The organism is Methylomonas sp. MS20, from assembly GCF_050275925.1.
Taxonomy (GTDB): Bacteria; Pseudomonadota; Gammaproteobacteria; order Methylococcales; family Methylomonadaceae; genus Methylomonas; species Methylomonas koyamae_A.
In genome coordinates, this window is sequence record NZ_CP189962.1 from 4,079,355 (window position 1) to 4,133,448 (window position 54,094).

Genomic DNA, 54,094 nt, shown 5'->3' on the forward strand with positions numbered 1-54,094 from the left:
TCGCAAAACAACCAATTGCGGCGGCCCACCACGAAGGGGCGTATGGCGTTTTCGCAGAGGTTGTTGTCGATGGGCCAAGCGCCGTTGTCGACGAAGCGGATCAGTTTGGACCACTGCGATGACAAGTAATGCAAAGCCTTGCCCAGCAAACTACCGGGGATTACCGCATGCAGATGTTGTAGCAGCAGGGCTTCGATTTTGACCAAAACCGGTCGGCTTTGCTCCTGGCGCCGCTGCCCACGCTGTTCGACGCTCAGGTCTTCCGTCTGAGTTTCAATCGCGTACAGTTCACCCATCGCCGCGATAAACTGCGTCGCCAGTTGCTCCGGGCCGCGCGCGGCTTTAGGAATGGCGGCTTCGGCCTCGACAAAATAACGCCGCGCATGCGCCCAACAGCCGAGGTGAATCGCACCCCGGCTGGCTGCAATGGCGTTATACACCTCATAGCCGTCGCTCATCAGTACCGCGCCGGGTTTGATGCCTTCATACAACGGCTGCGCATGCGTTCCGCCGCGCCCCGGCGTGTAGCTGAACAGCCGAATCGGCGGTCCGGAGCCGGTCATTTGTGCCCACAGATAGCTTTTGCTTTGCGCGGCTCGGCCGGATTCTTTGAGCACTTGAACCACGGTTTCGTCGCCCAGGATCAGATCGGCATCGAGCAGATGGTCGCGCAGCAAGTTGATGATGGGTTGCACTGCGTCGCCAACCCGCACCATGCTAGCCGCCAGCGTGTTGCGCGACAGATCGCCGCCGAAACGGCTCAACAGCGCGGCTTGCCGATACAGCGGCAGGCTATCCTGGTATTTGGCGGTGACGACCCAGGCTAATGCCGTTTCGGTGAGTAAGCCTTTGGGGATGATGCGAACCGGTGCCGGCGTCACGCGAATGCTTTCATCGCAGCACGGGCAGGCATATTTGACGCGGTGATGTTGAATGACTCGCACCTGTTGCGGCACGATGTCGAGCTGCTCGCTGATTTCAGCGCCGATTTCCACCAGACGAGTACCGTCATGCGCACAGATGCGTTCGGCTTCCGCTAATTCATGGCGCACGATCTCACGCGGCAGATGCGGATCGAGCGGTTTGCGACCGCGTTTCTTACGGCGGTGACCGGCCACCTCGACCGCTTCGGGCGTGGCTTCCTCGGCGATTGGAGCACCGTTCGGCGCCAACACTTCGGCTTCGTTCAGGAACAGGTCGCGCTGGGCCGGATTGGCCCGCGCCTCGGATTTTGCGGCATACAGCCTATGCAGAAAGGCATCCACACGTTCTTTCAATAAATCCCGCTCGACCGTCACCAACCGCAGTTGACTCGCCAGCCGTTGCTGCTCGGCCAGCAAGGCTTGGTAGTCTTCGGTGGACAGCGTGATGGTGGGCGTCATGCCGTTATTTTACCGGCTTTACATCCGCGTTTCAGCCCACTTGGGTATAGGTTCGTGCCGGATGCGGCCGCATCGCGGCCAAGTCAATACCGGCTAACAACCAGTGGAGTTGCTCGACCGTCAACATCACAACTGCTGCCTCTTTCGGCCAGTGAAAACGGTCGGCTTCCAGCCGCTTGAGCATCAACCAAAAACCGGTGCGGTCCCACAACAGCAGTTTGATCCGATCCCGCCGGCGGTTGCTGAACACGTAGATGGCCGGCTCGAACGGATTCAAGCCTAATGCCTGCTCAACCAGCAGCGCTAAACCATTGATGGCCTTGCGGCCGTCGACCGGCTCGCGGTGCAGGTAGACCTTCAATCCTGCGTCGAAACGAAACATGGCAGCTCGGCCAACGCCTTCAAAATCACCGGCAGGTCGCTCAGTGCGACAGGCTGTAACGCGAGTTTAACGCCGTTGGGCAACTCCGCACTGAGCGCTGACTCAGCCGGTTTCTCTGCGCTCAGCGACTGAACGGGCACAAAAGCCGGCAACGTTAATGGACTGTTCGGATTCGGATGTCCTGTTTCTCGGTAATGCCCCATCCACTTGCGCAGCAGATTGGCATTGATACCGTATTGCAGAGCGATCTTGGCAACCGATGTGCCCGAATGCAAGCAAACTTTCACTAGCTCCCGCTTGGCTTCCGGATCATAAAGGCAACGGCCGTCTCGCCCGTGCCCCACGATTAATGGCCGCGATAATCGCGTGTTATGCTCCTTCATAGGTGTCCACCTGATTATAAGTGGACACTATCTTCGTTCCTTTCGAGCTGTTTATACAGATGCTGTTAAAGGACCGCTTACGAAATGCACTGGGGAAACACGCAAACTCACCGCATGGTTTACACCGATTGGAAGATCATGGAGAGGGTTGACAGTCGCCACCCAGGTTGCCTCAACACACCGGTTTCCCGATAAGGCCGAGGATAGCGTCCATGTCCGATTGCTGCTGCCCCAGTACCGCCAACAAAACCAAACAGACTTGCCCTGAATGCGGCTCCACGTGCAAAAGTGTCGGTAGGCCTACGCTTTACCATCAAGTCCGATTTCCAGAAAATCAGGCGCTCATCACTGACAGCTATTATTTTTGCCCGGCAAAAACATGTCCAATTGCCTACTTTTCCAACGCGGGCAACACCATTTCCAAGCAACATTTACAAAGCTATCAAGCGATTCAAAACGACACACTTTGTTATTGCTTTGATATTACCGCTGAGCAGTATGTAGCGGCATTAAAAGATCACCGGGCAGAACCAATCAAAGCATTTGTCATGCAACGTACTCAAGCCGGGGATTGCGCTTGTGAAGTTAGAAACCCATCAGGTCAATGCTGTTTAGGGCATTTCAAGCGTTTGGAAATCGAGCACAATACAGGCATCAAATAATCGCTTTGGTTTGATAAGCCTGCGTTTTACCCAAGTTATATATTCTGCCGACAGCGTAGTAATCGCTGCCATTGCATTACACTGGGCTAGAACCTGCTTACATTGAGTGCAAACCAATCATATTGCCTTCGGTATCCATAACCAACGAGATGAAGCCATATTCGCCAATCGACATCTTTTCTCGGTGTACCCTACCGCCATGTTTTTTTGCACGAGCCTCTTCAACACCGCAGTCTTCACAGTGAAAGTAGATGATGGTGGAGTTGCCGCCCGAAGAACAGCCTTCCAGTTTTACGAGTGCTCCCGTTGCCCCATAACTCTGTTGTTCACATGGAAATCCCCAGAGTTCAATACCGGAAAAGGGCGGTGATAATTCCCGCAGTTCAAGTTGAAAAACGCTTTCGTAAAACTGCTTGGCTCGCTCCATGTCTTGGACGTAGATTTCAAACCAGGCAACGGGATTGATAGCCATAGCATTACTCCTTAAAACTGAAGAGTTGAAACTGAAAGCTTATTGGCAATATTGAGATACTGAGCAGAGCCCAAGTCAAGCAGGCGCAGATTTTTGTAGCTGAGGTCTACTATTATCTGCGAATGTAGCTTCTTCCTTGGTAACAAATCCCACTTCATGGCCTTGTAAATCCACTCTGGCAGCGCCCGCCACCATGCATTCGCTGTAGCGTTTACCCTGACACCATTTTTTCAACGCAGCGCGAATGTCGTTCGCAGAAAGTCCAAGCTGTTCGATATGTTCCAGCAGGTCGTTATGGATGCCGATTTTTAACGGAATCTTAGCCAAAGGTTTTTTCGGAAATGCCAGTGGGAACTGTTTTTGCAGCAAGCCGATATTTCGCACGACAGGATCAACCGGTGGCCTGTTGTTTTTTTCAGCTTGTCGCTTACGCGCTTCTTTTTCAGCCGCCGCTTGTTTGGTTAATTGCTCTTTTAAAGCAGCAAGTTGTTCGAATGCCATAGTCAATGATTAAAACTTTGCAAGTTGATTGTCTTAGCTTACCGAAGCAACGGGGAATAGGCAAAGCCAGACCAGACCAGCAGACAGAGGTTCAGACAAAAGGTATATCGATCAGTTTTAATCAAGAATGACTATCTCAGATTCTTGGAAATAGAAAGCCTCCCATCAAACCAGTGGTAATGCTGAAAATGATGGCCAAGATGATGATAGCGGGTATCGATGCTAACGCCCATTTGACCATCAGCACCACGATGGAGAAAAACGGCATCTGTAAATCGACAACAATTACTTTCTTGGCTTCTTCTTCGCCCATAATCTTTACCCAAGAATTTGTTTGGAGGTCAGCGTAGCAGCAATTGACAATTCAAACTCGCGGTCGTGCGAGCAATGCATTTGAGATTGGTGAGCCTAGCGTTTAGGAGGATTTGTGATTTAGCGAGATTATTGTCGGAAGCGGGAAGAAAAGGGATTTGGCGGGAGTTGTAGGGATGGCGCGGGGTTGGGAGGATTTGATCGCATTTGCGCGGAAAAGAGATTTTGCAAAAAGTGGCGCGAAAATTTGGTGAACTTTAATGGTTGCGACAAATATCGCGCGAAAGCATCAGAAGCGTTTACCGGCCCATACGACGCGGCCGACGATTTGGATGTCGGCGGTGTTTAATGGGTACGGGCGATAAACGGGGTTGTCAGAGATGACTTCGAGTTGTTGGGCGTTGATGCGTTGCAGGCGCTTGATCAGCAAGCCGCCGTCGATGCGCAGGCAGTAAACGCCGTCTTCTATATATAAAGTGCGTGAGCGGTCCAGCATCACCACGTCTTTCTTGTGCAATGTCGGTTCCATCGAGTCGCCGGTCACGTGTATCAAGCAGCAATGATCCGGGTTTAGGCCCATTTCGCCGCGCATCCAATCACATTTGAACGCCAGCGTATCCACAATGGGTTCCTGGTCGATCTGGGCGCCGTGGCCGGCGCTGGCGTAAACGTCGTACAGCGGAATGTAGCAGTAGGCATCGGGATCGGGCGCTGTTGGTGCGTCTCCGCCGACTTTATAGCCGTTGGGTGACTCGGTAATGCAATCGGTTTTGCGCATCGCGCCTTCGCCAGTCGCCAACCATAAAAAATTTACATCTACAGCATTTGCCAAGGCTATCAATACCGGTCTAGTCGGCTCTCCTCCGTCGAAATACCGCCTAATCCCTGATTGGGATAATCCCGCCAGTTTCGCTAAAGCGCTAACGCTTCCCGCAATTTCTTGGCATTGTTCGAGCCTAGAAATAAAGCCATGATCAACAGATAGCTCTTTAGAGTTACTTGAAAGTTCCAGTTCTAAACTTTCAAGTTGTGTCCCGAAAGAGTCCAAGCCCTTTAAAGTTTTGTTAGTCATTGATTTTACAATTAAATAAGCCTAATAAAGCTAAAACAGAAAAAACCCAAACTTTAAAGCGCTAAATATTTCTTTATAGCGCTTGACTGCATAGCGTTATAGCGCTATTGTTTAACTCATGACGACGTTAAACACCGCAAAAAAAGCCAGTCATCAAGACTGGCACCCTGCCGATATCGTGGCCGCGCTGCGTAAAGCCGGATGGTCTCTGCGGAGCCTATCCAAGCATTACAAGCTGGCGGCCGGCACGCTCGGTCAGGCCATAAAAGTGCCGTATCCGAACGGCGAGCGATTGATCGCCGCCGCGATCGGCGTCAAGCCGAACGAGATTTGGCCGAGCCGCTACGACGCCGACGGGCAGCCGAATCGCGGCCGAAAATTACGCGGTTTTAAACAACAGTTTAACGCTCAAAACGAAAGCCGCAACGTAAAAGTTAACAGGGTCGATTGACATGCGAGACGCCCGCGACACTCAAACGCTAGACCTGTTTTCGATCCCTGAGCCCTGCAATTACGAGCCGGGCGAATGCGGCTACAACCGCGAGGTGGCGGAAATCGTGGGACGCATGTTGACCGAATCCGGTTTGGCCGACCGTTACGCGATCAGCGCGGACGTGTCGCGTTTGAGCGGCAAGGACGTGAGCAAGCACATGCTGGACGCCTACGCTAGCCCGGCCCGCGTGGAACACGCCCTGCCGTTTTGGCTGGGACCGGTGATCGAAGAGGTGTGCGGCTCGCACGCGTTGACCGACTGGCTGGTCGGCAAGCGCGGCGGCCGGGTGGCCTACGGCAAGGACGCCTTGAAACAAGAATTGGGCAAGTTGCACACCCTGAAAACCCAGGCAATGCGCGACCTGAACGCCAGGATTAAACATTTAGAAGCCCTATTGGGAGGTGAGTGATGAGTGAAAAAAATCCATTATTGTGCCAAGAGCAACGCAAGGTGCGCCGCGGTGAAATTACCGTTATGACAAACCGTTACTGGGCATCTGAATTGATTGCCTTCGACGGCATTAATGTAAGCGTTGTTTTCGATATTACAGATGCCAGCAAGGTCGTTATTTTGGACTTAGACGGAAAGTTTTTATGCCTCGCTTATCCGTCATGCGGTTTTTTTCCTGTTAGCTTTTTGACGCTTGCGCAAGAAAAGCGTCGTGCCGCGCAAGAAGCTCGCGTAAATAATCATACGCCGCAACCATTTGCGAATGCTCGCCCATTGCCTCCAGTTCATTCGCTTGAAGGGATAGATGTTTCATGCCCGCATTGCCAGGGGCTTGTTCGAGTAAATATCCAAGCATCAAAAGCATTGCCTCTTGCGTCTGATGCAGTTGATTTAGCTGTGATTCAAGATCAGTCACACGTTGAGTGAGTTCTGTCATGGAGAGTCCCCTGTGTTTTGGTTGGTTGTTAGCACTATCAAGCCTAGCACGGGCCAGACTCTCCGCCCATTTGAGCCATTTTGGAGGTAAGTGATGTTTGCCATCCGTCAAACCTATATCCATCACGTGACCGGCGAAAACTGGATTCGTGTGACGAAACGACGTTGGAAAACAGAGCGCGGCGCCAGGAAAGCGGCCGGCAGTATTGCCTATTCATGGGTCCACATGCCGGATGGAAAAACCAGAGTGGCCGAATCCAGCGCGGAAGTGATTGAGGCATAAGATGTCTGTCGCCCGCTACTACACCGCCAAACAGCTCGCCGGCCTGCCTGGAATGCCGAGCACTGTTGCGGGTGTCATATACAAAGCAGGTAAAGAAAACTGGCATCATCGCCAGCGCGAAGGGCGTGGCGGCGGTAAAGAATATTTGTTAGACAGCCTGCCGACCGAAACGCGCCAGCACCTGCGGAAAGCGATCGTCATGACCGAAACCCGCAAGACCGTGGCGGACGTGGTGGAAGCGATGGGCTTGGTGTTGCCGGAGACCGAAGCGCGGGATTGGCAGCGTGATCGGCGCGATGCGCGGTCCGGCGTGATGAAAGTGTTGAAAGACGATATGGAGCGGTTGAGTTGCAGCCTTGACGTAGCCTATGCCGGCTTGATCCGGGCGGCGTTCGATGGCGGCCCGCAATGCCCGGAATATCGGATGCTGACGCTGGCCAAGGACGCGAGAGGCCTAAAGGGTCTGGCGGAATTCCCCAACTTGCGCAGCGTACAGCGCTGGTTTGTCGCGGGCGATTTAACGCCCAAGGCGCGAACAAAAGACTTGATTTACCCGGCTTGGGCCGACGACTTTTTGGACGCCTATCGGCAACCGCAAAAGCCGAGCGTTGAGCAGTCCTATAGCGAGTTTTGCCGGCATTACGTGAGCCAGGATCGGCCGAGCATTCACCAAGTGCGGCGGTTCTTGGACAAGCTGCCCGCCGTGGTCCGCGAGAAAGGCCGGATGGGGTCTCGGGAATTGAAAAACATCAAGCCTTTCGTTAGGCGGACGTTTGAAGAATTGTGGCCGAACGACGTATGGAGTGCCGACGGCCATACCTTCGACGCCGAAGTGTGCCATCCGGATCATGGTCGGCCGTTTCGTCCGGAGATCACCACGATTATCGATATCGGCACGCGCAAAGTCGTCGGGTTTTCGGTGGGATTGGCCGAATCCACCTTCGCCACCATCGACGCCTTGCGGCATGCGATCAGCACGCACGGCGTGCAGGCGATCTGGTACGTGGACAACGGTTCCGGCTACGCCAACGAAACTCTGGAAAACGCCGGCATCGGCCTGTTGGGGCGGTTTGGGGTGACGGTTAAGCATTCCCTGCCCTACAACTCGCAAGCGCGGGGCGTGATCGAACGGGTGCACAAGAGCTTATGGATACGCATGGCCAAGCAGCTGCCGAGCTACATCGGCGCGGACATGGATCGGGAAGCCAAGCAGCTGAATTTTAAGCTGACGCGGACCGGCGATAAAAACGGCGTGCTGTATCTGCCCTTGAGCTGGGCCGATTTCATGCGCCGCTGCGAGGATGCGATCGCCGAATACAACAGCCGGCCGCATTGTTCGTTGCCGAAGTTTGTGGACAGCGAAGGCCGCCGCCGCCGGTATTCGCCCGCCGAATACTGGGCGATGAAAACCCAATCTATCGAAGGCTTTTCGCTGGTCTCGGTTGATCCAGCCGAGGCGGAGATGCTGTACAAGCCGCGCGTGCAACGCACGGTCTTGCGCGGCGAAATCAGCTTCCGCACCAATCGCTATTTTGCCCGGACCTTGGATGTGATGCACGGCGAGACAGTGAACGTGGCCTACGACATCCACGATCCGCAGTTTGTATGGGTGTACGACCTGGAAGGCCGATTCGTTGTTAAAGCCGAGTTTAACGGCAATGCCGAAGGCTATTTCCCGAAATCGGTCATCGAAATGGCCCGCGACAAACGCGCGGATGGCCGCTTGAAACGCGCCGAAGCGGCGATCGAAGAGATTGTGGCGGAACGCGACGGCGGCAACCTGCTGGAAGCCATCCCCGTTAACGAATTACCCGGCATGGAGATCATCGCCAAGAAGATTGAAATCCGGAACGAAATATCTCCCGGAATGGCGGCCACCATTCCGGAAGACGACCGCTCTCGCCATTTGTTTTGGCGGGAGTGGCAAAGCAAGGCCGCAACCGGGACGGCCATCCCGGACAGCTTGCGGCCGTTTATGAGCAGCTACCCGAATACCGCGAAATTTCGGTCTTGGGAAGCCTTTTTCAACGCCGGCAACACGACTCCGCACAGTGCGAGCGGTGGCGCCGGTTAAACACGAGGTCAAGATGATAGCAGAAATCCAAACGCCCGGTATTGCCCACATCGGCAATATGCGGCAATGCCAGGTAGCCCTGGAACGGGCCATTGAGCGCCACGCCGGCCTCCCCGGTCTGGTGTGTTTTTACGGCCCCTCAGGCTGGGGAAAATCGTTGAGCAGCAATTACTTATGCAACAGCGTGCGCGGCTATTACGTGCAGATCAAGAGCTTGTGGAGCAAGAAGGTGATCTTGCAAAAAATCCTGGGTGAAATGGGCATTAAACCGGCGCCAACCTGCGGCGAAATGCTGGACCAAGTCTGCGACCAACTGGCCGCCAGCGGCCGGCCGCTGATCATCGACGAGATGGATCATATCGTCGACAAAAAGGCGGTCGAGCTGGTGCGCGACATTTACGAGGGCAGCCAAGCGCCGATTTTGATTATCGGCGAAGAAAACCTGCCGCAAAAACTGAAAAAGTGGGAGCGCTTCCACGGCCGCATCCTGGCCTTCGTACCCGCGTTGCCGGTGGACTTGGAAGACGCCAAGCGCTTAGCCAGCGTGTACGCCCAAGGCATCGAGTGTGCCGACGATCTGTTGCGCAAGCTGGTGGCGGACAGCCACGGCTCAGTGCGGCGGGTGTGCGTGAACCTGGACCAAGTGCGAGAAGCGGCGGCTGAACAAGGCGTCCGGCAGGTCGATTTGGGATGGTGCCAAGGGCACGGCGTGGCGTTTTATACCGGCGAAGCGCCGAAACGGAGGGTGGCGTGATGAAAAAACAACAAATCGATGTTAACGCGACCACCGATGACGCGCCGGAAGGGGTGTGGGTCAGAAAGGGCGAATGGAATCATTTATACGGCTCTGTTAGTTTCGCAACTAACCTGAAATGCCATGTCACGTTTCTCAAACTGAGCTGCGACTGCGGCGTCGAGGCTGTTGACCTCGGCATGAATCTGGCGACGTTGAAAATCGTGTCAGCCGGATTAGCGAGAGCGGTGGAAGAAATCGAGCGCGCGGCGGCCGCGCCGGGGAGCGCCAATGTCCACTAACCGCCAACCCGCCCATCTCGAATACGTTGGCGGCAAAAGCCCGCGCCAGCGCATCTGGGAAAAAATCCGCGAACTGAAGGAATTCGGGTTGCCGCGCCTGGTACGCGCCTTGCCCGGCACCATCCACAAAGACACGACTCGGACCTACGTCACATCGCTGGCGAAAGCCGGGTTTATCACGCTCGATGCCGAAACCAAGCTGTATACGCTGACCCGCGACAACGGCGTTGAGGCGCCGAAAGTGCGCAAGGACGGCACGATGGTGAATGCCGGCAGCGGCCAGGAAAACATGTGGCGGACGCTGCGGTCCGCGCCCAACCCGCTGGGTTATGTCGATCTGGCCTATTTGGCCAGCACGGAACAGACCGTGGTGGCACCGGCGGCCGCGCGCGATTACCTGGCGAATCTGGAAAAGGCCGGATATTTAGCCTGCCACGCCGGCAAGTATCGGCTACTGCCCGAGCATAACACCGGGCCGCGCCCGCCGATGGTGCAGCGCATCAAGCAGGTGTACGACCCCAACCTGGGCGCGGTGGTCTGGACCGATGCGAAGGACGGCGACGATGAATAAGTATTTCGTCGGTCAGAACGCCAGCCTGAAGGTGCTGGCCAGCGGTGACGGTGGCTTGGATTTGGTGGTGACCAAGCAAGACGGCGATCTGCGCTTGGCGTTGACGCTGGATGTCGCGCTGGCGCTATCCGAGGCGATCAACTTTAAAGTCGAAGAATTGAGCCGGAGAAATTGCCATGACTGACGCCAGCCAACGATTAGCGCAACTCAAGCAAGCTGTCGCCGAATCCAGCATCAACTACGTCGCCAAGCGGATTGGCGTATCGCGCACCGCGATATCGCTGATCGTCGCCGACAAATATCCCGCAAAAATCGACAAGGTTTTGCAGGCGTTCGAACAGGCGTACGGACAGATCGACTGTCCTCATTTGCAGACCGAGCTGAGCCGGCAGCAATGCCGCGAGTTCGCCAGCAAGGCCCGCCCCAGCAATCAGCTTGGGCTGGCTCACTGGAGAGCCTGTCAACAATGCCCCCATAGGAGCTAACCATGCACGTACTGATTTCCATTGACGATCAACCCGGCGGCGTGCCGTCGGTTAAAACCCTTACCCATCCGGTCATCGTGGCGCCCGCAGGGCAAATGCCCAAGACGCCGGCCACCGATTTGATGGCGTTCTTGTTGCAAGCCGTAGCGATTTGGCAAGAGGTGCAAGACAAGACTCTGGAAGAAGCCATCGCCGTGGTGCAAGCCGCCACCCACACCCCCAACGATCAATTAGGAGGCGGCAATGGCAGCCAATATCCATGATATGCAAGTGAATCGGCGCATGGGCAGCGCGGACTATATCGACCACGTCAACCGCCGCGTCAACGCCTTGCAACAAGAGCTGGCGGCGCAAAAGCGCCAAATCGAAACCCTGAAAGACGATCTGCATTGCGGCTGGGCCGTGGCCGGCGTGTTGCTGGCGATCGTGCTGTTCTTATTAATGATCGGAGTCAAATTATGAAGAAACCCACCAAACTCAAGGCCGTGGCCAATCCCACCGCCGATGTGCCGCGCGACCGCGATGCCTGTGCTGAATCGATCAACGAGATCGGCCGGCTGACTCGGCAAATTACCGTGTTGCAAGCGGCGATGAACGATGAGATCGCGGCGATTACCGACGACTATACCGGCAAGATTACCGCGATCAACGATTCGCTCAAACGCCTGCAAGACGGGGTGCAGCTGTACTGCGAGGCCAACCGAGAAGAACTGACCGATGGCGGAAAAACCAAAACCATCGGCTTTGTCACCGGCACCGTGCAATTCCGCTTGCGGCCGCCGTCGGTGTCGATCCGCGGCGCCGAGGCGGTCATCGACGCGCTGAAAGCGCGCGGCTTGATTCGCTTCGTGCGCGTGAAAGAGGAGGTTAACAAAGACGCAATTCTCAATGAGACCGCTGTCGTGGCCGGCGTGCCGGGCATCACCATCAAAACCGGCGTGGAGGATTGCACGATTACGCCATTCGAGCAGGAATTGTCATGAGCGCGGCACTGACAGACGACGCCACCCGGCAACGCATTGCCGACTTACGCCAGCAAGCCGCCTATTTACGCCAATGCGCGGCCCATGCCGAACGCTACGCCGATGGTTTTTCCGATCGGCAAGCCGCGCAACGCCTGGACCGCGAGGCCGATCAACTGGCACAGCATCTGGCGCATGCCGAGCGGGGTCGCGATGGCGCTGAATAACGACCTAGCCGGTCGCTTTCTACGCGGCGAATTCGCCGGCTCCACTCAACGTCAGGCCAGCGCTTTCAAAAAGCTGGTGGCCCGGCAATGCCATAAACCCGCCAACCGGCTGCGCGTGAGAGTGCGGTCGGAATGGGCGATTGATTGAGGATATGCCATGAAACTGATTAAACACGCTACCACCTATAAATGCCAGTTGCCGCCGGCCGCCGCGCTGGAGCAACATCTTGCGGAACATGCCTTTTCCGAAGTCCGGCCCGACGAAATACGCGCGTTGGGGTTTATTCCAGTCATGGACGATCGCTACGTATTGCCTTACCCGGGCGGTTACGCGTTCAAACTGCGGTTCGACGAGAAAATTCTGCCGTGGTCGATTGTTAACGAAGAAGCGCGCAAACGTTTGGAGGTGTTGTTAGCGGAAACCGGCGGCAATCCCACGAAACAGCTGCGAAACAAATTTGTTGAAGAGGTCTATAGCGAATTTGTCAAAACGGCGCTGTTGAAGTCGGCGCGGATCACCGCGTACTATCAAATCGAAGAGCAAATGTTAATCGTCGCTACTACCGGTAAGCGCTTCGCGGATGCCTTGACCAACCGGCTGGTCAAAGCGGTTGGCAGCATCAAGGCCTCCACAATTTACATTGACGGCATCACGCAAAGCTTGACCGAAAAGTTGCATAGAGAATTGGAAAGCGGTAATGGGTTTGCAGGATTTGACGTGGGCGGCGTCTGTAAACTCGCTGGAGAAAACGGCACTTCCGCCAGCGTCAAACTCGATTCAGTGAAAGAGGCTAAAGAAGGCATTGTCGAACGTATCCGAGGCGGCCAGCAAGTGGTTGAGTTGGAGCTGCATAACGACGATGTGTCATTTCGGCTAGATAAACGCTTTGTCAGCAAAGGTATTTTCTTTAAGCATGACCCGGGCGAGGACGGCTTTGAAGCGGCCGATGATATCGAAGCATTTCAACACGAGGCGTCGTGCCAAATGCTGTGGCTGACCCACGCCTTTCGCGATCTGCTGACCTTGTTTGAATACAAATCGCCCGAATTGGCGGGCGATGGCGGTGCGCCATGAGCATCCGCAACCATACCCCCGACCACAACCGCGCCAAATCCGAATCCCGGCGGCGCGCGGCGATCGCCAAAATCCACATCGGCAAGAAGCAGTTAGCGATGGACGACGAAACTTATCGCGCCATGCTGCTGACGCACGGCAACGTGAAATCGGCGAACGAGTTGTCGTCCGAAGGGCTGAATCGCGTGATCCGGCATCTGGAACAAGCCGGCGCGAAATTCACCAGTAAAAAACATGGCCGCAAGCCGCATAACTTGCCGAGCGGATCGGATCGCGAGCCCAAGCTGAGGAAGATCGAAGCGCTGTTGGCCGAGGCCGGCTATCCGTGGGAATACGCCGCCGCGCTGGCGAAGCGGATGTACAAAAAGGATGCGCTGGAGTTTTGCGGACATGAGCAGCTGAGCGGCATCATCACTGCGCTGACCAAGGACGCGCGGCGGCACGGGAGGGCCGACGGATGATGTTAGCGGCGTCGATTTTCGTTTTCTGGGTGATACATGACATCAAAGGTTGGGAGTTTGCATCCGGTGTGACGTTTGTTTGGGTAATTGAGGAGATCATTCGTGCAGCTCAATAGATGCCCCATCTGCCACGCCCGCATCTCGCTGGATGCGATAGTCCAAGACGAAGCCGGCCGCGAGCTGTTGGGTATCCTGGCCAAGCTGGACGGAGAAACCGGCTTCGCGTTGGTCGGTTATCTGGGCTTGTTCCGGTCGGTATCCCGCGATCTGGCGAACGATCGGGCGCTGAAGCTGGCCAAGGACGCCTTGGCGCTGGCGGATGTGCTTCGCTTGGCGCCGGCCATGCGGCAAACGGTCGAGCAAATCCAGGCCAAGGGCGGCAAGCCGCTGACCAATCACAACTACTTGAAGCGCGTGCTGGAAGATTCGCCCTCACCCCAACCCTCTCCCGAGGGGAGAGGGATCCAGGTGGCCGGATCGGTTAGCGACCAACGGGCCGGGGGCAAGCCAGCCAGCAAGACCGCCCAAGCCTTGCAGTCACTCAAGGAGTTTGGCGATGGCTGATCTGGATTGGCTACGGCAAGCCGTCGCGAAGGGGCTGAGCGGCCTAGTGGTGCTGCATCTGGACGGCGGGCCGTCGGCCGAGACGGTGGCTCACACCGCCGGCGTGTGGTTTCACGTCATGCGCGCCTGGCCGATTACCTGGGATGAAGGCCTGGACCGGCCGCGCTTGCGGATCGCGTTTACCGCGCTGGCCAGCCAGGCCAAGCGTTGGCCGGCGCCGGCCGAGCTGCGGGCCTTGCTGCCGGCGCGCGAATACCCGCAACCCGCTTTGCCGAACGAGTACCCGGAAGACAAAGCCAAACGCAATCTCGTCGCGCTGAGTGTGGTACAGCAACTGGCCGAAGAGCGCGCGGCGCTAGTACGGAAACTGGAGTTTGCCGCTCCGGAGCTTGCGACGGAGTTGCTAAAGCAAATTGCCGAAATCGAAGCGTACCAAGAGAAGGCCTACCGCCATGACTGACGCCGAATTGCCCATACAATATTTGCCGGAAAGCCTGCGGCGGATTGCCGAGTATTGCGGCTGGGACGTGATGTGGGCGGTCTGGGAGCATTACGCCGGCTGCCGGGTCGCGGTGCCGGCCAAACTGGATGCGTCCGGCGAATTGCCGCAGGTGCTGGGCGCGCACATAGCCGCCAAATTAATTCAAGCCTTTGCCGGCGAGCTGCTGTTCATTGCGAAAGCCGACGCCGCCAAGCGCGCCGTGCGCGATATCGCCATCCGCCACGACGCGGCCCAGGGTGCCAAGATGGACGAGCTGGTCCGCAGGTATAAATTGACCTACCGGCAAATCCAGACGATCACCCGGCTGGATCGTCAACCCCCTGTTAACAATTTGGATATTTTCGGTTTTTAACCGGTTTTTTAACACCTTGGAGCAAGGCATGAACGAAGACGCCAAAAAACGCCAACAAATCCTGGAAGCGCTGTATCGAGACCGCAAAGCCAACGCCAGCCGGCTGCATCAAGACCCGTGGACGTCTTTGGTGGAGTTAACCCACGCCGTGGATGATATCGATTTCGCGCTGTCGGTACTGATCGAACTGAAATACGTGGAGCGTACCGGCAACAGACTGCGCATTACCGGCGCGGGTGTGCTGGCTTGCGAAGCCGGGCAGGATCGGTAAATCTCAAAACCAAATGTCCCTGCGGTGGCCGGGATGTTTGTCTTTATGTTTCGCAACATCCGCTGGCTATACTTGCCGATTTAACTTTAACCCTAGGATGGATGATGTGTATTTCAGATAAAGAGTTGAAACGGGTTCGAAAGATTGGGTTGCAAATTAGAACTCTAAAAACAGCTAATTCCGACAGCTACACCTGGGAATCGGCGATTGATAAGGTTGTTTCAGAAAATACAAAAGATCAAGACGATTTTTTCAGAATGAAAGCCATGATGGCTTTTTTCGTGGACGAGTCAAGGCAAATGCAGTCACTGGGAATGTTCATAGACAGCCTTGAAGACAGAATTATTCACTTGAAGGAAAAAAGCGAACACTACGCTATACGCGAAGAAACCCGCCAAATGTTAGACGCAAAAATTTCGAAAATCCTTGATGATCTGGCGCCTAAGATTTCACAAAAAAATGCCTTCGATGTTTATCAGATGATGATCGATAAAATCTTTCTGACTAATGATTTGGATACGTTGTTTTTGTGGATCGGCAAGCTATCTAGCGTCCTTGCAGAATATTTTCCCAATGCATTTCAAGAAGTTCATGGGCTAGTGGTGGGGTACCAACAAATTGAACCCATCGTCGAAATGGCGAAGATTGGCGCCACCAAAAAAGAAATTTTGGCACATACACGGATCGAGATAGACCCCGGTTTGTTCATGAATAGGTTAGTGAAAATCGGTATTTTTTCCCAGGGTAAACGTGGTCGAGAGAACGTATATGTTTTCCAGTCTCGTCAGTTTGACAACAATCTGCTGAGAAAGGAATGGACTTGGCTTTATGGTGAGCCTTACAAGAAGCTGAGTTTGAAGATTTATGAAAACGCTAAATATGCTTAGACCAGAAGGAGGTTCATGATTTGACAAGCACATGGCGGCGGGAGTAAAGTTTTCTCGCACTGGAAAAAACCAGTGCCGGGAATCTCACCCCGCCGTTGTCACAAGGTGCAAGCGCACCTTCATGCGCTTTTTTTACGCCCGTCGTTTTATGACGGCTGGCGTGGGCCGCCCTCGGGCGGGCCGTGCCCTTGTGAACGGTAGTGAGATCCCACGTCAGTCGTCGCCCAATCTCACGGGTGGCACCTTACAACGTTACACAAGGAAAAATTTCATGAACACCTTATCCATCGTTATTTCCGATACCCCTATTCGCCAAGACTCAGCGGGTCGTTACTGCCTGAATGATTTGCACAAAGCCGCTGGTGGTCACCAAAAGCACCGACCAAGATATTGGCTTGAAACCCAGCAAGCTCAAGAGCTAATCGAAGAACTGACCGTGGGCGGAATTCCGTCAACGGAACAAAATCAGCCACTTAAAGTGCTACAAGGCGGAAACGTACAAGGTACATTTGTCTCCAAGGAGCTGGTTTACGCTTACGCCATGTGGATCAGCCCCAAGTTTCACTTGCAGGTGATCCGGGCTTACGATGCTTTAGTGGCCGCGCCGATCCAGTCCAAGCCCTTCCATCTGGATAAGCCGATATCGCTTTCTCAGTTTGCCGAATACCACGAGGCCATCAACGCCGCCAAGGCCGACTTGAAAAGTGCGACAGTGTTTATCACCGGTGAAGAATGCGCGTCGCTGGGGCTGCATAACGTGCTGGCTGGTGCCAAACGGCGTCAGGAAGAGCAATTTAGAGTGATGGATGTTATTATCCAAATGGAATTGGAAGGTAAGCCACGGCATGAAATCGTTCAGGCTACAGGGAAAACCTTCAACAATGTGCGTCAAGTAATCTGGCAAGCCCGCCGTGATGGTTTATTGCCAAAAGAGGGGCAAGCATGACCGCCGCCCACGATGCCCTGGACCAAATCGACCGCATTGCCTGTTGTATTGAAGCCGTGGGCGACTTGCTGATACCGGAAAAAGACCTGCACGTGGTCAACCGCGAGAAGCAAGCCATGCTGCTGGCTTATTTGGCCGAAGAGCTGATCCGCGCCAAGGCGCAGCTCGATCTATCGTTACAGTCTCAACAGCCGAAGGCGAAACCCTTCGCATCCATTCGCTAACCGTTAGGCCGTAGACTCTCCTGCAACTGCTGGAGAGTCTATGCACACCGATAACCCCCACGACGCAAGCCCGGCCGCCTTCGAGATCATCACTCGCAACGGCCACGATTCGCTTAATCTGCAAGCCTACCTGTGCCCGGCCAATCGCCTGACGATCGGCTACGGTCACGTGCTGCTGCCAAAAGCCGATTGGCATTTGTTCACCAACTGCGATGTTTCTCGGTTGATGCGCTTGATTCGCGAATGCCAGCAACGCGGCAAAGTCGTTGAAGAAGCGCGGACCTTGCTGCACATCAACCCTAGCCAAGCCCAAGACTTATTGACGCGCGACGTGGCGCAAACCGCGTTGTTTTTGTGGTCGGTGACTAGCGTTTTACTGAATCAAAACCAGTTCGATGCGCTGGTCTCGCTGATTTTCAATATCGGCCAAGGCCAATACGCGCAATCGACCTTGCGCAAAAAGCTGGAAGCCGGCGACTTGGCCGGGGCAGCCGCCGAGTTCGATCGCTGGGTGAAAGGCAGCGTGGACGGGGTTAAACAAATCCTGCCGGGCTTGGTGTCTCGCCGCGCGGCCGAGCGGGCCTTGTTCGAGGCGGTGGCGTGATGGATTGGCTGAATCGGCGCCGGCAAGGCGAATTGAAAGTGAACGTGGTGACGTTGTTGCTGGCCACTGACGAATTGCGAGACGCGGTGGGTTATCAACGCCTGAAAAACCATCGATTTCCCTGCACAAAAAACCGCTTTGCATTGGCCGAGTTACGCGGCCGGTTGGCGCATATCAAAGCCGCCGGCCGCGCGGCCACCTTCGAGCTACTTAATAGCGGCATCTCTCACCGCGAGTTTATGCGCTTTGTCCGGAGTCTGCCGTGAGGTCGAGTCTGCTGGCGGTGTTATTTGCCGCCGCCCTGTTTTTCTTGCAATGGGGCTTGCGTGCCCGGTTGCGGGGAAATTACCCCGGCCGGCTGGCTCTGTTGATGAGCACGTCGGACGGCCACACTTGTTATGTTTTGGATACACAACCCATGAAAAAACTGAGTACCGCCATTGCTTATTTCATTGTGTCGCTGGTCGGCTTAACCGTCGAGGGCGTACAAGCCTCTGTAGACGGCGTGTTTACGCTGGAATCGACCGATCCTGGCGTGTTGTCTGTCACGCCGCTGCCAAACGGTCAATTTCGGGTGGACGTGGTCGGCGTCGGCAGCGCCAGCCTGGTCGCCGGCGCCGATGCGGATTTGTCCGATTCGGTCAAGCGCATCGAGCAGGGTTTCGAGTTCTTGATTTACAACGAAACCGAGCAAGCCGATCACATCGATTTGACCATTCTCGAGTTTTATCCTCGCGAGACCGTAGCCGCCGATGCGGCCGCCAGCGCGGAAAGCGCTGTCGACGCTGTCGAAGAAAGCGCCGCAAGCACCGGCGAGGAAACCACCGTTTAACCCGTGGTGAGCAACTGGCCGGCGGCGACGCCGGCCTTTTTTTGGCAAGGAGAATCGATGAGCTATCAGGACGCGAAATTTTGGTTTGATGTGATTCAAACTTTGCTGATCCTAGTCGTCGGGATCATGAACTGGCTGAACAATCGGCAGCGAGTAACGACGGCTACGATCAGCAAACTGGAAAACGATATCGACGACCGGCTGGACGACCACGCCGAGCGCGTCACGCGGCTTGAAGAGCGAGTGAGCAATGCGCCAAACCACGAAGACTTGGCCGAGATTTACCGGGAAATGCGGACGATGAGTAAGTCGCTATCGGACATGAACGCCGCGCTGGCCGCGCAAACCGCCACTTTAGAAGCCGTGCGTCAGCAAGTGGCACGGATGGATACTTTTTTTCGCGGGCAGCCGTGATGCCGGTCCACGTTGCTCCGCTGATGCTGCACGCGCGCGGCTACGTCAATGGCGTGGATGTGGATCGGGCCTTGTGCGACATGCGCGAGCCGTATCTGTATCACATCGTGGTTTTGGTCAACGATCTAGGCGTGGCAAGGCTGGAAGGCCTGGACGGCACGATCAGCCACGCCGACCGGCGCGAATTGGCCGGCAAACTGAAGGCCCACGGCGTGCGCCGGGTTGAATGGCGCCATCGCGGCATTGAAAAACACTTGAATTTGGTAGCGTAGCCATGAATTACAACGAGAAAATGACCGAACACCGCCGCTTGGCCATCCTTGAGTTACTGGCCGGTGCCTATACCTACACCCTTCACGAAGTCGATTTGAAAAACGCCTTGGCGCAACGCGCCCAAGCCGTCGGTACCGACGTGCTCCGCGCCGATCTGGCTTGGCTGAACGAACAAGGCTTGGTCCGTGCCGAGCAGCCCGGCGGCGTGTGGATGGCGACATTGACCGCCAGGGGCGGCGATGTTCGGCAGGGGTTGAGCACGGTGCCTGGCGTGGCCCGGCCGGAACCCGGTCGCTGAGCGGAGCCGAAGCGATGCCTCCCCGCAGCCCCATCGACACCCTGCCCGACGCGGTATTGACAGAGCTAAATCAACGCCTGGTCGAAAACGGCTTTGCCGGTTACGTGGCGCTGGCCGACTGGCTGACCGAACAGGGTTACCAAATCAGCAAATCCGCCGTACATCGGCACGGCTCCGCGTTGCAGGCCAGCATGGAGAAATCCATTAATCGGGCGCGGGAACGAATGGAGATTGCGAAGGCCATGGGCGGCATGAGCAACGAGGACAAGGCCGCATTGCTGGAAGCCAGCGAGATGGTCGCCATCGATCAGTTAATGGACGTGCTGGAAGGCATGCAAGGTTGGGAATTGGAAGATAAAGCCATTGTGATTCCCAAACTGGCTAGGGCGATATCGACCGTCGGGCGTGGTGCCGTAGGGTCTGCTCAGTGGCGTAAAGACTTCGAGGCCGAAGCGCAACGCAAAGCCCGCGAGGAAGCCGCACAAGCGGCGGTCGCCGTCGCCAAAGCCGAAGGCGTCTCGGAAGCCGGCCGCGAGCGGATTCGGGAAATGCTGGGGATGGTGGCGTGAAGCTAGAAGAATCAACAATCAGCAAGGCGATTGATGTGCTGTTTTATAGCTTTATTGCCGGATTTGGCTTTTCGCTTGGCGTTTCTATGTTCGTTATTTTAGTTAAGAAGCTTTCCGAGCATGGCTAACGCCCGCATCATCCCCGCCAACCCCGACGGAATCTTTCTGCCGTTTCAAGAGCAGTGGATCAAAGACGATTCGCGCCTGAAGTTGATGGAGAAATCCCGCCAAATCGGTATCAGTTGGTCCACGGCTTACAAAGCCGACGAACGCACCGCGATGGCCGGCCAGCGTTGGGATCAATGGGTATCGAGCCGAGACGACATTCAAGCGCGTTTATTCCTTGAAGACTGCAAGCTGTTCGCGCAAATCCTGCAAATTGCCGCCCAAGACCTGGGCGAGCGGGTGATTGATGAGAAAACGAAACTTACCGCTTACGTTTTGGAATTTGCGTCCGGACGCCGGATCCATTCGATGTCATCAAATCCGGATGCGCAAGCGGGCAAACGCGGCGGCCGTATCTTGGATGAGTTTGCATTACATCCCGATCCGCGCAAGTTGTGGTCAATTGCTTATCCTGGTATCACCTGGGGCGGGTCGATGGAGATCATTTCCACCCATCGCGGTAGCCACAACTTTTTCAATCAGTTAATCCGCGAAGTCCGCGAGCACAACAACCCCAAGAACATCAGCCTGCACCGCGTCACCTTGCAAGACGCGTTGGAACAAGGCTTTCTGTGGAAGCTGCAAAAGGCATTGCCGAAAGATCATGAAGTGCAGGCCATGGACGAAGCGGCCTATTTTGATTTCATCAAGTCCGGTTGCGCCGACGAGGAATCGTTTCTGCAGGAATACATGTGCCAGCCGGCCGACGATGACGCGGCGTTTCTGGAATACGACTTGATTGCGAGTTGTGAATATCCAGCCGGCGAAGAGTGGGCCTTCGACTTCGCTCAGGCACCGGGACGTTCCCTGAGCGGAGCCGAAGGGAAAGGCCAACTGTTTGCAGGCCTGGACATTGGCCGCAAGAAAGATTTGACCGTGCTGTGGCTGCTGGAAAAGCTCGGCGATGTGCTTTACACCCGCGCCGTGATCGAGTTGCGCAACATGCCTAAGCCGGATCAAGAAAAGGTGATTTGGCCGATTCTGGCGCTGATCGACCGCGCCTGCTTCGATAATACCGGCCTTGGTATCGGCTGGACCGACGACGCGCAAAAAGCCTTTGGCCAATACCGGATCGAAGGCGTGACCTTCACCGGCGCCACCAAAGAGGCGCTGGCCTACCCCGTGCGCGGCGCGATGGAAGACAAAAAGCTGCGCATCCCCTACAAACCCGAAATCCGCGCCGATCTGCGGGCCGTCACCAAGGTGACGACCGCCGCCGGCAACATCCGCTTTACCGCCGAACGCTCCGAAAACGGCCACGCCGATAGATTCTGGGCGCTGGCGCTGGCCGTGCATGCCGCCCAAACCGGCAGAGACGGCGATGTTTATAAACCGATGAGGCTGAAATGGCTGTAACTAACCACGTCTTCGATAGGACTTCCGATGCGTTTTTGCTGGATAGCTACAGCGGCACCGGCGGGTATTTATACGGCTATTATCTGGTTAGGCACGTCCGCGAGTCCGACGATAAATACGATCGCCGCAAACAGCTGGCGGTTTATCCCAATTTTTGCCGGAAGATTGTCGATGTGTTCATGGGTTTTTTGTGGCGAAAAGACGTGTATCGCGAGACCACTGACCTTTACAGCGAATTCATGAAAAACGCCGACGGCGCGGGAACCAAGCTGGATTCGTTGTTATTTACGTATCAACGGCTGGCAATGATTCTCGGCACGGTGTACGTGATCGTGGACAAGCCGGAAACGCAAGGGCAAACTCGGGCGGACCAAGCGCTACCTTATTTAGCGCTGCGGTTGCCGGGGCAATTAGCCGATGAAAGCAAGGATGGGGCTGGCGCATGGACTTCCGTGACGTTTTCGGAGGTCTATGAGGGCGAAACGGTTTACCGCACCTATTCTCGTTCCGGGTGGGTGCTGAGCAAAAAGCCGAACGGCAGCGATATCATTAAACAGGGTCAGCATTCGCTCGGACGAGTGCCGGTCGTCCGTTTGCACATTAGTAAACCACTGAATCCGACCGAATGCCGCAGTCTAAGCTGGTTTCACGATCTGGCCGGACTGAATTGGAGCTTGTTCAATCTCGATTCAGAGCAGCGGGAGCTGTTTCGGCAACAGACGTTCGCTGTCCTCGCGTTGCCGGTCACGGACGATGCGGAGCGGGAAAAATTGAAAGACTTGACGATCGGTACCGAGAACGCACTCACATACAACCCGACCGGCGGCGGCAAGCCGGAATTTATCGCGCCACCGCCTGATCCCATTCAGTTATACGCGGAAAAAATGGTTGCTTTGGTGACGGATATTTATCGGGTCGCCAATCTTGAGTTTGTTGGCGGCGTACAGCAAAGCGGCGTGGCGCTGTCATTTCACTTTCAAGAGTGCAACTCAAGCCTCGCTGGGATGGCCGAGATGTGCGAAGTGGCGGAAAACGACATTGCCGACTTAGTGTATTTGTGGCAAGGCCAATCATTCGACGGCACGATTAGCTACCCCGACGATTTTAACTTGACTGATCTAGCCGCTGAGATGTCCACCGCGATGGATGCTCTCACGATGCAGTTAGGCGCCGAATTCGATAAGGCGTTGAAAAAGCGCGTTGCTCGACAGATTCTGAGCGACGAGGTCGCCCCTAATGCCATGACGGCGATCGATAAAGAGATCGACGCTCAAGGCGACACACACGGCGACCGGATTGCGCGGCAAGCGGGGATGGCGTGACACACCGTTGGCGTTGGCGAAAATACTTACCAGATCGTTTTGGCCAAGCGTGCCGTGTGGTGACGACCGGCACGATGAATTCGGCTTTGATCGAGTTCGAAGACGGCTATCGCGTGGTTTCTAGTCGCTATGCGGTGCGTAAATTGTGACTGTCATCGACTTCAACCAAGCCAAACTAGACCGTACCCCGCACCGTAGCGGCGCCGCGCGCTGTCTTGGCTGCGGGCACGAATGGACCGCGATTGCGCCGGCCGGCGAAACCCGGCTGGAATGCCCGGAATGCCAGACCGACAAAGGCATTTTTCAAGGCCTTTGCTATCCGCAAGACGGCACTATTTGGCGCTGTAATTGTGGAAATGAGTTATTTCTGATCACGCCGAACGGCGAGCTGTGTCCGGCCTGCGGGATGTATGTGGACGGGTTGCCATGAGCATTGCCGTGGGAAATTACCGGATCGGTTTGCTTTTTCGCCCATCATGTTTCTGGATTGGCGTGCATTGGTCGCCGTTCAATCGCCGGTATTGCATCAACCTGGTGCCGTGCGTAACGCTTTGGATCGCGCTGCCGGGTGGGAAATCGGTTTAGAGATGACGACGTTGAATGAGGTATCCATCCCGGACCTGGCGCCGATCGAAACCGCCGCGGGCTGGCGTTGCCCTTATTGCGGCCAGTTCTTTGCCGCCAAGGTCGGCGTGCGGGCGGTGCATATTGGCATTCACGTGGCCAGCTGCGTGCCGTTGACGCTGGAACAAGCCGAAGCCGTGTTGGATTGGGCGGCGAGCGCCGGAAAGCGATGATTGTTTCATGTTTGGCGCTCCTCCCGGGCGATATCGCCGGTGATTGTTTCCAGAAAATAGCATGACCGACTACCCCGCCCTGTATCGCCGCCTTGCCCGTGAAATCCTGGCGGTCGAGGCGAATTTGACGGCTGATACGGCGGCCTTCGCCGCCGCGCTGATCGCTCAATTGCGGCGCGACGGTTATACCTTGAGCCAAGAAGCCGCCGATCAGCTCAGTCAATACGGGGCGAGCATGCAAGCGGCGATAACCGCCGCGATCGCCAAAAGCGCCGCCATCGGCGCCGGTGACGGCTTGCAGTCGCCGATAGTGCAGCGGATCGCCGCCGAATCGTTTACCCATCAATGGCCGAACGGTTTGACCTTGTCCGACAGCCTGTGGCATTGGGAAACCGGCACTCGCCGGGGCGTCAGCGAGGTGCTGCAAGCCGGCATTCAGGCCGGCCGGGCCGTGGATGGTGTGGTGATGGACATGCAACGGACTATCGAACGCGGCACCGGTCGGCGGTTTAAGATCGTCAGCGAGCATGCTGACGACTGGGTGAAATCGCTGTATGAGGCCGGCCGGGCCTTGATTCACGACCCATCGGCCAAAGCCGAATGGGATGCCGTGGTCGCCGACGCGCGCGGGATTATCGAAAGTCTCGCGGAAACCGGCAGCCGCCGCGCGGCGGAGCGCGTGTTCGATCAGCTGACCAAAGCGGTCGGGGCCGGCAAAGAAGCGGCGATGGACAAGGCGGTCAAGTGGTGGACCTACGACAAACAGCTGTACAATCTCAAGCGCATCGCCCGCACCGAGATGGCCAACGCCGGCCACCGCGCGGTAATCGAGAGCACGATCCACGACGAGACCATCCTGGGATACGAGTGGCGCTTGTCGTCCACCCATCCCGTCACCGATATTTGCGATTATTACGCTAGTATCGACATGGGCCTGGGCAAGGGCATTTTTACAAAACAGGCCGTGCCGCGCAGCAAAGCCCACCCGCATTGTATGTGCCTGCTAATTCCGCGCGTGACGCCCAATCTGGCCGCCGGCTCGAAGACCTACGGCGACTGGCTGGGTAAATTGCCGGCCAAACAGCGCGACGATGTGTTGCCGGCCTGGGCTTCCGCCGCTTTGAAAAAAGGCGTGGCCGTGGATAAATTGGTGCGGGCCGACGGCATGGGCCTGGTGCGCGAATCCGAGGTGATTTGATGGCTAATCCTGCTGAGCCAAAAAAAACGCCGTGAAGCGGCGCGGAGACCCCAGGGCGCGGCATTGGTATAGCTTGGTGTTGCCGACCCCCGTTAACCCCCTGTTAAATTCGCTGTAATCGCCGCCAAGCAATAATCTGGTAGGATAAATAGACAGATCACCGGCTACGCCGGCCAGAATTCCCCGCGAAACCCTTCGCATTCTGTTTATCACGTCCCGCCGCTAACCTGTCCCGGAATTCAATTCCACCCCAACAGGTTACGAGCATGTTCAAACTCAAATCCTTATTTTTGTCTGAGGCCGGAGAAGGCGGCGCGGGTGCTGGCGGTTCCGCCGCTGCCGCCGCGCCCACGGCCGCCGAAATTCAGGCGCAAATCGATGCCGGCGTGCAAGCTGGCATCACCAAATTCCAAACCGATTTTTCCGCCGAGTTCGAAAAAACCACCGGCCACAAAGACCTGAAAGAATTCGCCGAGGCCCAGCTTGCGGCGCAAGGCAAATTGCAGGAACTGGCCGATGCGCGCGGCAAAGAATCCGAGGGCTGGAAATCCAGGTACGAAGCCGCCGCGATCAGCACCGCGATTCTGAGCGCCGCCGCCGACGCGGTAGACCCTGCGACGGTAAAAGACCTGCTGGCCGGTAAGGCCAAAGTCGATGACGCCGGCAACGTGACCATCGACGGCAGGCCTGTCGCCGATGCGGTCAAAGCGCTGCTGGAAGCCAAACCGTTCTTGGCTAAGGCCCAAGGCGGCACCGGTTCCGGCGCACCAGCCAACGGCAACAATCTACAAACCAAAACCCGCGCCCAGTTCGCGGCCCTCAGCCCCGCCGAGCAAGCCGATTTTTGCAAGGCCGGCGGCAAAGTGACGGAGTAATCGCATGGCTAATACCCTTACCAATTTAATTCCCGATTTGTTCGCCGCGCTGGATACCGTCAGCCGCGAGCAGATCGGTTTTATCCCCGCTGTGACGTTGGACGCGAGCGCGTCGCGCGCGGCACTGAATCAAACCGTACGCTCGGCGATTGCGCCGGCATCGACCGCAAGCGATATCACTCCCGGCGTGACTCCGCCGAATGACGGCGATCAAAGCGTCGGCAATGCGTCGATCACGATCACTAAGGCGCGGCGGGTGCCGGTACGCTGGAACGGCGAAGAGCAATTGGGCGTGAACAGCGGCCAGGGTTATCTGTCGATCCGCGCCAACCAATTCGCGCAAGCGATGCGGACCTTGTGTAACGAAGTCGAGGCCGATATCGCCGCGCTGTATAAAACCACCGCGCGCGCCTACGGCACCGCCGGCACCACGCCGTTTGCGACGGCCGGCGATTATTCCGACGCCGCTTTTGTGCGGCAAATCTTGGTGGATAACGGCGCGCCGATCAGCGATTTACAACTGGTGATCAATACCACCGCCGGCGCAACCTTTAGAGGCAAGCAGTCGCAAGCGCAAATGGCCGGCGACGTGTCGATGCAACGGCAAGGCGTGTTGTTGGATTTGCATGGGATGTCGGTCCGCGAGTCGGCGCAAGTCAAGAATCACACCAAGGGCACCGGCGCCAGCTATCAAAGCAACTTCGCCAGTGGTTACGCGATCGGCGCCACGGCTCTGGCGGTCGATACCGGCACGGGTACCGTCCTGGCCGGCGACATCTTGACGTTTACCGGCGACAGCAACAAATACGTCAACGCGACCGCGTTGAGCGGTGGCTCGTTGACGATCGGCGCGCCGGGCTTGCGAACCACGCTGGCGGATAATATCGCGATGACGGTCGGCAACAACTACGCGGCCAATATGGCCTTCGCCCGTTCCGCGATTGTGCTGGCAACCCGCGCCCCAGCGCTGCCCGAAGAAGGCGATATCGCGACCGACCGGATGACGATCACCGATCCGCGCAGCGGCCTGACGTTTGAAGTCGCGGTTTATCCGCAATACCGCCAAGTGCAGTACGAGATCAGCATCGCTTGGGGTGTAGCCAACGTCAAACCCGAACACTCCGCCATCTTGTTGGGGTAATGCCTGATGGCTAAAAAAACACCGGCGGCCGACGAAGCCGTGACCGAACAAACCGCCGTGAATAGGGAGCCAATGGCGGACAACCCGTCGGCGGCTCCCGCCTTGGCGGAAACCAAAACCCAACCGATAGCCACGGACGGCGCCCCCCCCGTGTCAATGGACGGCGAATTAATGGACGTTACCTCGGCGGAAAAGGACGTTGCGGATGAGCCGGCCGAGGTGTTGGAGGTTGATTCCGATGCGAGCGACAACGAAATCGATGCTCAATCTAAACGAGACGCCAATCCGGAAGTGGTAGCAGTGTTGCTGCCGATGCGCAGGGATGCGCCCCTTCACGAAACCGGCCCGACTACCGCCGACGTGCATTCGGACGAAGTGTCCGCTTGGCTCGCGGCGGGTTGGACTTTGGCCGATCCGGCCAAGAGCGATTAATTGTTATGCACGCGATTTCCGTCGATTTCGGCAACACGCCGTCGGTACTGGCCGCGCTGGCAGACGAAAGCAACGCGCAATTAGTCGTGAATGCCGCCGCCGAGCGGTACGTGCTGGATACGTTGGAATGGATCAGCGCCGGACATGCGTTTACCTCGCGCACAGGGAAACTGGAGCAATCGATTAATTGGCATCCGGCCGGCGACGGCGGCGCGGTGATTTATGCGAGCGCCGAGTATGCTGAGTATGTCGAGAAGGGTACCGGCACATTTGCCGGGCATGAGCCCTGGGTTATTTCGAGTAAATCGGACCGCAATGGTCAAAAAAATCCAGCCGGCGGCGGCTACGTGATTGTCAACCAAGTCAATCACCCCGGCAGCCGGCCGTTTCCTTACTTTTTCGCCGATTTGGACAACCGCCAGGCGCATATGCAGCAAGCCGGTTTATCCGTATTGGCTTCACGTTTAACGGGGCTTTGATGGGCGTTTATCTGGATTTAACCGACCTTAGCGATCCGTCGCTGACGTTTACCGCCGACCACGTCGCCGATGCGGACGTCTATGTGGATGCCGTGCTGGCCGAGCGTGGCATTTATCGATCCGACTTGACGCTGCCAAACGATTTGCTGACTCGGATTGCGATCTATTGGGCCAAGCGCTGCGCGGCGATTGAAGGTGCGATCGGCGACAACTCGCCGCTGATTGCCAAAGCGCGCGAGTACGAGAGCAACGCCAAGCAGCTGGTCGGCACGATCAGCAAAAAAGCGTTGGGGATTACCGATTCGGTTGGGTTTGGTGTAGTGACGTTGGGGAGGGGTTGATGAAGTTATTACCCGCAAATGAGCAGTCCAGCGAGTTGATTCGGGCAGGTGAATCGCTCACAGTGGTCGGCACGGTCATTATTGAGTTGGTGATTGGTGGTGTAAGACAGCCGGCAGTTTCGTTGGTATCCGAGAGTTACGGCCCTGTCGCTCGAGATACGACTGTCATCATTTCCGCGTTGGCCACGGCCGCGCAATACCTAGTTGGCGACGCCGAAGTGGCCGCAATTGTCCGGACGGGTCTGGACGTGCGCACGCAAACAAACGTCATTCTGGCCGCCGTAATTGGTGATTCGAATGCGACGGTTGGCACTTCTACAAGTCCAGATAATCAAGATATTTCGGTGCATACCGCAGCGTTCCCAGCGTCTGGTGCGACCAGTATCGGTATTACGCCGCATAAATTTATTTTGGATATGTTGATGCCCAACGTTCGATTAGTCGGGCATTACGGTGTATCGGGAGCGATGACCAGCGGAGGAACGTCGCCGATTGGGCTGCTTGACCGAGATATACAATCAGCCAGCATCACACGAAGGGCGATCAGCGATTTATTAGCCCAAAAATTGCACGTGATATTTTTGCGCTGTATGAGTATCAACAATTTGCAAAATTTGATTTCATCCAGCTATTGGCTGGATGTCGCTCAAGATACTTTTGAAGATCATGTCAAGATTGTGAGCTTGTTATCGAGCGCAGGCATTCCCATACTCGATCAAATGTACCCCGGCTACGGCGGCCCGTTGGGCGAAGAATACGCATCGTCATCAACGCCGTGGCGCAATGAAATTCGGGCCGCGATGCTCTGGTTAAGTCGGGAAATCCAAGGGTATTTCGCGAATTCCGATCAAGTGTTCGTGCTAAATCCTGACGGCATTACTCGCGACGCGAATACGGGGCGCTACTTATTCAATCGCTCCGGCGATCATCTGCATTTGAACATGATCGGGCAATATGAGAATGCCAAGCGCGCTGAAATGCCAAGGCTTGAGAAATTATTCGGCAAGTCGATGGGAGTTCGTTATCCAGGTGCGAACAAATTCACCAACCCGGTATTTGCAAACCTAGCGACTACTCCGAACTACGGGACTGAATTAGCGACTGGCATCACCATTGGCACAACCGGTTCCGGCGTGACGAGGGCCGGCGCCAAGCGGGAATATCGAGAAGGCAGGCCATACCAGGTATGCGAAGCGGTACTAAGCTCTACGGCGACAGGTGGCTTGACGTTCGATTTCGACATTCCGTTGTTGACGACCGCATTTAATGCGAATGATGTGTTCGGATTCGAATGGCCTTTCTTTTGGGAGCCATTAGACGCACAAGATTATTTGATTTCATCGTTTTCAGGCAAAGTCGATTTAACCAAAAGCGGTGCCGGTCGCTTTGTTCCGAACCGCGATCCGGGCGCAAATAATTACGGTTTATTGACGGGTAATGGAATTGCCGGCGTGCTCACGTTCAACCCCGTACAAATTACGGAAGCCAATACCGCTCTGAGCGTCAGCTTGGTGCGGCACACGGTAACGACAACAGGAACGGTTGGGCGGTGGAAATTCGGGGTTGGCACGCCAAGAATGGTTTCGTTATCCAGCGTGGGAGGTATTTATGTCTAAAGAACCGATGTATCTTGATCAAGCCGCCGAATTTTTAGCGAATTTTGTCGATAAAAGCATTTCGGTAAATTGTCGCGCGTGGACACGGATTAAATTTCCGGATGGGCGAGAAGTGTCTGACGGTCAGGTCATATCGGCTCCGGCTACGATTGTCGCCGATTGGCTGGCAGTGGGTGATGTGACAGTCGATCATTCCGATATCGACTGCGCGTTGTCATGTGGTCAAATACCGATTGTCTATTAGCGAACCCTTTCGCATTAACTCCTAGTTAACCTCTCTTTAAACTAGCTCGCAACATTCCAACGTAGGGGATTTTGTGAGCTTAGTCGCCCTGCTCGCCGCGCGCGAGAAACTACAAAACGATGCCGCGCTGACTGCGTTTTTTCAAACGCGGTATAACAAGCCGGCGCGTCACATTATCGGCTATAAGTCCCCGCAAAACATCAACGATTGCCCGGTCGTTTGTTATGTGCCGGTGCTGTATACCCGCGCCACGCAAGTCGGCGGCTGGCATCAAGAGCGGCCGAGCATTGTCGTTGGACTTCTGGAAGCCGGCCAAGACGGCGACGTATTCGACGGTCCCGCTCAGCTGGCCGAAGTGGAAAACCTGATTTTCGATTGCCTGGAGTCCGGCGCGCTGGGTGCGCGATCGGTGTATCTAGGCGAGGGCCGGTCGGTTGCTTCCAGCATCCGCCATCCAATTTACGAAGCCGAGCTGAAGATGCTGCTCGGCTGGCGCTAACAAGAGGAGCTCGCCATGCAAGACCAATACGCCGGCCAACCCGGCACATTTATAGTCGATCCGGAGGCCGGCATTCGCGTGCCGGCCGAGGATTGGGATATTTATCAGGCCGACAAGGCGGCTTATAACGCCGATCCGGACAAAGCACGGGCGGCGTTTGAGAAGCGGGCGGAGAAGGCGAAAACTAAAGTGGAGGTGAGCGATGCTCAGTAACCGCAAGCGCTATATTCAAGCAGCTCTAGAAACTACCTACGGCACCGACGCGGTGCCGACAGCGACGATTCAATGCGGCGACATCACGATTAAGCCGTTGGCCGGCAACGCCACCGAACGCAAGATCATCCGGCCGGAATTTGGCGGCTTCGGCTCGATCCGGACCGAGAACTACGTCACGCTATCGTTTTCGTGCGAATTCGCCGGCGCCGGCAGCGCTGGCAGTGCGCCGCCTTGGGGTGTGCTGTTGAAAGGCTGCAATTTTTCCGAGACGCTGACCGCGTCGGCGATTACCGGCACGGCCCAAGTCGGCGGCTCGACCACCAGCATCAAGCTAGCCAGCGGTGCCAGTGCGGAGGATGATTTTTATGTTGGCATGACCGTATCGATTACCGGCGGCACCGGCAACGGTCAAAAGGGCGAGATTATTGACTACAACGGCACGACCAAAGTAGCCACCGTTGCCGTGCCGTGGGCAGTGGCGCCGATCGGCGACAGCACTTACAGCATCGGCGCCAATGCGCTGTACATCCCGAATAGTTCGTTCGGCACCGCTGGCAATAGTTCCTTGTCTTTGTATTTTGGGGTCGACGGTGTGCGGCATATCTTGTTGGGTGCGCGCGGCACGGTGAAGCCAAGCGTGTCGGCGAAGAAGCTAACAGAAATGACGTTTGAGTTTACCGGCTTGTTAGGCACGATTGCCGACGTGTCCTCACCAACAACCGATTTTTCGGCGTGGCAAACGCCGCAAACCGTCTCTACGGCAAATACGACGGATATCAATATCCTGGGATTTACCGGCGCGGTGCTAGAGATGTTCGATGTCGATATCAGCAACACCGTCGTCTATCGGCAATTGGTTGGCGCGGAATCCGTGTTGATTACCGACCGTCGAACGAAGGGCTCTATCCAAATCGAAGCGACCACGATCGCGGCGAAGGACTGGTGGACGTTCGCGAAAAACGCTAGTTATGGCCCGATATGCATTAAGCACGGCCAGACGCCGGGTAATATCGTCGGCATTACCGGACCGCATGTGCAATTGGAGAATCCGGATTACGCGGAATCGGATGGTGTTGCAATGCTGAAAGCGGATTTGTCGTTTGTGCCGGTGGCCGGCAACGACGAAATTCGGATTTGTGCTAAGTAGGAGAGACGATGTTCAAACTCAATTTATCCGGCACTTTTCAATATCCGGTCGAGCTGCAAATCGTGGATGAGAAAGGAAAGCCGCAATTGCACAAACTTCGGCTCACATTTAAGCGCTTCAGCCGCGAACAGCTGATCGGTCTCGGCGAATTCGGCAAAGACGACACCCGCACCGGCGATGCGGTGATCGAAGCCGATCTCGATTACTTGCTGCAATTTGTCGATGGCTGGGCGGACGTGACCGACGAAGACGGCCAGCCGCTGGACTTCAGCCGAGATAACCTTCGGGCGCTGCTGAACGCGGTGCCCAACATCCATCACGTCATCCGCGACACGTTCTACGAGGCGATCAACGGCGGGAGCCGCAGAAAAAACTAATCGCCGCCGCCGAACACTGGGCGCGCGGCGGCAAGGGTGGCAAGGATCAACGGGCTAGCGATGCTGAGCTGCTGGGCATCAAGATCGACATCGAGCCGGACCCGGCCGAGGCGGAATTCAGCGTCGAGCCGGAGAATTGGCCGGCGCTGGAGGCTTTTCGGGCATGCGAGACGCAGTGGATCTACGGCAGCATGGGTGGCGTGATCGGCATGAATTATCCGGGGGTGCAGTCTCACCTGCATTTTAACGTCCCGCGCCGCGAACGGGCGGCGATTTTTCGTAGCATACAGATCATGGAGCGGGCGGCGCTGGCCGTGTTTAACGAGTCGAAATCATGAACAGCGGCGAAATCAAATTAGGCATTAAGCTGTCGATGGACGGCGGCAAAGTCGTCGCCGGCGACGTGCGCGTACTCAAATCGGAGATAGAATCGCTAGCCAAAACAGCGGATTCGTCCGCGACCCGGCAGGCGGCCAGTTACGCCAAGATCGATCGCTCACTCGCCAGCATCAACCAAACCCTGGCCGCCGGCAAATCACTGTTGGCCGGCTACTTTTCCGCCAGCGCCGCCGGCACGCTGGCGCGCGATATTCTCAACACCAATCGCTCGATGGAAATGTTGCGGGCGCAATTGACTGCGCTGACCGGATCGGCCGCCGAATCCGCCCGGACATTCAAGTTTATTTCCGATTTTGCGGTGAATACACCGTTTGAGATTGATGGGTTGACCAAGGCTTTCATCACGCTACAAAACATGGGGATCAACCCAACAAAGCAAGTCATGGAAGCGGTGACGAACCAAGCCGCTAAGCTTGGTGCATCGCAGGACACCCTTGAAGGTATTACTACTGCATTAGGGCAGGCGTACGCAAAGGGCAAACTGCAAGCCGAAGAAATGATGCAGTTGGCTGAACGCGGCGTGCCGGTTTACGATCTGTTGGCACAAGTCACTGGCAAAAACACCAGCGAATTATTCACCATGGCTCAAAACGGTGAATTGACTCGTGATGTGATCGATCAATTGATCAAGAAAATGGGCGAGCTGGCCAATGGTTCGAATGCGGCCGCCATGGATACGCTCAATGGCAAGATTTCAAATTTGTCCGATAACTGGCATCGCTTTGAAGATGCGTTGATGCAAGATAAAAGCGAGGGCATCGTTAAAAACATCGTGTCCGGATGGACCGAAATCATCGGCGGGTTCACTGAATATTTAGAGCGAGGCTCTGGACCTTTCGGCGCAATTGAAAAGTTAAATGACCAAATCGCAACACTCAAGTTGCGCCGCGACGATTTGCAAAAGCAATCGCCGCTTATGGCTGGCGGGTTGCTCAGGCAGAATCAATCGCAGTTATCGGAATTGATGGCCCAGCGCGATGCCGAATTGGCTAAATTGGCTCAAGCCCGAAATAAAGACGCGGCAACGAAAAGCGGTCAAGAATTCGTCAACGAATGGAGGAAAGTCAATCAACTGATTTCGGAAACTGAAGACTGGTATTCCGAAACGGTTGTCGCGGACGAAAAGAAAGCCCGAGACGCGCAACAAAAAACAGCCCAAGCTGCAAAAAGCAAAGCTGAGCAAACCGCAAAGGCATATAAGTCGGAACGAGAAGAAGTCGCCAAGTCCCTGGCCTCTATTCAACAAGAAACCTCGCTGATTGGTCTCTCCGACAAAGAGCGCGAGCGCGCAATTGAGCTGACCAATGCGCTAGCCAAAGCCAAAGGCGCCGAGCGGGCCGCGATCGAACAGGCGCTGGCGGTGAAGTGGCAAGAACTGGACGCGGATCAACGTCGCAACGAGATGTGGGCCGAGTCGGTCCAGCAGGCCAATGCCCTGGACGAACTACGCGACAGCGCCACCGAAGCCCAGCGCCTGGCGCAACTGGCCGAGCAGCTCAAATTGCAGGGCGCAACCAACGAGCAAATCGCTCGCCGTATCGATCTTGAAAAACAGTTGCAAAGCGCCCGGGCAGCAGCGCCCGACGCCGACCCGGCCACGGTGGCGGCCTATGTGCAAACCCGCACGGATGCCGAACTGCAATTGTCAAAATTGACCGATGTGAGCACTAAGCATTCGGCGGATTATTTTGAGACGGCCTATAAACGGTCGATTGAGAACGTGCAAGACGCGCTGGGCAAAATGTTCGAATCGGTTTTCGACGGTACCGCGACCGGCAGCTTTCAGGATTTCTTGACCAATATTGCCAGCTCAATCAATAAAGTCTTCGCCCAACAAATGGCGCTGAACTTTCAGCGGATGCTGTCGCAATCGTTTACCAGCGGCGCCGGAGCGGGTTCGAGTGGCGGCGTTGGTGGCTTATTTTCCAGCATGTTCGGTTCCAGCGGTTCAAGCGGCGGCGGGTTTGGCAGCTTCTTTTCCAGCATTTTCAGTTCCGGGCCATTCAGCCAAGGCAACGTTGATCCCTTCGGCGCTAACGAAAATGGCCGCATTGTGTCGCCGGTGCCTGGTTCGGCGTCTTACGGCAGCGGGCCGTGGGCGGTTTCCAGCGCCAACGGTGGCGGTATGGCGTATAGCATGCTGGGATCGTTATTGAGCATGCTGCCCGGCGGCAGTCAATTTCGAATGGCCGGCAGTCGCGGTCGTAACGCGCAACTTGAAACGCTGGTGGGTATCGAAAACCAAGTGTCGAATATGATCGGCAACTTTTTCCCATTCGCTAAATTGATTGCGCCCATTAAGAATATGGCGCTCAACTTGGGCGCGTCGTTATTCAGCGATAGAAAACCCTCGACGCTCGGCCACATGATCGGCCAAGCCGGCGGCCCGTTACAGGATATGCTGTTGACGTTCTTGATGGGTTCGAAGATTCCCGAGCCGACGCAATGGACCAAGGGCGCCTACTCCGGCGGTAAAATGTCGATCACCAAAAGCGGTCAGGAAGAAGGCGGCGATCCGCGTATTACCAATTCCGTGACGAGCGAATTTGGCAAGGTCGTTAAAAGCCTCGGCAGTTCGTTGCGGATGAACATCGGCGATTTTCGCTCGATGTTTTGGTCGCAATTAACTGAAAAGAACCAGCAACTGACGGCCGGTTATTTATCCGACAATGCCGGCACCTTCTTCCGCCAAACACCTTCCGGCGAGGATAATCTGGCCGGCCTGGCGAACAAAATGGCTTTATCGGTCGTCAAACGCAATATCGGCAATCAGGACGACCTGCACTACCGGACCGCAATTCGCGACAGCAAGCGGCTAAAGCAGTTGAACGAAGCCATTGCGGAGATCGACAACATCGGCATCACGCTGGGCGAGTACGGCCCGGTGCTGACGCAGCTGAAATCGTTGAACGCACAGTTCGACGACATGGCCAACTCGGCGGCGAAGTATCGGTTTTCCGAAACGCAAATCGAAGCCGCTCGGCAGCGCGCGATCGACGCCCTGAAAAACGACACGCTAACCAGCTACCGCAACCTGGCCGGCATGGGCGCGTCTTTGAACGCCCAGCTCGGCAGCCTTGCCGACACGTTGATCGAACTGGAAAGCAACGCCAAAACCCTGAAAATTGCCGAGGCCGATCTGCTGGGTTTGCGCGAAAAAGCCATCGCCAACGCCCGGGCGACCTACCTTGCGCCGCTGACCGATGCGACGGCGTCAATCGCGGATCAATTGAGTAGCTTAACCGGCGTATTGCCGACGCCGGAAGACACCGCGCCGCTATACGATCTGTTGGCCAAATCGACCGATCCGACCGAGCAGGCCAATTACATCGCGCGGATTCAGAAAGCGCTGACTCAGCGCTACAACGTCGAGATCGCAGCGATCAACAAAACTCAGACCGCCGTCTACTCGTTGCGTGACTTGATCGACGGCTTGAAGCTCGGCGATTTGAGTACGTTGACGCCGGAACAAAAGCTTGCTGAGGCAAAAGGCCAATATGGCACGACGTTGCTGAAAGCCCAAGGCGGCGATGCGACCGCTTTGTCTGCCTTGGCCGGCGACGCACAGGATTATTTGACCGCGGCCAAGAACTATTTCGCGAGTACGTCCGATTACGCGGCGATCTTCGGCAATGTCACGACCAATCTGGAAGCGCTCAGCGTCCAGTTTGGCGGCACCACCGATGCCAGCACCGCCGCCGAGCAAGCCACCGCCGCCGCGACCGCGTCGGCGAATTCGCTGGCCACGTCGCTGACCGCTCTGAAAACCGTAGTAGACGGCCTAGCTGCCACGCGCGGTGCCGCTTACGATCAGCAAGCCGCGACCACTTCGGCGGCGGTGACGGCGGCGCAAACCGGGCCGACGAAAAATCGCGTCGATACGCTGGAGAATCAAAAGCAAGCCAACATTGCTGGACTGTCGGCGGATGCGAGTAAAGCCGATAAAAGCGCCGTTACCCGGGCGAATCAATATATTGATGCGCAGATCAAAGCCTACAACTACGGCGGCGATACCGAGGCGGATAAAACGGTCAAATACCAGTCGCTGACTGATCAAATCGCGGCGGTCAACGCTCAGATCAAATCCACAAAAGATAAAACCGCCAAGGCCAACCTGGTCGCGCAGCGCGACGGTCTGACCGCGCAACGTAAAGCGCTTGGCGCGGTTAAATACAAATTCAAAGCCGATGGCGGCTGGACCCAAGGGCCAACGATCGTCGGCGAGAACGGTCCGGAGCTGATTAATTTCGCGCATCCGACCATGGTGACCAACAATCGCCAAACCCAGGCGGTCATCGGTGCCGGCAACGATGCGATGATTGCCGAATTACGCAAGCAAACCGAGGAGCTGCAAGCTTTAGTTCGGCTGCAACAAGCCGCGAATGCCGCGTTACTCGAACAGCTGCAAAAATCGAATAGTGCTTTGGCAGAAACCGCGCGTAAAGCGCGCTTGGAGAGCGCAGCGTGATTTACCTGGCGATCATCGAAGCCTACAATCTGACGACCTCGGCGGTCGAAACGTTGCGCTTTTGCACCGGCCCGGGCTATATCGACGAAGTGGCCGGCGACTACTACGAGCCGCGCATCGAGCAGCCGGCGTCGATGCGTCGCGATATCTTTCAAGACGGCCAGATCGGCGGCGCGGCGTCGGCCAGCTACGGCGAATTGACGTTGATTAACGCTGACGGCGAGCTCGACTATTTGACCGGCTACGCGTTCGACGGCCGGTCGCTGAATCTGAAAGTCGGCGAGCAAGGCGCGGCGTTCTCGTCGTTTACAACGATTATCTATGCGACGATCCAACAGGCCGCGTTCGAAGAATTACGCATTTCAATCCGGCTGCGCGATCGCATGGCCGAACTGGATAAACCGGTGCAGCCCAACCGCTACGGTGGCACCAACAGCCTGCCAGCCGGGGTTGACGGTACGTCTGAACTGAAAGACGCACCCAAGCCTAAGCTGTTCGGCCGTGTGGCCAATGTCACTCCGGTGCTGGTTAACAGCGCCAGGCTGATTTATCAAGTCAATGATGGCCAGATCGAGAATGTGGTTAACGTATTCGACAAGGGCACGTATTTGGCGCGCGGATCGGACTACAGCAATCAAGCGGACATGGAAGCGAACGCCCCAACGGCCGGATATTACCGGGTTTGGCAAGCCGGCGGCATGTTCCGCTTGGGTGGCTCGCCGGCAGGACTCGTCACGTGTACGGCGTGGGAGTCGTCGGCGATCGAAGACTGCACTGCTGCGCAGATCGCTTACGATCTGGTTATCGGCGCCGGCATCTCAAGTGGCGACACGTATAGCGCCGACCGCACCACGCTGGATGGCCAGAATGCCGGTAGCGTCGGGTTGTGGGTGACAGACGGTTTGACGGTTGCCGAGGCGCTGGATCGCGTGTCGGCATCGGTCGGCGCCTGGTGGGGTTTTGATCGGTTGAACCGCTTTCGGATGGCCCGTCTTGATGCGCCCAGCGGCACATCGGTCGCGACGCTGACTGAGATCGAAATCGTCTCGCTCGAACGTCAAGCGGCAACGGTCAACGGCACTGCGACGCCGGTTTGGCAAGTCACGCTGGGGCATGACCCAAACTGGACCGTGCAAACCTCGGACAGCCTGGCCGGCATTGTGCCAGACGATCGGCGGGCCTGGCTGGCCGCCGGCAGCCGCCAGGTTAAAGCGACCGATTCGGCGGTGAAAACGAAACATCCGCTGGCGCAAGAAGTGACGTATGAAACCTTGCTGGCCGGGGACAACTACGGTGATCCGGAGGCCTCTCGGCGGTTGTCTTTGTTGAAAGCGGAGCGGGTGATTTTGACGGCGAAAGTTCAGGTGGACGCCGATCTGTTGTATCTGCTCGATTTGGGCGTGGTTGTCACGGTGCAGTATCCGCGCTATGGTCTGGCCGCCGGTCAGCAATTTCGGATTATCGGCATCGAAACGGATTTCGCTCACGACCAGGTCATATTGAGTTTGTGGGGTTAACGTGGCGAACTTGATGTTGGGGTATGGCAATTTGATCGGCGGCGCGGCGCTGACCGGTGGCGCGTGGTCAACGTCGTTCCCGGCGGCGAACGTGAAGAATCGGCGGCTAGCGAAAGTGGCAAGGACAGTGGATGCCGCGACGGGCTCGACGACACTAACTATCGATTTTGGCGTAAATCGATCGATTCAATGTATTGGAGCCATCGCGACCAATCTGTCAGCGAGTGGCACTGTACGAGTACGGGCGGCGCATAATGGCGACGGTTACTTTTCAGCTCCGGATTACGATAGCGGAATTCTATCCGGAGGCGTTTATTCGCCGGATTTAATTCTCGGGTTATCGTCACCTGTGAATGCGCGGTATTGGGCCATCGATTTCGCTGATACTACTAATCCGGCCGGTTATATACAGATAGGCAGAATCTTCATCGGCCCTGCGCTGGCGCCGGCGGAGAACATGAGCTACGGAAACAACATCGGCTACCGCTCGCGCTCGGAAGTCGTGCAAACCCAAGGCGGCGCGATGATCGGCTTGCGTCGTTCTGGCCAGCGCCAGTTTCAGCTTAAGCTTGATTGGTTGAACGAGGCCGAGGCTATGGCTGCGCTGGAATTGCAACGCGTAGTTGACATCACCGACGAAGTTTTATTGATCCGCGATCGCGCGGATACCACGTACAACCAGCAACGGCACTTCCTTGGGCAATTGTCCGAGCTGTCGCCGATTGAGAACCCGTATGTGCAGGTTAACCAGGTCGGATTCAATGTGATTGAGGTGATTGCATAATGGCGCTATACCTCGACGCGACCGGACAACTGGTCATCGCGTCATCGTTGCCGGCCGGTGGTAGCGCAGTCTCCGGCGCGGCCTCCGGCAGCCTGGCAGATTTAGCGGCTTGGCTACGCGGCTTGGATGGCGCCGCCGCTTGGCATCCGGCGAGCTATTACGCCGGCGGCGGCGAAGACCCGAGCGCGGTCGCATGGTCCGATGTCACCGGTTCAGGAAAGCCGGCCGACAACGCCACCAAGAACACTATCTTTCGGCAAACCAGCGCGCCGACGTCGGGCATGACGACGAACGACATTTGGTTTGATACGTCGACGTTGAACCCGAAGGTCTATAGCTACAACGGTTCGGCGTGGGTGCTGGCTGGCGACATTACAGGCAATAACACAGCGGCCGCAATCAGCGGCCAAGGCGCGCTAGCAACGGTCAATCAGATCAATTCCGGCAATTTCTCGACATTGCTCGGCGGTGGCATCATCGACCGCGATCGTCTGATTCCCGGCAACATTGCTAAGCTGACTCGATACTTCACTGCGACCGCGTGGGCGCCTTCGGGTTCTACAATGAACGAATTGGAGATCAGTGGATTCACATGTGCAAACGCGTATCTACGTCAGATCACGCTAAAAATTTCGTTTTTGATTGAAACAACTACCGATGGCACGCGGTACTTCGGTATCGCTAATGATTTGATGTCGGACACGCTTCCCCTTGCTCAGCAAGTGGCGTATGACTCAACGATCGATATGGGTAGTCGGTTTATTTCCGGCACCGTGATGATCAGCGGCGGTATTCTGAAGCTTGGCACCGGTGGAATGAGCTTCAGTATTTATTTGTACTGGAAATACTCCGGATCGATCACTAAGCAGATGAGCAATATTCTGTTATACGTGGAGGAGATCACCGCATGACCTTGTTGGTTGTATTGTCCGACGGCCACATCATTGAAGCGTGGGACGGTGCTGATCAGAGTGCGCTGGCGGACAAGCTGACTGAGGGCCAAAGGCTAATCGACGCTGCAATTTCTAACGTCAGATCGATATCATCACTTTATGTTCCGCTCGAAGCCGAAGCGCCGATTGCTCGCCCGGCGATGGGTGTAGCGATCGATAAGACGACGATATCGGCTGACGGTATCGATGTTGCAACGCTGTCTAATATCCCAGCCGGGGCTACGATGGAAATCACAATTGGTGCATCGACGACGGCGCGTGTTTGCGGTGACTCTGAGAATGTATCAAGTGTTGTAAGCGGCGATATGACGATCACTATTTCGAGTTGGCCATCGCTTGATTTTGTTGCATCGATTTTGGCAGTTTAAACGGCGTTAAAACCGCGATAATTCGCGACAAATATCCCGCTAAATTACGACAAAAATCGCGCGAAGTTACAGGATTTTGCTGCCATTTGCTGTGACGTGTTATGGCGTAGTGTGACGTGAGTGTGACGCAGACATAAAAAAGGGCCTACATTTTCATGTAAGCCCTTGATTTATTTGGCTCCCCCGGACGGGCTCGAACCGCCGACCTAGTGATTAACAGTCGCTAAAGACTATGTTACCACGTACTTCTGTATGTTGCAGAACATTCCTAAATGCCCGATTATATTGAACTTTATAACATCATCCGTTCATGGTTGTTTCATTCTGTGACCTTATGTTGCGGAATTCAAGTGACCACAAAGTGACCACGAAATTATGCTTACTGACAAATCAATCAAAGGGCTCAAGGCAAAACCGTCGGCATATAGACTCTATGAAAAAGGGCCCGATAAAGGCTTTGGTGTCAAAGTGACGCCAGCCGGAAGCGTAACCTTTTTTATTCAATATGCAGGTCCAGATGGTAAACAAAAATTCGCAAGCCTAGGACGGTACCCATCGATTAGCCTATCTGAGGCAAGGGATAAGTGTCGTGAACTGAGACGGGAGATCGATCGCGGAATTGACCCACAATCCCGCATTGAGCTGAGACTTGGCAGCGTAGCCGATTTGTTTGACTACTACATCAAGCACATGGTTGATTCAGGAAAGCGAACTTTTGAAAAAGTTGAGGCAGATCTTCATTACAACTGTAAAGACATTTTGGACTTCCAAGCCAAAGACGTAACGCCAGCCCATATAAGAAAAATACTTCACACCATTATCTCGCGTGGCTCGAATGTTCAAGCTAATCGGATTCGATCATACTTAAGAAGAGCATTTGAATTAGGGGTTTATCATGATAACGACCCCAAAAACCTATCAAATGATTTCACCTTTCAAATACAAGCCAACCCTGTCGATGCAATTCCAAAAGATACCAGTGCGGAAGTTGCAGGAGAAAGAGCATTATCATTTTCCGAAATAAAAGTACTTTGGAACGAAACATGCCTTCTTGAGCAATTCCATCTGGCTACAAAACTATTACTGCTATATGGCTGTCGATCTTGGGAGCTCTGCGGCGCAATGAAACATGAGTTTGATTTTGACACTATGATTTGGAGCGCCCCGCCAGAGCGAGTGAAAAACGAACGCTGGCTGATATTGCCTATTACTCCGTTAGCTAAAAAGTTACTTGATAAATTATGGCCGTATTCTGGAAACTCTGATTATCTTTTTCCAAGTAGATATAACGAAGAAAAACCAATACACAAAACGTCTTTGGCTCACGCAATCACGCGAATAAGCAGTATCGATACTTTTACCCCAAGAGATTTAAGAAGAACAGTAAAGACTCGTATGGGAGAAATTGGCATTGAAAAAAGCATCAGAGATAGGATACAAAATCATGCTCTAAATGATGTAAGCTCAAAACATTATGATAGATATGATTATTTACAGGAAAAACGAAGCGCCTTACTAAAATGGGAAAACTACTTAATCGAGTTGAGCGGAGATAAAAACACATAGTGTTGATTTTTATTAGATCAATAAAAAATTAGCCCCTAGTTATTTGTTGGTTCAATTCAATCACAGAATTTTGTTCCTTTTTCCTGCCATACCGAAAACTCTAGAGGACGCAAGCCAAAACGGATAGCATTTCCCGCATGTAACGTTTTGAGTTCGTTTTGTACCAAATTAATAAATTTCTGCTTGTCTTCCTGAGACACGGAATTCGGAGTGCCAGCCAAAATTGCCGCTCCATCTGTTGCCAGTCCATCTCGGACAATAGCTCGTATGACTTCGGCCAGTTCATTTCGATATCGCAAACGAATGATGTCGGGCGGCACGAGCTGCTGCTGGACGGCAACGTATTGCTGGCATGAACGCTCGTAAGCCCAGATATAGACATCTCTCAATAGTTCTATTTGGTTCAGTTCATAAATGCCTAGGACCGCGTCCACATAAGCTTGTTGCGGCACGTCGATAAACGACAGTGGGCAAAGATTGTGTTGAATCAGCGGAATATTGGCCGCCAACCGTGAAACCCGTTTGTTAACGTCTTCGAAGGGTTGCAAGTAAGGCAAATGCACCATCAGGAAAAACGATTGTTCAAACGGATCGTTGATTTCAGCAGCCATGGTCATGACAATCCCAAACAACTCATCAATCCGTTGCGGCATCGCAATTGGCAAATAGACACTGCCGCCGATATCGACCGCCCGATTGCGCAGGCGACCACAACTCATCGGATCTGCCAACAAACCATCCGATAAAAAAGCATGTAAGGCAACGATGGTTTCGGCCGTAACGCCGGCATGCTCGGTATCGCGTACCAAATATTCAATGGCCGATTTGTGATTGAGGATCATCTGGGTTTCCATGACATCCTTGCCTTCAGCCGCCTGACCGAACTCAATCAAGCGTTCGGTATCCAGTCGACTGTAGGTATTGCCTTCCAAACGGGAAGAAGCCCAAGAAAGGTCGATGAGCAGGCGATTCAGAATGTCACGGGCAAACGTTCCTGCCGGGGTTTGCTCAGACGGCGACCTGCCCAGGGTATGTAATTGTTCGCGTAAACCAGCTGATAAGTAATAGGTGTGGTTTGGATAATACTTCCCCAGGAAATCCGGCTGATAGCTGACGGGAGACCGTTGAGTTCGTGGTTGACGAATAAAGAACTTGATCTCTTCGCCTTCTGGCGAAATGGGAATGTAAACTTCGTCAACGCCATGCCAGTTTGAGTCATCCACACCATTAGCTACGGCGATACCCGTGCCAAGCTTTACGACTTTATACTTCAGTGCTCGTCCATCGCCTTCGCTAACAATGCGACGCTCTGCCACCAATGTGGCCAATCGACGTTGTAAAGTGCGGCCCTTAATTTCGAAATCTAGCCATTGCGCAATGTCTTTCGCGCCAATACCTTCGGGATATTGAGCAATCAGCTTTTCGATTCTCTCCAGCTCTTCTGATGGGACTATTTTTGGCATGATTTGATTTTTGGTGTCGCGATTAGTTTTAATGCGCCACTTAATATGTCATTAAACCAAAAATCGCGCCATAAAAACTTCTTGGTTGCACGTTTAAACTTAATCCAACTTCAGCCCGCTCCAGTCATCACGCTCCGTACCGACCGCAAGATCAAGCAAGGCCAAATTCAGAGGACCAGCGAAAAACCGCAAAAAGAGCGGTTTTTCGAGCGTATAGATTTTTTGGCAACGTCGTAAACTCGCATCAAGACCATTACGGCGAGCTTGCGATGTGTAATATTCCTTCAAAAAATCTTAAGCTTCAGATTCCATTTCAAAACGTTATTAAGCATCTTCCGATTGGCATGATGGGCGGCTTTTGTATCATCAGCCAACCCATGGAATCAATGGCTGATGGAGCCATTCAAATAATCAGCAGCAACCAACAGTCTCCAGGTTCAAAATCCACATTACGGAACACGCTGTGGGACCAAGTGGCTCGGAGACATGGCATTGACCCCTACATTCTCTATGCCGTTGCGCTCACCGAATCGCGAAAAAACGATGACCAGAATAAAGTCATACCCTCGCCCTGGGCCATCAATAACGCTGGCAACACCTATATTCCTGGTAGCCAGCAGGAAGCCGAAGCATTGCTCAATCAATTGATGGATCAAGGTAAACGCAATATCGACGTTGGCATGATGCAAGTCAATCTTCGGTGGCATGGCCACCGTGTTGCGAAACCAGAGCAACTCTTGATACCAAGCACCAATCTCGAAATCGGTGCAAGTGTACTCTCCGAGGCCATCCAATCGGTGCCTGGCAATCTTGCACATGGCATAGGCCGATATTACAGTTGGAAAAATGAGCCGGCCGCCATCCAGTACGGACGGAAAGTTATTGCCCTGGCAAATCAAATTCGCGCAATTCTTTAGCCAATCGAGGATTGCAGAATGGATGAGAATCTCTACAAACTCAATCTCGACTACCTCATTGTCGCTCAATCCTTAATTTTTTCTGGCAGCGAACAGAAAGCCATGTTCTGCTTAGGTCTCACGACCGAAGCGGTGTCGTTGCTCCGAAAGATGCCACTCGCACAATTAAAAAGTTTGGCCAGAAGTGATTGCCTGACCTTTGTCCCTCGTTTCAATCCCCATAAATGGAGCAAATTTCTAACCGTCGAAAAAGATGAAGATCCTAATGCACTCGACGCACGAACCATCGACCTTCTGATGCTCTTGTCTGCCCACCCACCTGAGTCATGAGCAACCATTGCCCATTTGCTACTCGGCTTAAAGATCAGTATTGGGCTTATCAATTGCTGAAACGAAGATTACGCACAAAATTTGCCGGCCGGGTCATCAAAACCCTTCGACAGAAGGACTTATGTAATCTCTACTTTTCCCTACACGGAGAAAGTCCGGTCGCTGGCCTAGTCCCTAGCATCCTAGCAATGCCACAGTCACGTGAGTCGTTTCTTTACATGGCGCTATTTGCATCAATCTATCGAAGCGCTTGCTCAAGTTCTATCTCCGCCGAAATGGACCTAAACGCCCTAGTGTTTGCCTGGGATACATTTTGTGCCTTCTATCCAAGCCATATCCAAGAACGCCGACCGTTTGGCCGCATACGGCCAGCAAATTTCGATGAAGCCTGGATTATCACCGAAGCACTGAGAGACGGACTCGCAGAATTACCTTACTGTACGACCTGCCATACGCCGTATTTAGTTATTCATGGCTGCAAATATCAGCAGGTCTGTCAAATGTGCGTGCTAAACCAAATCCCTAAGACCAGAATGATTACCTAACAATTGCTCCTAAGTCGTAGCCGAATTGGGGTGACTTATTATCCGGGCCGATCAAGATCCAATGGGAAAACTTTACCTGATTACCCACGACTCTCAGCAACTTTTGACCATTCGGTTAGTCGAACCGAAGCCCCGACCTGACTGGAGATCGTGCCATGAAAAAGAAACCGATTCAATTTCAAAAAGGCTTCAGTTTGATGGCTTTCATGAAGCAGTACGGCACTGAAAGCCAGTGCACCGAAGCGTTATTTCAGGCCCGATGGCCATCCGGTTTTCAATGTCCAGACTGTGGCGGTCGCCGCTACAGTGTGGTTAAAACACGCAACTTGTATCAGTGCGCGTCCTGCCATCATCAAACCTCGTTGATCAGCGGCACGCTGTTTGCACAAACCAAATTACCGCTGACAGTTTGGTTTCTGGCGATCCATCTGCTGACTCAAGCCAAAAACAGCTTGTCGGCCTTGGCCTTGAAGCGGCAAATCGGCGTGTCTTATAACACCGCCTGGAGCCTCAAGCACAAGATCATGCAGGCGATGAAAGAGCGCGATGATCGCAAACCGCTAACCGGTATTATTCAACTGGATGACGTCTACTGGGGCGGCGAGCATCGGGGCGGAAAACGCGGTCGAGGCTCGGAAAACAAGACACCCTTTGTCGCGGCAGTGGCGCTGAACGAAGAGCACCATCCCATCGCAATGAACTTGAATGTCGTCAAAGGTTTCCGAACTGCCGAAATTAAACGTTGGGCCGGGAAACATCTTGAGCCGGGCAGCCTGGTGTATTCCGATGGCCTGGCTTGCTTTTCCGCTGTGCTCGATCACGGTTGTCATCATTACGCCATCGTCACCGGTGGTGGCCCCGACAGCGTGACCAAAGAAGAATTCGCCTGGGTCAACACCATGATCAGCAACGTGAAGCGCTCAATCAACGGTACTTACCACGCCATCAGTCCCAACCATTTACCGCGTTATTTGGCAGAGTTTTGTTATCGCTTTAATCGCCGATTCGATCTGAAAACCATCATGCCCCGGCTTCTCATCGCTGCGGCGAACACGCCACCCATGCCAGGGCGATTGCTCAAATTGGCTGAGGCTTATGGGTAATCAGGAAACTTTATGCCCTCATTTCAATTCAAAGGAATATAATCCACCCATTCAATCTTCCTATGTAATCCGACTATGAAAACGGTCAATGTCAGTGGTCTAAAGAACAACCCCAACGAAGCGTTGCGCATGGCTCATGAGGATATGGTCCTGGTCATGAATAGAAACGAACCGGATGCCGTGATGGTCGGCCTAAAATCCTCCAAAATCATCGGCATGCCTGGTGTTCGCAAGGCCTTGGCGACAGCCTTGTTCAAGGACGGAAATTTATCCCTCGCTCGCTCCGCCAAACTGGCCGATATGCCGTTGGCCAGCTTTATTGCGCACGTCTCGCGCCTGGGTATTTCCGTCATCGATCAAACGGCTGATGAAGTCGAGGATGATTTGGACACTCTGGACCAGTGGCTCAACAAAGCCTGATCGCTGATGCCTAAAAAAGTGATTGTCGATGCCAGTCCATTGATCGGACTGGCGTTGGTGGAGGGTTTAATCTGGCTGCCCCAGTTATTTGGCGAAGTTTTCGTACCTGAATCGGTGAAACAGGAAGTGTTACCCGGCAAATCGGCGCCGGGTGAACAAGCGCTGTTCCATGCATTCGATTCAGGTTGGTTAACGGTATGGCATGAATCCATCACACCACGTTTGGATATCGACCTGGACGTTGGTGAAACGGATTGCATCAACATCGCGCTATCGTCACCCGAAAACTATTTGCTGATCATGGACGAACGTGCCGGCCGGGCTGTGGCCAAAGAATATCAACTGCAGGTCGTCGGTACGGCCGCAGTCATTGGCCTAGCCAAGAAACAAGGTTTGATTGAGTCGGCTCGAGCCGCTTTTGAGATTTTGCATCGATCAGATTTTCGTATTTCGGCTACCGTGATCAACAAAATTCTGGCAAGTGTCGGCGAGTAAACCGTTGGATATGCAGGCAATCTTTCTTTGCCTTGTTGAAATAGTTTTGATTTAAAAAACCGACTTGGAGCGTTAGTTCATTCGCGATAGGATTACCAAAACGTTTAAGCATGGAGAAGCCAATGTCTTCACAGTCATCACTCTCAGATCGGTTCAAAAGACCCAGCCCGTCAGTCAAAACCCAATCAAATCACTCGATGTTTAATGCCCATCATGCAACGGTGGATTGCCCCGAATGCCATCGAATCATGGTGCCGCGCGTCATTACCTATTACGGACAACCAACAAAATCGATTTGTCCATTTTGCGGCGCAACGTTTGCGCGTTTTCCGAGTGGATTACAGAAGTTTTTGCAGCGTTTTCACACCCGCACATTAACTACAAAGCACTTTAATTTTTTTAGCTTGGCAGCTGGATTATTTGGATTAACATTCATGGGCAGTTCAAAAGACATGCTGCCTGAAACACTTTCTACATTTGCCCTTTTTGGTTTCGTTACTTTTACTGCTCTAGCATTATCAGAATTAGTTTTTCAGTGTATTGAACAATTGGCAAATCGTCTTTCCCATGAAAGTAATTACTATTGGGCTACCTTAGTATTTGTAGCCTGGGTACTGGGGAGTATTAACAATGAACTTACCGTACCAATTATCATGCTCTCATTTGCCCTGATTCTGCGAGGGCTTATTGTTGGTTTTGGACAAATTCTTCGCAACAAATAATTCATGGTTCTTAATAATTAATTAGTCCTCTAGCTCGATTAAAGCTACTGATCTGATCTATGAGATCCATGCGATTTTGGCCGGCTGCACTCATCAATAACTTTGAAATATTGTTGCCATCAATGTCTCCTTCCTCTTTGATCAATTGTTGTTTTGCTGCGGCCAAATTTCCGCTATATCCTCCACCAACTGATATTCCAGCGAACGCTTCAAACATTGCTGCTCGGTAATATGATTTTTGACTTGGCGTTAATTTGTCACCGATTTCATTAATTCTTTGGTCTGCCCAAGCCTGGGTAGTTTGAATAAAACCGGAGTAAGATTTAGAGGCTCCGTATTTTACGGAATCCCAAAAGCTTGCTCCGTTCGAGTAAGCTTCTGTAGTATTTGAAGTAAATTCTTTAATGCTTTCAGCACCAGAAGAACCCACGGCTTCGATATTCTTGGCGGTATTATAAATACTCCCTCCCAGGTAATCGTATGTTGCCTCCGCTACCGAAGGCGTGTCGTTCGCCGCTGCCGCAATTGATTGCCTAAAATGCTCCGCTTTGACATTCGCCAATTGCCCAAAGCCTTCTCTTGAATTTAGTTCACGCTCAGCCAGGTTACGATCATGTTGTGCTTCAACACGGGCTTCGCCGCTGGCAACTTTCCCCGTCGCTGAATGAATCTGGGCCTGGGCACGTTGACCCAGAGATTCAGTTTCTGCACTTGGGTCTTTTAGCTGTGCTTGTTCGACGGTCGTCTGAACCTTGCCAGTTTCCGGTGCATTGGCTTTCAGTGATTCATTCCGACTAGCATTCCAGGTTTGATCGGTCTGTGGTGCATTAAACGCATCGCCCAGCAGTTGGTAACCCGAGATTTGAGACTGGTGCGATTGTTTATCATCCAGCGTGCGGTAACTGGGAGACGAAAACCCGGTCAATAATGACATACCGGCCGCGGCATAGGCTTGATCGGCATCGCTAATCCAACCGGCGGCTTTCCATTGCGAGGCCAATCGCTGTGTATCACCTCGCAAGCCGTATTGATCCAGCGTGCGATCTAGATGTTCCATCAAGCTAGAATCATGCGCGATTTTGTATCCCGTTTCTGCCGCACCGAAACTGGCTTGTGTTCCGAAGCGTTGTTGGGCCGATAGGGTTTGTTGATAGGATTCGCTGGCGGATACCGCGTCGGTTGCGCTGTGTTGCAACGAGGACAACGATTGATTTTGTAGCCCCATGGACGCCACATTTCGGGTGCCGGTTTGCGCATCCATCGCCAGACTTTTCGCCAACCCGGCTTGATAGCCCTGACTGTCATTGACGGTTTGACTGATGTCTGCGGCAATGGCATCGGATTTGTCCTGACTGACTTTGAAGTCGTTCTGCAAGCGACCGGAGATCGCACCACTGAGTTGGTCGCTACCGAGTTTAGCCCCGGCATTGGCACTGCCGGCCACCAACGCCGAGAACTGATCGGCTGAAATCCCGGTATCAGCATGTTTCTTGGCAAAGGCCTCGCCGAACTGACGATTATAGGCATCGGTATAACTGGAACTGCTGGCAATCTGATTGCCCAGCGACCGACTGTCAAACGCATCGCTACTGATGCTGGCCGACTTCGATGCCGTGGACGACACGCTGTGCATGAAGCTACTGGTTGCCTGTTCGGACGCGGAAAAGGCAGATGAAACGGCAGCGCTCATGTCCTTGCCGGCGGTAAATGTGGGCAGCACCTTGTCGACACCTGTTTGCGTGACCGCCGACAACGGACTGTATTGGTGCTGCGCTTGGGCATTCAAGACCGGCGCCGGGCTGATCACATCCGGCGTGGCTATTTTTTCGTTTACATAATCGCCGCCATCCATCCGTCCCAGGAAATGGGTGGCGGTCACTGCTCCGCGATAAATCAGCATCAAGGTAATGGCCGGCGTCGAAGCGGCCAGCATGCCGCCGATCGACAACCATTGCTGCAACTCCATATCCAGCTGGTAAATGCCCATCATCGACGGTAGATTGTAGGTGGCCGTGGTCAGCGCCGCCATTTTGCCTGCGGCCGACATCTGGATGAACAAATTAATCACTGCCAAAATCGGCATCCACAACTGGATCCAAAGCAACATCGAGAAGTAGCCGATATTCATCCGGATACCGACATTGCCCAGCATCACCACAAAGGCCATGATCGGTGCGATGGCATAACTCAAGCCTTCGATAAACGCCATCATCGGCCGGACGATCTTGGCAAACAACGTTTGCTCGGCCGCCCATTGGGTATTGCGTTGCTCAATGGCTTGTTCGACCATCGCCGCTTTGTTCCAATGCAAGCCGTCTTCATGCCGGCCGATCACGCCTTTCTCGAACATGGGCAGGATGGCTGACATCAGCATGTAATCGGCGGCATCGACCACACCGGGACCGGCCAGCGCATCGAAGGCGTCTTGGATTTTCGGCACCGTATCGCCTGCCGCCGGTACGCCCAAGCTCGGTTGCAACAAGCCTTCCAGCGCCGTCGCAAAATTGCCATTGGCCACTACGCTCAAATCCGCCCAGGCATCGGTACAGGTTTTGGTTTGCGGTTGGCCCCCGACATAGATTTGGGTCATGTAGATGTCGGAATCGAAGCGAATGGCATTCAGGGGATCGGCATCGCGCAAAATGGCATCTACCGATTTCTGGTTTAGATCGACACCGGTCAACGTGCATTCCCGCACGTAATTGGCAAACGAGGTTTCCATGTCGCTGCCGACATTCGGCACGTTGGCCACCCCTAAATTCACCCGCGACAATAAATTCTTCCGTACCGCCGTCAAAGTCTGCAAACTGTCGGCAAAGCCATTGCCGGTCATCGACGGGGTACCAAAGCCTTGTTCGAACAGCCGTGTCGTGCGATAACCCATGTTCGACATCACGCTACCCACCACGGCCGGACCCAACGGCACATTGTCGACCACCACCACGCTGCCGGTATAGGCATCCTCGATCGACACCCGCACCGCCGGCGCATACAGCATCAACCACAACACGTAGGCCAACAATAAATCCTGATAACGAATGCCGCGACCATCCCATTGCAACAAGGCACGCAGCATGACAATGATGACGCCGATCATACCACCCACGGCTGCGGCAGTGCGGTAATCGCCGGTACCGGAAATCATCGCGATGGCATTGAGGACGGCTTGCAAATAGGCGGAATCGCCCACGGAAAAGATTTCAAACATGGGCAACCTGCCTTTTAAACAACGAGGGAGAAAACCAACATGGGGGACGGAGATTGAGCGTTTAAGGACTTGGCCAAGCCGTCCCGGTAGCCGGTAACTGCGCCACGGTGCCGTAGTGTTTGGGCTTCACGGTGGTCATCAATTGCTGGTAAAACGCCATCAGGGTTTGAGGATTACCATAACGACCGGCGATGGTGACGTATTCGTCCTGGATTTGCTCCCTTGCATCCTTCAAGGCATCCATCAGCAATTTGGCGTAGGCGTGGTCGTTCATGTGCGCCGCGGTTTGTACGGCATTGAGTAAATCGTTGACGATCAGCTGTGCCAGTTCCAGAGCAATCACCGGCGCCGCTTCTTCAGCCCACAGTTTGGCAATGCCAGCATCTTCCCGTGCCAAGTTATGGATCATGCCGCCGATGGCATCCGGCACGGTTTGCATGAAGGCTTTTTCGCTGTCGGTGATCTGGCCGCTGTTGGTTGAGAATTTGTAAATCAAGCCGTTGCCGGAATTCGCCGAACCCAACAGGATCTCCATCACCCGCTGCTTCAAGCCGACCAGATTGACGTTTTGGACAATGGGTTTGAGGCATTGATCGGCATCATGACCATCACTGCAGGTGTAAATGCGCACGGTTTGATAACTGTTGCCGGCGTCGTTGCCGTACATCAAATCCTTGATCCGCAACACCGGCGGTGGGGCGCTGATGGCATTGTTTTCGCCTTTGCCGTCGGGCGCGGCTTGCGGGGCATCGACAATCACTGTACCGGAAATGCTCATCGCCGCTTCGAGCAAACTGTTGCCACCGAAGCGAAACCAGCCGCCGGCGTTTTGATTGACCAAGGCCCGCCAGACCAGATTACCTTGAATGATCTTAGTCATATCCGTCGGGTCGTTCTGCTTGATCTGCTGAACCGGATCACCCAGGGTACTGGTATTGGTCCAACTGGAAAACACATCCGAAATGCCTTGGGTAAACGAGGCATTGGACAGATTGGTTTTGCTCTGCAGATCGAAGGCTTTGACCGTGTCGTTGACCAGACCTTGCGCCAAACGGCAGGAGTTGCTGAACATCTGGTTCATTTCCTGGATTTTCTTTTGCAGGTCGGTCATCACTGACGCACACCAGGGGCACATGGCACCGACGGCTAACTGGAAGGCATAGCCCGCCGCATTGCCGGCCACGTTGCGCATCAATTGCACGAACTGGTTGAAGTTAATGAAACTGAAACTGCCGGCGAACAAATCGATACCGCCACATCCTGCACTGAATGACGGCGGCACGAACGACACCAGATTGGTGTTGGTGATGCCATTGCGCGCCACCAAGCTGCCGCCAGTAATCACGCCACGGCGCTGTCCCAAATGCGCGGTCGGTGCCGTGTAGTTGGTCATGGTGCCGAACATGCTGTCCATTTCCTGTTGCAGATCGGCATAGGCTGGAACGGCAAACTCGACCAACAGAATCAATACCAGCACCTGGCGATAGCGCAGAGACAAGGAAATCGACTTCATGGCGTGCTCCCCATTTGTGCACTGCGTTGCAATGCCTGGATCAGTGATAGTGGATCTTGAGTGACCGCGGGGCTGATGCTGCCGGCGGCCGGTAACAACATCGGCGTATTGCGAATGCCCTGGGTGGTTTGGTATTGCGTGGCATCGATCCATCCCGCTTCCTTGGCGGCCAGCAGAATCCGACTGGTGATTTCTTCCAGCGACAAGGCGCCTTGCGCCAATGGCACAATCTGCTTGGGTGGTTTCATCAAGAACAGCGCCGGGGTTTGTTCAACCCCCAACATCGCGGCCTGCCCTTGATCGCGTTTGAACTGACTGAAAAAGCCATTCGGCATCGGTAAACCATCCAGCGACACGGGATAGATTTTGAAACCGTAGGCGTGTTCCAACATGGCCAGAATCGGTGCCTGGACATGGCAATAAGGGCAATCGGAGCGGAAGAAAAACAAAATACCGGCTTGGGCGGCAATCGCTTTCAGGGCGCGTTCGGCCACCACGCTGGCCTGATGATTGGCTTCATTGGCCGCATAGGTAGCCACTGGCCGGCGCACCGTTTCGTCGAGTTGCGGATCGGACATCACCACGTAACGGGCGGCGTTGGTAAAACGCTCGGCTTTGTCCATCATCACCCGCTGCAGATAGTAAAACGCGGCGACATTCTCGGG

The 54,094-nt window shown here is 54.6% G+C and carries 73 protein-coding genes and 1 pseudogene (2 of these 74 only partly in view); 62 read left to right on the forward strand and 12 right to left on the reverse strand.

Features of this window, described 5'->3' with window-relative positions; genetic code table 11:
- The 3 genes in view from tnpC to ACQE3D_RS18200 are tightly spaced (at most 31 nt apart) and all read right to left on the reverse strand, a layout consistent with a single transcriptional unit that may run on beyond the window.
- A protein-coding gene (gene tnpC, locus ACQE3D_RS18190) for an IS66 family transposase (RefSeq protein WP_313728405.1) crosses the window boundary here: on the reverse strand, positions 1–1,382 show its 5' portion. Its footprint begins 178 nt before the window's first position; 1,382 of the gene's 1,560 nt are visible here — the first part of the coding sequence; the start codon lies at positions 1,380–1,382; the stop codon falls past the left edge of the window.
- A gap of 31 nt (positions 1,383–1,413) precedes the next feature.
- Positions 1,414–1,764 (reverse strand): IS66 family insertion sequence element accessory protein TnpB, encoded by a 351-nt coding sequence (gene tnpB / locus ACQE3D_RS18195; protein WP_313727828.1) that lies wholly within the window; start codon positions 1,762–1,764, stop codon positions 1,414–1,416.
- Positions 1,740–2,147 carry a transposase gene (locus ACQE3D_RS18200; RefSeq protein WP_231883784.1) on the reverse strand — a complete coding sequence of 136 codons (408 nt, stop codon included), beginning with the start codon at positions 2,145–2,147 and terminating at the stop codon, positions 1,740–1,742. Before ACQE3D_RS18200 ends, tnpB begins: the two co-directional genes overlap by 25 nt.
- Positions 2,148–2,359: 212 nt before the next feature.
- Here ACQE3D_RS18200 and ACQE3D_RS18205 point away from each other — a divergent pair, with 212 nt between their 5' ends.
- Entirely contained in the window at positions 2,360–2,809 is a 450-nt protein-coding gene (locus ACQE3D_RS18205) for a putative iron-sulfur cluster-binding metallochaperone (protein ID WP_313729565.1), read from the forward strand.
- A gap of 97 nt (positions 2,810–2,906) precedes the next feature.
- On the opposite strand, the gene ACQE3D_RS18210 is transcribed toward ACQE3D_RS18205, so the two are convergent.
- From ACQE3D_RS18210 to ACQE3D_RS18230, 5 genes and pseudogenes are all read right to left on the reverse strand, one after another.
- Positions 2,907–3,281 (reverse strand): VOC family protein, encoded by a 375-nt coding sequence (locus ACQE3D_RS18210; protein ID WP_313729564.1) that lies wholly within the window; start codon positions 3,279–3,281, stop codon positions 2,907–2,909.
- Between the two features lie 75 nt (positions 3,282–3,356).
- Positions 3,357–3,782 (reverse strand): ProQ/FinO family protein, encoded by a 426-nt coding sequence (locus tag ACQE3D_RS18215; RefSeq protein ID WP_313729563.1) that lies wholly within the window; start codon positions 3,780–3,782, stop codon positions 3,357–3,359.
- A 136-nt stretch (positions 3,783–3,918) separates the two neighbouring features.
- Entirely contained in the window at positions 3,919–4,095 is a 177-nt protein-coding gene (locus tag ACQE3D_RS18220; RefSeq protein ID WP_313729562.1) for a hypothetical protein, read from the reverse strand.
- 288 nt (positions 4,096–4,383) lie between these two features.
- On the reverse strand, positions 4,384–4,872 hold the full coding sequence (locus tag ACQE3D_RS18225) for a S24 family peptidase (protein WP_427551769.1): 489 nt from the start codon (positions 4,870–4,872) through the stop codon (positions 4,384–4,386).
- A 30-nt stretch (positions 4,873–4,902) separates the two neighbouring features.
- Positions 4,903–5,166: pseudogene (locus tag ACQE3D_RS18230) on the reverse strand (helix-turn-helix domain-containing protein); the annotation flags it as partial.
- Positions 5,167–5,284: 118 nt separating this feature from the next.
- On the opposite strand from ACQE3D_RS18230, the gene ACQE3D_RS18235 reads away from it, so the two are divergent.
- From ACQE3D_RS18235 to ACQE3D_RS18505, 55 genes are all read left to right on the forward strand, one after another.
- Complete coding sequence (locus ACQE3D_RS18235) at positions 5,285–5,617, forward strand: helix-turn-helix domain-containing protein (RefSeq protein ID WP_427551149.1); 333 nt, start codon at positions 5,285–5,287, stop codon at positions 5,615–5,617.
- Between the two features lies 1 nt (position 5,618).
- Complete coding sequence (locus ACQE3D_RS18240; RefSeq protein WP_427551150.1) at positions 5,619–6,068, forward strand: hypothetical protein; 450 nt, start codon at positions 5,619–5,621, stop codon at positions 6,066–6,068.
- A complete protein-coding gene (locus ACQE3D_RS18245) occupies positions 6,068–6,535 on the forward strand; it encodes a Mu transposase C-terminal domain-containing protein (protein ID WP_427551152.1) in 468 nt (155 codons plus the stop codon). Before ACQE3D_RS18240 ends, ACQE3D_RS18245 begins: the two co-directional genes overlap by 1 nt.
- A gap of 103 nt (positions 6,536–6,638) precedes the next feature.
- Positions 6,639–6,827, forward strand: a complete 189-nt coding sequence (locus ACQE3D_RS18250; protein ID WP_427551154.1) for a hypothetical protein — start codon at positions 6,639–6,641, stop codon at positions 6,825–6,827.
- Between the two features lies 1 nt (position 6,828).
- Entirely contained in the window at positions 6,829–8,901 is a 2,073-nt protein-coding gene (locus ACQE3D_RS18255; RefSeq protein ID WP_427551155.1) for a DNA-binding protein, read from the forward strand.
- Between the two features lie 13 nt (positions 8,902–8,914).
- Positions 8,915–9,655: an AAA family ATPase gene (locus ACQE3D_RS18260; protein ID WP_427550918.1), complete on the forward strand. Its 741-nt coding sequence runs from the start codon at positions 8,915–8,917 to the stop codon at positions 9,653–9,655.
- Entirely contained in the window at positions 9,655–9,936 is a 282-nt protein-coding gene (locus ACQE3D_RS18265) for a hypothetical protein (protein ID WP_427550919.1), read from the forward strand. The genes ACQE3D_RS18260 and ACQE3D_RS18265 overlap by 1 nt, the downstream gene beginning before the upstream one ends.
- Positions 9,926–10,507, forward strand: coding sequence for a hypothetical protein (locus tag ACQE3D_RS18270; protein ID WP_427550920.1), 582 nt, complete (start codon positions 9,926–9,928; stop codon positions 10,505–10,507). The genes ACQE3D_RS18265 and ACQE3D_RS18270 overlap by 11 nt, the downstream gene beginning before the upstream one ends.
- Entirely contained in the window at positions 10,500–10,691 is a 192-nt protein-coding gene (locus tag ACQE3D_RS18275; RefSeq protein ID WP_427500770.1) for a hypothetical protein, read from the forward strand. The genes ACQE3D_RS18270 and ACQE3D_RS18275 overlap by 8 nt, the downstream gene beginning before the upstream one ends.
- On the forward strand, positions 10,684–10,992 hold the full coding sequence (locus ACQE3D_RS18280) for a helix-turn-helix domain-containing protein (protein WP_427500771.1): 309 nt from the start codon (positions 10,684–10,686) through the stop codon (positions 10,990–10,992). The genes ACQE3D_RS18275 and ACQE3D_RS18280 overlap by 8 nt, the downstream gene beginning before the upstream one ends.
- A 2-nt stretch (positions 10,993–10,994) precedes the next feature.
- Entirely contained in the window at positions 10,995–11,255 is a 261-nt protein-coding gene (locus ACQE3D_RS18285; protein ID WP_427500772.1) for a hypothetical protein, read from the forward strand.
- Positions 11,236–11,454, forward strand: a complete 219-nt coding sequence (locus ACQE3D_RS18290; RefSeq protein ID WP_427500773.1) for a hypothetical protein — start codon at positions 11,236–11,238, stop codon at positions 11,452–11,454. Before ACQE3D_RS18285 ends, ACQE3D_RS18290 begins: the two co-directional genes overlap by 20 nt.
- Positions 11,451–11,975 carry a host-nuclease inhibitor Gam family protein gene (locus tag ACQE3D_RS18295; protein ID WP_427500774.1) on the forward strand — a complete coding sequence of 175 codons (525 nt, stop codon included), beginning with the start codon at positions 11,451–11,453 and terminating at the stop codon, positions 11,973–11,975. Before ACQE3D_RS18290 ends, ACQE3D_RS18295 begins: the two co-directional genes overlap by 4 nt.
- Positions 11,972–12,181 carry a hypothetical protein gene (locus tag ACQE3D_RS18300; RefSeq protein ID WP_427500775.1) on the forward strand — a complete coding sequence of 70 codons (210 nt, stop codon included), beginning with the start codon at positions 11,972–11,974 and terminating at the stop codon, positions 12,179–12,181. The genes ACQE3D_RS18295 and ACQE3D_RS18300 overlap by 4 nt, the downstream gene beginning before the upstream one ends.
- Positions 12,168–12,329 (forward strand): hypothetical protein, encoded by a 162-nt coding sequence (locus ACQE3D_RS18305; RefSeq protein WP_427500776.1) that lies wholly within the window; start codon positions 12,168–12,170, stop codon positions 12,327–12,329. Before ACQE3D_RS18300 ends, ACQE3D_RS18305 begins: the two co-directional genes overlap by 14 nt.
- 9 nt (positions 12,330–12,338) lie before the next feature.
- Positions 12,339–13,256 carry a recombination-associated protein RdgC gene (gene rdgC / locus ACQE3D_RS18310; RefSeq protein ID WP_427500777.1) on the forward strand — a complete coding sequence of 306 codons (918 nt, stop codon included), beginning with the start codon at positions 12,339–12,341 and terminating at the stop codon, positions 13,254–13,256.
- Positions 13,253–13,717, forward strand: coding sequence for a gp16 family protein (locus ACQE3D_RS18315; protein ID WP_427500778.1), 465 nt, complete (start codon positions 13,253–13,255; stop codon positions 13,715–13,717). The genes rdgC and ACQE3D_RS18315 overlap by 4 nt, the downstream gene beginning before the upstream one ends.
- A gap of 102 nt (positions 13,718–13,819) precedes the next feature.
- Positions 13,820–14,281 (forward strand): hypothetical protein, encoded by a 462-nt coding sequence (locus ACQE3D_RS18320; protein WP_427500779.1) that lies wholly within the window; start codon positions 13,820–13,822, stop codon positions 14,279–14,281.
- Entirely contained in the window at positions 14,274–14,741 is a 468-nt protein-coding gene (locus tag ACQE3D_RS18325; protein WP_427500780.1) for a hypothetical protein, read from the forward strand. Before ACQE3D_RS18320 ends, ACQE3D_RS18325 begins: the two co-directional genes overlap by 8 nt.
- Positions 14,734–15,135, forward strand: a complete 402-nt coding sequence (locus tag ACQE3D_RS18330) for a Mor transcription activator family protein (protein ID WP_427500781.1) — start codon at positions 14,734–14,736, stop codon at positions 15,133–15,135. The genes ACQE3D_RS18325 and ACQE3D_RS18330 overlap by 8 nt, the downstream gene beginning before the upstream one ends.
- A 28-nt stretch (positions 15,136–15,163) precedes the next feature.
- Entirely contained in the window at positions 15,164–15,406 is a 243-nt protein-coding gene (locus ACQE3D_RS18335) for a hypothetical protein (RefSeq protein ID WP_427551156.1), read from the forward strand.
- Entirely contained in the window at positions 15,382–16,293 is a 912-nt protein-coding gene (locus tag ACQE3D_RS18340) for a hypothetical protein (protein WP_168028006.1), read from the forward strand. The genes ACQE3D_RS18335 and ACQE3D_RS18340 overlap by 25 nt, the downstream gene beginning before the upstream one ends.
- Positions 16,294–16,564: 271 nt before the next feature.
- A complete protein-coding gene (locus tag ACQE3D_RS18345) occupies positions 16,565–17,239 on the forward strand; it encodes a KilA-N domain-containing protein (protein ID WP_168028005.1) in 675 nt (224 codons plus the stop codon).
- Positions 17,236–17,463 (forward strand): hypothetical protein, encoded by a 228-nt coding sequence (locus ACQE3D_RS18350; protein WP_168028003.1) that lies wholly within the window; start codon positions 17,236–17,238, stop codon positions 17,461–17,463. Before ACQE3D_RS18345 ends, ACQE3D_RS18350 begins: the two co-directional genes overlap by 4 nt.
- A gap of 40 nt (positions 17,464–17,503) precedes the next feature.
- Positions 17,504–18,067 (forward strand): lysozyme, encoded by a 564-nt coding sequence (locus ACQE3D_RS18355; RefSeq protein WP_427550921.1) that lies wholly within the window; start codon positions 17,504–17,506, stop codon positions 18,065–18,067.
- On the forward strand, positions 18,067–18,333 hold the full coding sequence (locus ACQE3D_RS18360) for a hypothetical protein (protein ID WP_427550922.1): 267 nt from the start codon (positions 18,067–18,069) through the stop codon (positions 18,331–18,333). The genes ACQE3D_RS18355 and ACQE3D_RS18360 overlap by 1 nt, the downstream gene beginning before the upstream one ends.
- Positions 18,330–18,899 carry a hypothetical protein gene (locus ACQE3D_RS18365; protein ID WP_427500789.1) on the forward strand — a complete coding sequence of 190 codons (570 nt, stop codon included), beginning with the start codon at positions 18,330–18,332 and terminating at the stop codon, positions 18,897–18,899. The genes ACQE3D_RS18360 and ACQE3D_RS18365 overlap by 4 nt, the downstream gene beginning before the upstream one ends.
- 57 nt (positions 18,900–18,956) lie before the next feature.
- Positions 18,957–19,313 (forward strand): hypothetical protein, encoded by a 357-nt coding sequence (locus ACQE3D_RS18370; protein WP_427500790.1) that lies wholly within the window; start codon positions 18,957–18,959, stop codon positions 19,311–19,313.
- The gene (locus ACQE3D_RS18375; RefSeq protein ID WP_427500791.1) at positions 19,313–19,585 is read left to right on the forward strand and encodes a hypothetical protein; all 273 of its coding nucleotides are present in this window, start codon (positions 19,313–19,315) and stop codon (positions 19,583–19,585) included. Before ACQE3D_RS18370 ends, ACQE3D_RS18375 begins: the two co-directional genes overlap by 1 nt.
- Before the next feature lie 2 nt (positions 19,586–19,587).
- Positions 19,588–19,884, forward strand: coding sequence for a hypothetical protein (locus ACQE3D_RS18380; protein ID WP_168027991.1), 297 nt, complete (start codon positions 19,588–19,590; stop codon positions 19,882–19,884).
- 14 nt (positions 19,885–19,898) lie between these two features.
- Positions 19,899–20,453 (forward strand): phage protein Gp27 family protein, encoded by a 555-nt coding sequence (locus tag ACQE3D_RS18385; RefSeq protein WP_168027989.1) that lies wholly within the window; start codon positions 19,899–19,901, stop codon positions 20,451–20,453.
- The gene (locus ACQE3D_RS18390) at positions 20,450–20,581 is read left to right on the forward strand and encodes a hypothetical protein (RefSeq protein ID WP_427500792.1); all 132 of its coding nucleotides are present in this window, start codon (positions 20,450–20,452) and stop codon (positions 20,579–20,581) included. Before ACQE3D_RS18385 ends, ACQE3D_RS18390 begins: the two co-directional genes overlap by 4 nt.
- Positions 20,574–21,974 (forward strand): terminase large subunit domain-containing protein, encoded by a 1,401-nt coding sequence (locus tag ACQE3D_RS18395; RefSeq protein ID WP_427500793.1) that lies wholly within the window; start codon positions 20,574–20,576, stop codon positions 21,972–21,974. Before ACQE3D_RS18390 ends, ACQE3D_RS18395 begins: the two co-directional genes overlap by 8 nt.
- Complete coding sequence (locus tag ACQE3D_RS18400; RefSeq protein ID WP_427500794.1) at positions 21,965–23,296, forward strand: hypothetical protein; 1,332 nt, start codon at positions 21,965–21,967, stop codon at positions 23,294–23,296. The genes ACQE3D_RS18395 and ACQE3D_RS18400 overlap by 10 nt, the downstream gene beginning before the upstream one ends.
- 145 nt (positions 23,297–23,441) lie before the next feature.
- Complete coding sequence (locus tag ACQE3D_RS18405) at positions 23,442–23,726, forward strand: hypothetical protein (RefSeq protein WP_427500795.1); 285 nt, start codon at positions 23,442–23,444, stop codon at positions 23,724–23,726.
- Between the two features lie 157 nt (positions 23,727–23,883).
- Complete coding sequence (locus ACQE3D_RS18410) at positions 23,884–24,093, forward strand: hypothetical protein (protein WP_427500796.1); 210 nt, start codon at positions 23,884–23,886, stop codon at positions 24,091–24,093.
- Between the two features lie 61 nt (positions 24,094–24,154).
- The gene (locus ACQE3D_RS18415) at positions 24,155–25,291 is read left to right on the forward strand and encodes a hypothetical protein (RefSeq protein WP_427500797.1); all 1,137 of its coding nucleotides are present in this window, start codon (positions 24,155–24,157) and stop codon (positions 25,289–25,291) included.
- A gap of 266 nt (positions 25,292–25,557) precedes the next feature.
- Complete coding sequence (locus ACQE3D_RS18420; RefSeq protein WP_427500798.1) at positions 25,558–26,166, forward strand: hypothetical protein; 609 nt, start codon at positions 25,558–25,560, stop codon at positions 26,164–26,166.
- 4 nt (positions 26,167–26,170) lie between these two features.
- Positions 26,171–27,307: a P22 phage major capsid protein family protein gene (locus ACQE3D_RS18425; RefSeq protein ID WP_427500799.1), complete on the forward strand. Its 1,137-nt coding sequence runs from the start codon at positions 26,171–26,173 to the stop codon at positions 27,305–27,307.
- A gap of 6 nt (positions 27,308–27,313) precedes the next feature.
- On the forward strand, positions 27,314–27,739 hold the full coding sequence (locus ACQE3D_RS18430) for a hypothetical protein (protein ID WP_427550923.1): 426 nt from the start codon (positions 27,314–27,316) through the stop codon (positions 27,737–27,739).
- 5 nt (positions 27,740–27,744) lie between these two features.
- Positions 27,745–28,218, forward strand: coding sequence for a hypothetical protein (locus ACQE3D_RS18435; RefSeq protein WP_427551157.1), 474 nt, complete (start codon positions 27,745–27,747; stop codon positions 28,216–28,218).
- Complete coding sequence (locus tag ACQE3D_RS18440; protein WP_427550925.1) at positions 28,218–28,559, forward strand: hypothetical protein; 342 nt, start codon at positions 28,218–28,220, stop codon at positions 28,557–28,559. The genes ACQE3D_RS18435 and ACQE3D_RS18440 overlap by 1 nt, the downstream gene beginning before the upstream one ends.
- Positions 28,559–30,175 (forward strand): hypothetical protein, encoded by a 1,617-nt coding sequence (locus ACQE3D_RS18445; RefSeq protein ID WP_427500803.1) that lies wholly within the window; start codon positions 28,559–28,561, stop codon positions 30,173–30,175. The genes ACQE3D_RS18440 and ACQE3D_RS18445 overlap by 1 nt, the downstream gene beginning before the upstream one ends.
- Positions 30,168–30,419: a hypothetical protein gene (locus ACQE3D_RS18450; protein WP_427500804.1), complete on the forward strand. Its 252-nt coding sequence runs from the start codon at positions 30,168–30,170 to the stop codon at positions 30,417–30,419. Before ACQE3D_RS18445 ends, ACQE3D_RS18450 begins: the two co-directional genes overlap by 8 nt.
- A gap of 73 nt (positions 30,420–30,492) precedes the next feature.
- Positions 30,493–30,918: a hypothetical protein gene (locus ACQE3D_RS18455; protein WP_427500805.1), complete on the forward strand. Its 426-nt coding sequence runs from the start codon at positions 30,493–30,495 to the stop codon at positions 30,916–30,918.
- Between the two features lie 15 nt (positions 30,919–30,933).
- Entirely contained in the window at positions 30,934–31,131 is a 198-nt protein-coding gene (locus ACQE3D_RS18460) for a hypothetical protein (RefSeq protein WP_427500806.1), read from the forward strand.
- Positions 31,121–32,281 (forward strand): hypothetical protein, encoded by a 1,161-nt coding sequence (locus tag ACQE3D_RS18465; protein ID WP_427500807.1) that lies wholly within the window; start codon positions 31,121–31,123, stop codon positions 32,279–32,281. Before ACQE3D_RS18460 ends, ACQE3D_RS18465 begins: the two co-directional genes overlap by 11 nt.
- An 8-nt stretch (positions 32,282–32,289) precedes the next feature.
- On the forward strand, positions 32,290–32,658 hold the full coding sequence (locus tag ACQE3D_RS18470; protein ID WP_427500808.1) for a phage tail assembly chaperone: 369 nt from the start codon (positions 32,290–32,292) through the stop codon (positions 32,656–32,658).
- Positions 32,659–32,747: 89 nt separating this feature from the next.
- Complete coding sequence (locus ACQE3D_RS18475) at positions 32,748–32,996, forward strand: DUF1799 domain-containing protein (protein WP_427501655.1); 249 nt, start codon at positions 32,748–32,750, stop codon at positions 32,994–32,996.
- Positions 32,993–37,525: a tape measure protein gene (locus ACQE3D_RS18480; protein ID WP_427551158.1), complete on the forward strand. Its 4,533-nt coding sequence runs from the start codon at positions 32,993–32,995 to the stop codon at positions 37,523–37,525. Before ACQE3D_RS18475 ends, ACQE3D_RS18480 begins: the two co-directional genes overlap by 4 nt.
- Positions 37,522–39,042: a hypothetical protein gene (locus ACQE3D_RS18485; RefSeq protein ID WP_427551159.1), complete on the forward strand. Its 1,521-nt coding sequence runs from the start codon at positions 37,522–37,524 to the stop codon at positions 39,040–39,042. The genes ACQE3D_RS18480 and ACQE3D_RS18485 overlap by 4 nt, the downstream gene beginning before the upstream one ends.
- Before the next feature lies 1 nt (position 39,043).
- Positions 39,044–39,826, forward strand: a complete 783-nt coding sequence (locus ACQE3D_RS18490; RefSeq protein WP_427551160.1) for a hypothetical protein — start codon at positions 39,044–39,046, stop codon at positions 39,824–39,826.
- A 47-nt stretch (positions 39,827–39,873) separates the two neighbouring features.
- Positions 39,874–40,737 (forward strand): hypothetical protein, encoded by an 864-nt coding sequence (locus ACQE3D_RS18495; protein WP_427551162.1) that lies wholly within the window; start codon positions 39,874–39,876, stop codon positions 40,735–40,737.
- Positions 40,734–41,147, forward strand: a complete 414-nt coding sequence (locus ACQE3D_RS18500; RefSeq protein WP_427551164.1) for a hypothetical protein — start codon at positions 40,734–40,736, stop codon at positions 41,145–41,147. Before ACQE3D_RS18495 ends, ACQE3D_RS18500 begins: the two co-directional genes overlap by 4 nt.
- A 375-nt stretch (positions 41,148–41,522) precedes the next feature.
- A complete protein-coding gene (locus ACQE3D_RS18505; RefSeq protein ID WP_255187110.1) occupies positions 41,523–42,713 on the forward strand; it encodes a tyrosine-type recombinase/integrase in 1,191 nt (396 codons plus the stop codon).
- Positions 42,714–42,769: 56 nt separating this feature from the next.
- Here ACQE3D_RS18505 and ACQE3D_RS18510 read toward each other — a convergent pair whose 3' ends face one another.
- A complete protein-coding gene (locus ACQE3D_RS18510) occupies positions 42,770–44,176 on the reverse strand; it encodes a Fic family protein (protein ID WP_313729561.1) in 1,407 nt (468 codons plus the stop codon).
- Positions 44,177–44,445: 269 nt separating this feature from the next.
- Between ACQE3D_RS18510 and ACQE3D_RS18515 the strand changes: the two genes are divergently transcribed.
- The 6 genes from ACQE3D_RS18515 (at position 44,446) to ACQE3D_RS18540 (ending at position 48,708) form a co-directional block, all read left to right on the forward strand.
- Positions 44,446–45,093, forward strand: a complete 648-nt coding sequence (locus ACQE3D_RS18515; protein WP_313729560.1) for a transglycosylase SLT domain-containing protein — start codon at positions 44,446–44,448, stop codon at positions 45,091–45,093.
- 18 nt (positions 45,094–45,111) lie between these two features.
- The gene (locus ACQE3D_RS18520) at positions 45,112–45,423 is read left to right on the forward strand and encodes a flagellar transcriptional regulator FlhD (protein ID WP_036276368.1); all 312 of its coding nucleotides are present in this window, start codon (positions 45,112–45,114) and stop codon (positions 45,421–45,423) included.
- Between the two features lie 700 nt (positions 45,424–46,123).
- Positions 46,124–47,071 carry an IS1595 family transposase gene (locus tag ACQE3D_RS18525; RefSeq protein WP_313729558.1) on the forward strand — a complete coding sequence of 316 codons (948 nt, stop codon included), beginning with the start codon at positions 46,124–46,126 and terminating at the stop codon, positions 47,069–47,071.
- A 75-nt stretch (positions 47,072–47,146) separates the two neighbouring features.
- A complete protein-coding gene (locus ACQE3D_RS18530) occupies positions 47,147–47,491 on the forward strand; it encodes a UPF0175 family protein (protein WP_313729557.1) in 345 nt (114 codons plus the stop codon).
- A gap of 18 nt (positions 47,492–47,509) precedes the next feature.
- Positions 47,510–47,986, forward strand: coding sequence for a DUF3368 domain-containing protein (locus tag ACQE3D_RS18535; protein ID WP_427551168.1), 477 nt, complete (start codon positions 47,510–47,512; stop codon positions 47,984–47,986).
- 122 nt (positions 47,987–48,108) lie between these two features.
- Positions 48,109–48,708, forward strand: coding sequence for a hypothetical protein (locus tag ACQE3D_RS18540; RefSeq protein ID WP_313729555.1), 600 nt, complete (start codon positions 48,109–48,111; stop codon positions 48,706–48,708).
- A gap of 10 nt (positions 48,709–48,718) precedes the next feature.
- On the opposite strand, the gene ACQE3D_RS18545 is transcribed toward ACQE3D_RS18540, so the two are convergent.
- From ACQE3D_RS18545 to ACQE3D_RS18555, 3 genes are all read right to left on the reverse strand, one after another.
- Positions 48,719–51,916, reverse strand: a complete 3,198-nt coding sequence (locus ACQE3D_RS18545) for a conjugal transfer protein TraG N-terminal domain-containing protein (RefSeq protein ID WP_313729554.1) — start codon at positions 51,914–51,916, stop codon at positions 48,719–48,721.
- A gap of 61 nt (positions 51,917–51,977) precedes the next feature.
- Positions 51,978–53,429 (reverse strand): conjugal transfer protein TraH, encoded by a 1,452-nt coding sequence (locus tag ACQE3D_RS18550; RefSeq protein ID WP_313729553.1) that lies wholly within the window; start codon positions 53,427–53,429, stop codon positions 51,978–51,980.
- Positions 53,426–54,094, reverse strand: the 3' portion of a protein-coding gene (locus ACQE3D_RS18555) for a conjugal transfer protein TraF (RefSeq protein WP_313729552.1). The gene runs 342 nt beyond the window's last position; only the last 669 of its 1,011 coding nucleotides appear in the window; the start codon falls outside the window, past its right edge; its stop codon occupies positions 53,426–53,428. Before ACQE3D_RS18555 ends, ACQE3D_RS18550 begins: the two co-directional genes overlap by 4 nt.

Bases quoted from the DNA above. Each gene is read 5' to 3' on its own strand.
- tnpB (WP_313727828.1), bottom strand. From the start codon at position 1,764: ATGTTTCGTTTCGACGCAGGATTGAAGGTCTACCTGCACCGCGAGCCG.
- ACQE3D_RS18200 (WP_231883784.1), bottom strand. From the start codon at position 2,147: ATGAAGGAGCATAACACGCGATTATCGCGGCCATTAATCGTGGGGCAC.
- ACQE3D_RS18205 (WP_313729565.1), top strand. From the start codon at position 2,360: ATGTCCGATTGCTGCTGCCCCAGTACCGCCAACAAAACCAAACAGACT.
- ACQE3D_RS18210 (WP_313729564.1), bottom strand. From the start codon at position 3,281: ATGGCTATCAATCCCGTTGCCTGGTTTGAAATCTACGTCCAAGACATG.
- ACQE3D_RS18215 (WP_313729563.1), bottom strand. From the start codon at position 3,782: ATGGCATTCGAACAACTTGCTGCTTTAAAAGAGCAATTAACCAAACAA.
- ACQE3D_RS18220 (WP_313729562.1), bottom strand. From the start codon at position 4,095: ATGGGCGAAGAAGAAGCCAAGAAAGTAATTGTTGTCGATTTACAGATG.
- ACQE3D_RS18225 (WP_427551769.1), bottom strand. From the start codon at position 4,872: ATGCGCAAAACCGATTGCATTACCGAGTCACCCAACGGCTATAAAGTC.
- ACQE3D_RS18235 (WP_427551149.1), top strand. From the start codon at position 5,285: ATGACGACGTTAAACACCGCAAAAAAAGCCAGTCATCAAGACTGGCAC.
- ACQE3D_RS18240 (WP_427551150.1), top strand. From the start codon at position 5,619: ATGCGAGACGCCCGCGACACTCAAACGCTAGACCTGTTTTCGATCCCT.
- ACQE3D_RS18245 (WP_427551152.1), top strand. From the start codon at position 6,068: ATGAGTGAAAAAAATCCATTATTGTGCCAAGAGCAACGCAAGGTGCGC.
- ACQE3D_RS18250 (WP_427551154.1), top strand. From the start codon at position 6,639: ATGTTTGCCATCCGTCAAACCTATATCCATCACGTGACCGGCGAAAAC.
- ACQE3D_RS18255 (WP_427551155.1), top strand. From the start codon at position 6,829: ATGTCTGTCGCCCGCTACTACACCGCCAAACAGCTCGCCGGCCTGCCT.
- ACQE3D_RS18260 (WP_427550918.1), top strand. From the start codon at position 8,915: ATGATAGCAGAAATCCAAACGCCCGGTATTGCCCACATCGGCAATATG.
- ACQE3D_RS18265 (WP_427550919.1), top strand. From the start codon at position 9,655: ATGAAAAAACAACAAATCGATGTTAACGCGACCACCGATGACGCGCCG.
- ACQE3D_RS18270 (WP_427550920.1), top strand. From the start codon at position 9,926: ATGTCCACTAACCGCCAACCCGCCCATCTCGAATACGTTGGCGGCAAA.
- ACQE3D_RS18275 (WP_427500770.1), top strand. From the start codon at position 10,500: ATGAATAAGTATTTCGTCGGTCAGAACGCCAGCCTGAAGGTGCTGGCC.
- ACQE3D_RS18280 (WP_427500771.1), top strand. From the start codon at position 10,684: ATGACTGACGCCAGCCAACGATTAGCGCAACTCAAGCAAGCTGTCGCC.
- ACQE3D_RS18285 (WP_427500772.1), top strand. From the start codon at position 10,995: ATGCACGTACTGATTTCCATTGACGATCAACCCGGCGGCGTGCCGTCG.
- ACQE3D_RS18290 (WP_427500773.1), top strand. From the start codon at position 11,236: ATGGCAGCCAATATCCATGATATGCAAGTGAATCGGCGCATGGGCAGC.
- ACQE3D_RS18295 (WP_427500774.1), top strand. From the start codon at position 11,451: ATGAAGAAACCCACCAAACTCAAGGCCGTGGCCAATCCCACCGCCGAT.
- ACQE3D_RS18300 (WP_427500775.1), top strand. From the start codon at position 11,972: ATGAGCGCGGCACTGACAGACGACGCCACCCGGCAACGCATTGCCGAC.
- ACQE3D_RS18305 (WP_427500776.1), top strand. From the start codon at position 12,168: ATGGCGCTGAATAACGACCTAGCCGGTCGCTTTCTACGCGGCGAATTC.
- rdgC (WP_427500777.1), top strand. From the start codon at position 12,339: ATGAAACTGATTAAACACGCTACCACCTATAAATGCCAGTTGCCGCCG.
- ACQE3D_RS18315 (WP_427500778.1), top strand. From the start codon at position 13,253: ATGAGCATCCGCAACCATACCCCCGACCACAACCGCGCCAAATCCGAA.
- ACQE3D_RS18325 (WP_427500780.1), top strand. From the start codon at position 14,274: ATGGCTGATCTGGATTGGCTACGGCAAGCCGTCGCGAAGGGGCTGAGC.
- ACQE3D_RS18330 (WP_427500781.1), top strand. From the start codon at position 14,734: ATGACTGACGCCGAATTGCCCATACAATATTTGCCGGAAAGCCTGCGG.
- ACQE3D_RS18335 (WP_427551156.1), top strand. From the start codon at position 15,164: ATGAACGAAGACGCCAAAAAACGCCAACAAATCCTGGAAGCGCTGTAT.
- ACQE3D_RS18345 (WP_168028005.1), top strand. From the start codon at position 16,565: ATGAACACCTTATCCATCGTTATTTCCGATACCCCTATTCGCCAAGAC.
- ACQE3D_RS18350 (WP_168028003.1), top strand. From the start codon at position 17,236: ATGACCGCCGCCCACGATGCCCTGGACCAAATCGACCGCATTGCCTGT.
- ACQE3D_RS18355 (WP_427550921.1), top strand. From the start codon at position 17,504: ATGCACACCGATAACCCCCACGACGCAAGCCCGGCCGCCTTCGAGATC.
- ACQE3D_RS18360 (WP_427550922.1), top strand. From the start codon at position 18,067: ATGGATTGGCTGAATCGGCGCCGGCAAGGCGAATTGAAAGTGAACGTG.
- ACQE3D_RS18370 (WP_427500790.1), top strand. From the start codon at position 18,957: ATGAGCTATCAGGACGCGAAATTTTGGTTTGATGTGATTCAAACTTTG.
- ACQE3D_RS18375 (WP_427500791.1), top strand. From the start codon at position 19,313: ATGCCGGTCCACGTTGCTCCGCTGATGCTGCACGCGCGCGGCTACGTC.
- ACQE3D_RS18380 (WP_168027991.1), top strand. From the start codon at position 19,588: ATGAATTACAACGAGAAAATGACCGAACACCGCCGCTTGGCCATCCTT.
- ACQE3D_RS18385 (WP_168027989.1), top strand. From the start codon at position 19,899: ATGCCTCCCCGCAGCCCCATCGACACCCTGCCCGACGCGGTATTGACA.
- ACQE3D_RS18395 (WP_427500793.1), top strand. From the start codon at position 20,574: ATGGCTAACGCCCGCATCATCCCCGCCAACCCCGACGGAATCTTTCTG.
- ACQE3D_RS18400 (WP_427500794.1), top strand. From the start codon at position 21,965: ATGGCTGTAACTAACCACGTCTTCGATAGGACTTCCGATGCGTTTTTG.
- ACQE3D_RS18410 (WP_427500796.1), top strand. From the start codon at position 23,884: ATGACGACGTTGAATGAGGTATCCATCCCGGACCTGGCGCCGATCGAA.
- ACQE3D_RS18415 (WP_427500797.1), top strand. From the start codon at position 24,155: ATGACCGACTACCCCGCCCTGTATCGCCGCCTTGCCCGTGAAATCCTG.
- ACQE3D_RS18420 (WP_427500798.1), top strand. From the start codon at position 25,558: ATGTTCAAACTCAAATCCTTATTTTTGTCTGAGGCCGGAGAAGGCGGC.
- ACQE3D_RS18425 (WP_427500799.1), top strand. From the start codon at position 26,171: ATGGCTAATACCCTTACCAATTTAATTCCCGATTTGTTCGCCGCGCTG.
- ACQE3D_RS18430 (WP_427550923.1), top strand. From the start codon at position 27,314: ATGGCTAAAAAAACACCGGCGGCCGACGAAGCCGTGACCGAACAAACC.
- ACQE3D_RS18435 (WP_427551157.1), top strand. From the start codon at position 27,745: ATGCACGCGATTTCCGTCGATTTCGGCAACACGCCGTCGGTACTGGCC.
- ACQE3D_RS18440 (WP_427550925.1), top strand. From the start codon at position 28,218: ATGGGCGTTTATCTGGATTTAACCGACCTTAGCGATCCGTCGCTGACG.
- ACQE3D_RS18445 (WP_427500803.1), top strand. From the start codon at position 28,559: ATGAAGTTATTACCCGCAAATGAGCAGTCCAGCGAGTTGATTCGGGCA.
- ACQE3D_RS18450 (WP_427500804.1), top strand. From the start codon at position 30,168: ATGTCTAAAGAACCGATGTATCTTGATCAAGCCGCCGAATTTTTAGCG.
- ACQE3D_RS18460 (WP_427500806.1), top strand. From the start codon at position 30,934: ATGCAAGACCAATACGCCGGCCAACCCGGCACATTTATAGTCGATCCG.
- ACQE3D_RS18465 (WP_427500807.1), top strand. From the start codon at position 31,121: ATGCTCAGTAACCGCAAGCGCTATATTCAAGCAGCTCTAGAAACTACC.
- ACQE3D_RS18470 (WP_427500808.1), top strand. From the start codon at position 32,290: ATGTTCAAACTCAATTTATCCGGCACTTTTCAATATCCGGTCGAGCTG.
- ACQE3D_RS18480 (WP_427551158.1), top strand. From the start codon at position 32,993: ATGAACAGCGGCGAAATCAAATTAGGCATTAAGCTGTCGATGGACGGC.
- ACQE3D_RS18500 (WP_427551164.1), top strand. From the start codon at position 40,734: ATGACCTTGTTGGTTGTATTGTCCGACGGCCACATCATTGAAGCGTGG.
- ACQE3D_RS18505 (WP_255187110.1), top strand. From the start codon at position 41,523: ATGCTTACTGACAAATCAATCAAAGGGCTCAAGGCAAAACCGTCGGCA.
- ACQE3D_RS18510 (WP_313729561.1), bottom strand. From the start codon at position 44,176: ATGCCAAAAATAGTCCCATCAGAAGAGCTGGAGAGAATCGAAAAGCTG.
- ACQE3D_RS18515 (WP_313729560.1), top strand. From the start codon at position 44,446: ATGTGTAATATTCCTTCAAAAAATCTTAAGCTTCAGATTCCATTTCAA.
- ACQE3D_RS18520 (WP_036276368.1), top strand. From the start codon at position 45,112: ATGGATGAGAATCTCTACAAACTCAATCTCGACTACCTCATTGTCGCT.
- ACQE3D_RS18525 (WP_313729558.1), top strand. From the start codon at position 46,124: ATGAAAAAGAAACCGATTCAATTTCAAAAAGGCTTCAGTTTGATGGCT.
- ACQE3D_RS18530 (WP_313729557.1), top strand. From the start codon at position 47,147: ATGAAAACGGTCAATGTCAGTGGTCTAAAGAACAACCCCAACGAAGCG.
- ACQE3D_RS18540 (WP_313729555.1), top strand. From the start codon at position 48,109: ATGTCTTCACAGTCATCACTCTCAGATCGGTTCAAAAGACCCAGCCCG.
- ACQE3D_RS18545 (WP_313729554.1), bottom strand. From the start codon at position 51,916: ATGTTTGAAATCTTTTCCGTGGGCGATTCCGCCTATTTGCAAGCCGTC.
- ACQE3D_RS18550 (WP_313729553.1), bottom strand. From the start codon at position 53,429: ATGAAGTCGATTTCCTTGTCTCTGCGCTATCGCCAGGTGCTGGTATTG.